This is a genomic window from Rhodovulum viride (genome assembly GCF_003265965.1).
Lineage (GTDB): Bacteria > Pseudomonadota > Alphaproteobacteria > Rhodobacterales > Rhodobacteraceae > Rhodovulum > Rhodovulum kholense.
Window position 1 is genome coordinate 225,984 of record NZ_MUAV01000002.1, and the last position, 55,945, is coordinate 281,928.

54 protein-coding genes (2 of these 54 only partly in view) are annotated in these 55,945 nt (G+C 67.0%); 23 read left to right on the plus strand and 31 right to left on the minus strand.

Annotated features, from left to right (window positions below):
• Together lepB and acpS are read right to left on the minus strand one after the other, a co-directional pair.
• On the minus strand, positions 1-623 hold the 5' portion of the coding sequence (gene lepB, locus BYZ73_RS02440) for a signal peptidase I (RefSeq protein ID WP_108024302.1). The gene continues 169 nt to the left of window position 1, outside the view; only the first 623 of its 792 coding nucleotides appear in the window; it begins with the start codon at positions 621-623; its stop codon lies off the left edge, out of view.
• 139 nt (positions 624-762) lie between these two features.
• Positions 763-1,164, minus strand: a complete 402-nt coding sequence (gene acpS / locus BYZ73_RS02445) for a holo-ACP synthase (protein ID WP_112314768.1) — start codon at positions 1,162-1,164, stop codon at positions 763-765.
• A 287-nt stretch (positions 1,165-1,451) separates the two neighbouring features.
• Here acpS and BYZ73_RS02450 point away from each other — a divergent pair, with 287 nt between their 5' ends.
• The 5 genes from BYZ73_RS02450 to rpsO all read left to right on the plus strand — a co-directional run bounded on the left by BYZ73_RS02450 (position 1,452) and on the right by rpsO (position 5,136).
• Positions 1,452-1,925 carry a tetratricopeptide repeat protein gene (locus tag BYZ73_RS02450; RefSeq protein ID WP_112314769.1) on the plus strand — a complete coding sequence of 158 codons (474 nt, stop codon included), beginning with the start codon at positions 1,452-1,454 and terminating at the stop codon, positions 1,923-1,925.
• Positions 1,926-2,059: 134 nt separating this feature from the next.
• Positions 2,060-2,545, plus strand: coding sequence for a bacterioferritin (locus BYZ73_RS02455; protein ID WP_108024309.1), 486 nt, complete (start codon positions 2,060-2,062; stop codon positions 2,543-2,545).
• Positions 2,546-2,637: 92 nt separating this feature from the next.
• Positions 2,638-3,546, plus strand: a complete 909-nt coding sequence (gene era, locus BYZ73_RS02460) for a GTPase Era (RefSeq protein WP_112314770.1) — start codon at positions 2,638-2,640, stop codon at positions 3,544-3,546.
• Between the two features lie 278 nt (positions 3,547-3,824).
• Complete coding sequence (locus BYZ73_RS02465) at positions 3,825-4,562, plus strand: hypothetical protein (protein ID WP_112314771.1); 738 nt, start codon at positions 3,825-3,827, stop codon at positions 4,560-4,562.
• 304 nt (positions 4,563-4,866) lie between these two features.
• Positions 4,867-5,136 (plus strand): 30S ribosomal protein S15, encoded by a 270-nt coding sequence (rpsO, locus tag BYZ73_RS02470; RefSeq protein ID WP_075787238.1) that lies wholly within the window; start codon positions 4,867-4,869, stop codon positions 5,134-5,136.
• Positions 5,137-5,256: 120 nt separating this feature from the next.
• Here rpsO and BYZ73_RS02475 read toward each other — a convergent pair whose 3' ends face one another.
• On the minus strand, positions 5,257-5,718 hold the full coding sequence (locus tag BYZ73_RS02475) for a hypothetical protein (RefSeq protein ID WP_112314772.1): 462 nt from the start codon (positions 5,716-5,718) through the stop codon (positions 5,257-5,259).
• Between the two features lie 334 nt (positions 5,719-6,052).
• Between BYZ73_RS02475 and pnp the strand changes: the two genes are divergently transcribed.
• Entirely contained in the window at positions 6,053-8,194 is a 2,142-nt protein-coding gene (gene pnp / locus BYZ73_RS02480; RefSeq protein WP_108024316.1) for a polyribonucleotide nucleotidyltransferase, read from the plus strand.
• A 73-nt stretch (positions 8,195-8,267) separates the two neighbouring features.
• On the opposite strand, the gene BYZ73_RS02485 is transcribed toward pnp, so the two are convergent.
• From BYZ73_RS02485 to BYZ73_RS02505, 5 genes are all read right to left on the minus strand, one after another.
• Entirely contained in the window at positions 8,268-9,089 is an 822-nt protein-coding gene (locus BYZ73_RS02485) for a glycosyltransferase (RefSeq protein ID WP_181497939.1), read from the minus strand.
• A gap of 75 nt (positions 9,090-9,164) precedes the next feature.
• On the minus strand, positions 9,165-9,818 hold the full coding sequence (locus BYZ73_RS02490; protein WP_112314774.1) for a peroxiredoxin: 654 nt from the start codon (positions 9,816-9,818) through the stop codon (positions 9,165-9,167).
• Between the two features lie 120 nt (positions 9,819-9,938).
• Positions 9,939-10,583 (minus strand): pseudouridine synthase, encoded by a 645-nt coding sequence (locus BYZ73_RS02495; protein WP_112314775.1) that lies wholly within the window; start codon positions 10,581-10,583, stop codon positions 9,939-9,941.
• 38 nt (positions 10,584-10,621) lie between these two features.
• Positions 10,622-11,230, minus strand: a complete 609-nt coding sequence (locus BYZ73_RS02500) for a LysE family translocator (RefSeq protein ID WP_112314776.1) — start codon at positions 11,228-11,230, stop codon at positions 10,622-10,624.
• The gene (locus BYZ73_RS02505; RefSeq protein WP_112314777.1) at positions 11,227-11,679 is read right to left on the minus strand and encodes a GAF domain-containing protein; all 453 of its coding nucleotides are present in this window, start codon (positions 11,677-11,679) and stop codon (positions 11,227-11,229) included. The genes BYZ73_RS02500 and BYZ73_RS02505 overlap by 4 nt, the downstream gene beginning before the upstream one ends.
• Positions 11,680-11,832: 153 nt before the next feature.
• Between BYZ73_RS02505 and BYZ73_RS02510 the strand changes: the two genes are divergently transcribed.
• Complete coding sequence (locus tag BYZ73_RS02510; RefSeq protein ID WP_112314778.1) at positions 11,833-12,762, plus strand: HNH endonuclease; 930 nt, start codon at positions 11,833-11,835, stop codon at positions 12,760-12,762.
• A gap of 74 nt (positions 12,763-12,836) precedes the next feature.
• Here the strand turns inward: BYZ73_RS02510 and BYZ73_RS02515 are convergent, their stop codons facing one another.
• Complete coding sequence (locus tag BYZ73_RS02515) at positions 12,837-14,009, minus strand: acetyl-CoA C-acyltransferase (protein ID WP_112314779.1); 1,173 nt, start codon at positions 14,007-14,009, stop codon at positions 12,837-12,839.
• Positions 14,010-14,101: 92 nt separating this feature from the next.
• On the opposite strand from BYZ73_RS02515, the gene BYZ73_RS02520 reads away from it, so the two are divergent.
• From BYZ73_RS02520 to BYZ73_RS02530, 3 genes are all read left to right on the plus strand, one after another.
• A complete protein-coding gene (locus BYZ73_RS02520; protein WP_108024332.1) occupies positions 14,102-14,446 on the plus strand; it encodes an STAS domain-containing protein in 345 nt (114 codons plus the stop codon).
• A complete protein-coding gene (locus tag BYZ73_RS02525) occupies positions 14,443-14,952 on the plus strand; it encodes an ATP-binding protein (RefSeq protein ID WP_112314780.1) in 510 nt (169 codons plus the stop codon). Before BYZ73_RS02520 ends, BYZ73_RS02525 begins: the two co-directional genes overlap by 4 nt.
• 915 nt (positions 14,953-15,867) lie before the next feature.
• On the plus strand, positions 15,868-17,448 hold the full coding sequence (locus BYZ73_RS02530; RefSeq protein WP_112314781.1) for a gamma-glutamyltransferase family protein: 1,581 nt from the start codon (positions 15,868-15,870) through the stop codon (positions 17,446-17,448).
• Positions 17,449-17,464: 16 nt separating this feature from the next.
• Here the strand turns inward: BYZ73_RS02530 and hspQ are convergent, their stop codons facing one another.
• Positions 17,465-17,791: a heat shock protein HspQ gene (hspQ, locus tag BYZ73_RS02535; protein WP_075787250.1), complete on the minus strand. Its 327-nt coding sequence runs from the start codon at positions 17,789-17,791 to the stop codon at positions 17,465-17,467.
• Between the two features lie 84 nt (positions 17,792-17,875).
• On the opposite strand from hspQ, the gene BYZ73_RS02540 reads away from it, so the two are divergent.
• Both BYZ73_RS02540 and BYZ73_RS02545 read left to right on the plus strand, forming a co-directional pair.
• The gene (locus tag BYZ73_RS02540) at positions 17,876-18,757 is read left to right on the plus strand and encodes an AEC family transporter (RefSeq protein ID WP_112314782.1); all 882 of its coding nucleotides are present in this window, start codon (positions 17,876-17,878) and stop codon (positions 18,755-18,757) included.
• A 109-nt stretch (positions 18,758-18,866) separates the two neighbouring features.
• A complete protein-coding gene (locus tag BYZ73_RS02545; protein ID WP_112314783.1) occupies positions 18,867-19,439 on the plus strand; it encodes a transglycosylase SLT domain-containing protein in 573 nt (190 codons plus the stop codon).
• 54 nt (positions 19,440-19,493) lie between these two features.
• On the opposite strand, the gene BYZ73_RS02550 is transcribed toward BYZ73_RS02545, so the two are convergent.
• The 4 genes from BYZ73_RS02550 to BYZ73_RS02565 form a co-directional block, all read right to left on the minus strand.
• The gene (locus tag BYZ73_RS02550) at positions 19,494-20,096 is read right to left on the minus strand and encodes a LolA family protein (protein ID WP_108024344.1); all 603 of its coding nucleotides are present in this window, start codon (positions 20,094-20,096) and stop codon (positions 19,494-19,496) included.
• A gap of 69 nt (positions 20,097-20,165) precedes the next feature.
• Positions 20,166-22,925 carry a DNA translocase FtsK gene (locus BYZ73_RS02555; protein ID WP_112314784.1) on the minus strand — a complete coding sequence of 920 codons (2,760 nt, stop codon included), beginning with the start codon at positions 22,923-22,925 and terminating at the stop codon, positions 20,166-20,168.
• A gap of 12 nt (positions 22,926-22,937) precedes the next feature.
• On the minus strand, positions 22,938-24,119 hold the full coding sequence (locus tag BYZ73_RS02560; protein ID WP_112314785.1) for an aminotransferase class I/II-fold pyridoxal phosphate-dependent enzyme: 1,182 nt from the start codon (positions 24,117-24,119) through the stop codon (positions 22,938-22,940).
• A 139-nt stretch (positions 24,120-24,258) separates the two neighbouring features.
• Positions 24,259-25,590, minus strand: coding sequence for an amidase (locus tag BYZ73_RS02565; RefSeq protein ID WP_112314786.1), 1,332 nt, complete (start codon positions 25,588-25,590; stop codon positions 24,259-24,261).
• Positions 25,591-25,679: 89 nt separating this feature from the next.
• Here BYZ73_RS02565 and BYZ73_RS02570 point away from each other — a divergent pair, with 89 nt between their 5' ends.
• Positions 25,680-26,906: an FAD-dependent monooxygenase gene (locus BYZ73_RS02570; RefSeq protein ID WP_112314787.1), complete on the plus strand. Its 1,227-nt coding sequence runs from the start codon at positions 25,680-25,682 to the stop codon at positions 26,904-26,906.
• A 94-nt stretch (positions 26,907-27,000) separates the two neighbouring features.
• On the opposite strand, the gene tspO is transcribed toward BYZ73_RS02570, so the two are convergent.
• The 3 genes from tspO to BYZ73_RS02585 are packed head-to-tail and all read right to left on the minus strand — an operon-like array spanning position 27,001 to position 30,105.
• Positions 27,001-27,483, minus strand: a complete 483-nt coding sequence (gene tspO, locus BYZ73_RS02575) for a tryptophan-rich sensory protein TspO (RefSeq protein ID WP_342750286.1) — start codon at positions 27,481-27,483, stop codon at positions 27,001-27,003.
• 8 nt (positions 27,484-27,491) lie between these two features.
• Positions 27,492-28,547 (minus strand): 15-cis-phytoene synthase, encoded by a 1,056-nt coding sequence (crtB, locus tag BYZ73_RS02580; RefSeq protein WP_112314820.1) that lies wholly within the window; start codon positions 28,545-28,547, stop codon positions 27,492-27,494.
• 1 nt (position 28,548) lies between these two features.
• Positions 28,549-30,105 (minus strand): phytoene desaturase, encoded by a 1,557-nt coding sequence (locus BYZ73_RS02585; RefSeq protein ID WP_112314788.1) that lies wholly within the window; start codon positions 30,103-30,105, stop codon positions 28,549-28,551.
• 131 nt (positions 30,106-30,236) lie between these two features.
• Here BYZ73_RS02585 and BYZ73_RS02590 point away from each other — a divergent pair, with 131 nt between their 5' ends.
• Genes BYZ73_RS02590 through bchO form a run of 4 tightly spaced genes read left to right on the plus strand, consistent with a single transcriptional unit; the run spans position 30,237 to position 34,651 of the window.
• Positions 30,237-31,082: a spheroidene monooxygenase gene (locus tag BYZ73_RS02590; protein WP_108024358.1), complete on the plus strand. Its 846-nt coding sequence runs from the start codon at positions 30,237-30,239 to the stop codon at positions 31,080-31,082.
• Positions 31,079-32,092, plus strand: a complete 1,014-nt coding sequence (gene bchI, locus BYZ73_RS02595) for a magnesium chelatase ATPase subunit I (RefSeq protein WP_108024470.1) — start codon at positions 31,079-31,081, stop codon at positions 32,090-32,092. The genes BYZ73_RS02590 and bchI overlap by 4 nt, the downstream gene beginning before the upstream one ends.
• Positions 32,085-33,779: a magnesium chelatase subunit D gene (locus BYZ73_RS02600; protein ID WP_245943028.1), complete on the plus strand. Its 1,695-nt coding sequence runs from the start codon at positions 32,085-32,087 to the stop codon at positions 33,777-33,779. The genes bchI and BYZ73_RS02600 overlap by 8 nt, the downstream gene beginning before the upstream one ends.
• Before the next feature lie 8 nt (positions 33,780-33,787).
• Positions 33,788-34,651 carry an alpha/beta fold hydrolase BchO gene (gene bchO / locus BYZ73_RS02605; protein WP_112314790.1) on the plus strand — a complete coding sequence of 288 codons (864 nt, stop codon included), beginning with the start codon at positions 33,788-33,790 and terminating at the stop codon, positions 34,649-34,651.
• 73 nt (positions 34,652-34,724) lie between these two features.
• On the opposite strand, the gene BYZ73_RS02610 is transcribed toward bchO, so the two are convergent.
• The 14 genes from BYZ73_RS02610 to bchF all read right to left on the minus strand — a co-directional run bounded on the left by BYZ73_RS02610 (position 34,725) and on the right by bchF (position 49,511).
• Positions 34,725-35,168, minus strand: coding sequence for a c-type cytochrome (locus BYZ73_RS02610; RefSeq protein ID WP_108024367.1), 444 nt, complete (start codon positions 35,166-35,168; stop codon positions 34,725-34,727).
• Between the two features lie 219 nt (positions 35,169-35,387).
• Positions 35,388-36,209, minus strand: coding sequence for a putative photosynthetic complex assembly protein PuhE (gene puhE, locus BYZ73_RS02615; protein ID WP_341800920.1), 822 nt, complete (start codon positions 36,207-36,209; stop codon positions 35,388-35,390).
• Positions 36,206-37,321 (minus strand): magnesium-protoporphyrin IX monomethyl ester (oxidative) cyclase, encoded by a 1,116-nt coding sequence (gene acsF, locus BYZ73_RS02620; protein WP_112314791.1) that lies wholly within the window; start codon positions 37,319-37,321, stop codon positions 36,206-36,208. Before acsF ends, puhE begins: the two co-directional genes overlap by 4 nt.
• Positions 37,318-37,614, minus strand: a complete 297-nt coding sequence (locus tag BYZ73_RS02625; RefSeq protein ID WP_108024371.1) for a hypothetical protein — start codon at positions 37,612-37,614, stop codon at positions 37,318-37,320. Before BYZ73_RS02625 ends, acsF begins: the two co-directional genes overlap by 4 nt.
• Positions 37,615-37,665: 51 nt before the next feature.
• Positions 37,666-38,130, minus strand: a complete 465-nt coding sequence (gene puhC / locus BYZ73_RS02630; RefSeq protein ID WP_112314792.1) for a photosynthetic complex assembly protein PuhC — start codon at positions 38,128-38,130, stop codon at positions 37,666-37,668.
• A gap of 3 nt (positions 38,131-38,133) precedes the next feature.
• A complete protein-coding gene (gene puhB, locus BYZ73_RS02635) occupies positions 38,134-38,766 on the minus strand; it encodes a photosynthetic complex putative assembly protein PuhB (protein ID WP_108024375.1) in 633 nt (210 codons plus the stop codon).
• 12 nt (positions 38,767-38,778) lie between these two features.
• Positions 38,779-39,561, minus strand: a complete 783-nt coding sequence (gene puhA, locus BYZ73_RS02640; protein ID WP_075787267.1) for a photosynthetic reaction center subunit H — start codon at positions 39,559-39,561, stop codon at positions 38,779-38,781.
• Positions 39,562-39,579: 18 nt separating this feature from the next.
• Complete coding sequence (locus BYZ73_RS02645) at positions 39,580-41,019, minus strand: PucC family protein (RefSeq protein ID WP_112314793.1); 1,440 nt, start codon at positions 41,017-41,019, stop codon at positions 39,580-39,582.
• Complete coding sequence (gene bchM, locus BYZ73_RS02650) at positions 41,016-41,699, minus strand: magnesium protoporphyrin IX methyltransferase (RefSeq protein ID WP_108024379.1); 684 nt, start codon at positions 41,697-41,699, stop codon at positions 41,016-41,018. The genes BYZ73_RS02645 and bchM overlap by 4 nt, the downstream gene beginning before the upstream one ends.
• Positions 41,699-42,595, minus strand: coding sequence for a ferredoxin:protochlorophyllide reductase (ATP-dependent) iron-sulfur ATP-binding protein (gene bchL / locus BYZ73_RS02655; protein WP_108024381.1), 897 nt, complete (start codon positions 42,593-42,595; stop codon positions 41,699-41,701). The genes bchM and bchL overlap by 1 nt, the downstream gene beginning before the upstream one ends.
• Positions 42,596-42,615: 20 nt before the next feature.
• The gene (locus BYZ73_RS02660; RefSeq protein ID WP_112314794.1) at positions 42,616-46,197 is read right to left on the minus strand and encodes a magnesium chelatase subunit H; all 3,582 of its coding nucleotides are present in this window, start codon (positions 46,195-46,197) and stop codon (positions 42,616-42,618) included.
• The gene (gene bchB, locus BYZ73_RS02665) at positions 46,187-47,731 is read right to left on the minus strand and encodes a ferredoxin:protochlorophyllide reductase (ATP-dependent) subunit B (protein ID WP_112314795.1); all 1,545 of its coding nucleotides are present in this window, start codon (positions 47,729-47,731) and stop codon (positions 46,187-46,189) included. The genes BYZ73_RS02660 and bchB overlap by 11 nt, the downstream gene beginning before the upstream one ends.
• The gene (locus tag BYZ73_RS02670; protein ID WP_112314796.1) at positions 47,728-49,017 is read right to left on the minus strand and encodes a ferredoxin:protochlorophyllide reductase (ATP-dependent) subunit N; all 1,290 of its coding nucleotides are present in this window, start codon (positions 49,015-49,017) and stop codon (positions 47,728-47,730) included. The genes bchB and BYZ73_RS02670 overlap by 4 nt, the downstream gene beginning before the upstream one ends.
• Positions 49,014-49,511: a 2-vinyl bacteriochlorophyllide hydratase gene (gene bchF, locus BYZ73_RS02675; RefSeq protein WP_108024388.1), complete on the minus strand. Its 498-nt coding sequence runs from the start codon at positions 49,509-49,511 to the stop codon at positions 49,014-49,016. The genes BYZ73_RS02670 and bchF overlap by 4 nt, the downstream gene beginning before the upstream one ends.
• Before the next feature lie 298 nt (positions 49,512-49,809).
• Between bchF and BYZ73_RS02680 the strand changes: the two genes are divergently transcribed.
• The 6 genes in view from BYZ73_RS02680 to idi are tightly spaced (at most 58 nt apart) and all read left to right on the plus strand, a layout consistent with a single transcriptional unit that may run on beyond the window.
• Positions 49,810-50,628: a cobalamin B12-binding domain-containing protein gene (locus BYZ73_RS02680; RefSeq protein ID WP_112314797.1), complete on the plus strand. Its 819-nt coding sequence runs from the start codon at positions 49,810-49,812 to the stop codon at positions 50,626-50,628.
• 34 nt (positions 50,629-50,662) lie between these two features.
• Positions 50,663-52,087, plus strand: coding sequence for a transcriptional regulator PpsR (gene ppsR, locus BYZ73_RS02685; RefSeq protein WP_108024392.1), 1,425 nt, complete (start codon positions 50,663-50,665; stop codon positions 52,085-52,087).
• A 58-nt stretch (positions 52,088-52,145) separates the two neighbouring features.
• The gene (gene chlG, locus BYZ73_RS02690; RefSeq protein WP_112314798.1) at positions 52,146-53,051 is read left to right on the plus strand and encodes a chlorophyll synthase ChlG; all 906 of its coding nucleotides are present in this window, start codon (positions 52,146-52,148) and stop codon (positions 53,049-53,051) included.
• Positions 53,051-54,340: a BCD family MFS transporter gene (locus BYZ73_RS02695; protein ID WP_108024396.1), complete on the plus strand. Its 1,290-nt coding sequence runs from the start codon at positions 53,051-53,053 to the stop codon at positions 54,338-54,340. Before chlG ends, BYZ73_RS02695 begins: the two co-directional genes overlap by 1 nt.
• Before the next feature lie 5 nt (positions 54,341-54,345).
• Complete coding sequence (locus BYZ73_RS02700; RefSeq protein WP_112314799.1) at positions 54,346-55,527, plus strand: geranylgeranyl diphosphate reductase; 1,182 nt, start codon at positions 54,346-54,348, stop codon at positions 55,525-55,527.
• Positions 55,524-55,945: the 5' portion of an isopentenyl-diphosphate Delta-isomerase gene (gene idi, locus BYZ73_RS02705; RefSeq protein WP_112314800.1), read on the plus strand. 109 nt of this gene lie beyond the right edge of the window; the window shows 422 of its 531 coding nt (coding positions 1-422); it begins with the start codon at positions 55,524-55,526; the stop codon falls past the right edge of the window. Before BYZ73_RS02700 ends, idi begins: the two co-directional genes overlap by 4 nt.

The window sequence follows — 55,945 nt, forward strand, 5'->3', positions numbered from 1 at the left end:
CGGTTGTCACCGAGGACGAAATACTCGCCCTCGGGCACGGTATAGACCGGCGTCGTGTCGCGCGCGCCGCGGTCGGTGATGTTCAGGATGTCATGGCTGACGCCATTCGGCAGGGTCTCGATCGAGCGGCCCTTCATGCAGGTGCCGCCGATGCCGACCGGCGCGTTCTCACATTCCGGATAATAGCCCATCGGCCCCTGCTTTTCGTAGGGCTCCTTGAAGATCCCGGCGGGTTCGACCTTGACCGCCTCGCCGTTGATGTAAAGCACGCCCTCGCGCATCTGCACGGTATCGCCCGGCAGGCCGATCAGCCGCTTGATGTAATCCGAATTGCTGACCGGGTGGCGGAAGACGACCACGTCGCCGCGCTCGGGTTCGGAGCCCATGATGCGGCCCGAGAAGGGGCACAGCCCGAACGGGCAGGAATAGCGCGAATAGCCATAGGCCATCTTGTTGACGAAGAGGAAGTCGCCGATCAGCAGCGTGTCCTTCATACTGCCCGACGGGATCCAGAACGGCTGAAAGAAAAGCGTCCGGAAGATGCCCGCGATCAGCAGCGCCCAGAAGATCGTCTTGACCGTCTCCCAGAGACCGCCGCCCGCCTTTTCGTCCGTCTTCGCCATTCGCCCGGTCCTGCCTTGTAGCCGCGCCAAGAGACGGCGCTGGAAATGCCCCCGCTTCATGGGCGTGCCCGCCCGGCCTGTCAAGGCGACCGACACCCTGCCCCCCGGTCCGGGGAGGGGCAAAGGCCGCGCGGCCCGACTAGCCCTTGGGCCGCGCCTCGATCACCACGAAGGCCTGCGCCCAGGGGTGATCGTCGGTCAGCGAGACATGGACGATGGCCTCATGCCCGGGCGGGGTCATCTCGGCCAGCCGCTCGGCCGCCCAGCCGGTCAGCGCCATCATCGGCTGTCCGGTCTGCAGGTTCGTGACCGCCATGTCCTTCCAGGAAATCCCCATTCTCAGCCCGGTGCCCAGCGCCTTCGAACAGGCCTCCTTGGCGGCCCAGCGCTTGGCATAGGTGCCCGCGGCATCGGCCCGGCGCTCGGCCTTGGCCTGCTCGGCCTCGGTAAAGACGCGGGTCCGGAACCGATCGCCGAATCGCTCCAGCGTCGCGGCGATGCGCTCGATATTGGCCAGATCGGTGCCGATGCCGAGGATCATGCCACAGGCCTCCGCCCCGCGCGGGCGCAGCGCGGCGGCACGCCGCGCTGCCGGGCCCAACGGGAGGCGTCGCGGCAGTGGCGCCGACGGGCGGGAGCGCCCCCGTCCCCGGCGGGACGGACAATCGGAACGGGCAAAACGCTGCGCATCGGGGCCTCCGGATCGGTCGTTTCGCCCGGCTTTACGCCACCCGGCGCGGCCAGGCAAATCCCCCGCCGCCTCGGCGGTTGCGTTTCTGCGCGGATGGCGCTTGGCTTGGACCAGGCGAACCGGCACAGGAGAGCGCCATGCGGCTGGAAGACCGGACAAGCGAGGCCTTTGCCCATCTTGCCAATGCCCCCGGGGCCAGATCCGACCCGGAGGGCACCGCCCGGGCGGTCGAGGCGGCGCTGAAAGCGGCCCCCGACGATCTCGATATCCGGCTCGGGGCCTACCGGTTCTATTTCTACACCCACCGCTTCGTCGAGGCCATCCCCCAGGCCGAGGCGATCCTGGCCCAGACCGCGCGGCGGCTGAACATCCCCGCCGACTGGCGCGCGGTCGGCCCCGCCGACGCGGCCTTCAGCGCCCCCGAGACCGCGCCCGGGCTCTATCTGCAGGCGCTGATCGCCCTGGCCTATTGCCATATGCGGCTCGGCGACATGACGCTGGGAAGGGCCTGTCTCGACAAGGCGCTGAGCCTCGATCCGACCGACCGCTTCGCGGCATACCGGCTGGTCCGCGCTGCCGCCCCCGAGGACGACGAGGACGCGTCGGCCTGACACCTAGAGCGGCGCGCGCCGGGGCTGCGACAACCCGCACAAATGAAATCTCCGGAATGTTTCTTACATCAGGCCCGTGGCGGGACCCGGAACCGGCAGCCCGCTTCGGAAAAATCCACAACAGGAGAGCCCCCATGTCCAATGACCAGACCATCAAGGACCTTCAGACCGCGCTCGAGATGGAAATGACCGCGGGCCATCAGTACCAGCTGCATGCGCAGGTGCTCGACGACTGGGGACTCGACCTGCTCGCCGCCAAGATGCGCGAGGAGATGCTTGAGGAAATCGGCCATTCCGACCTCTTCATGGAACGGATCATCTTCCTTGGCGGCACGCCCGAGATCCGCTTCCAGAAACAGCCGGTGCGCGCGGAAACCCTGCAGCAAATGTTCGAGATGGATGCCGCCGACGAACAGGAGGCGATCGACGTCTACAGCAAGGCCGCACAACGCGCCGCCGAGGTGGGCGATATCGGCAGCCGGACGCTTTTTGAAAAGATCGTGCTGGACGAGGAAGGCCACAAGGACTGGCTCGACACCCAGCTGGCGCTGCTCAAGCGTCTGGGCGAACAGGCCTACAGCGCCAAGCAGGTCTCGGGCCCGGGCGCCGGCGAGGACTGACGGACCCCCTTACCGCATCCGGGGCCCGCATCCGGCTGGCGCCGGGGATGCTTATCGCGTAAAGCCCGGGGCTGAACCGGAGGTCTACGCGCATGAGCACACGCAGCGGATTCGTCGCCCTGATCGGAGAGCCGAACGCGGGCAAGTCCACTCTGCTGAACCGGATGGTCGGGGCCAAGGTCTCGATCGTCACCCACAAGGTGCAGACCACCCGCGCCCGGATTCGGGGCGTGGCGATGGAGGGCGACGCGCAGATCGTCTTCGTCGACACGCCCGGCCTTTTCCGGCCCAGACGCCGGCTCGACCGGGCGATGGTGGCTGCCGCCTGGGGTGGCGCCGCCGATGCCGATATCGTCGTGCTGCTGATCGAGGCCCATCGCGGCCGGACCGACGGCGTCGACGGCATTCTTGAGGCGCTGCGCGAACGCGCCGCCGAAGGTCAGACCGTGGCGCTTGCGATCAACAAGATCGACCGGGTCAAGGCCGAGGCGCTGCTGGCGCTGTCGGCCGATCTGAACGAGGCCTATCCCTTCGCCCGCACCTTCATGATCTCGGCCGAACGGGGCCACGGGGTCGAGGACCTGCGCGCCTGGCTGGCCGAAACCCTGCCCGAGGGTCCCTGGCTGTACCCCGAGGACCAGATCGCCGATCTGCCGATGCGGATGATCGCGGCCGAAATGACCCGCGAAAAGCTGACGCTGCGGCTGCATCAGGAGCTTCCCTACGAGCTGACCGTCGAGACCGAGAAATGGGAAGACCGCAAGGACGGCTCGACCCGGATCGACCAGGTGATCTATGTCGCCCGCGACGGCCACAAGGGGATCGTTCTCGGCCACAAGGGCGAGACCGCGAAGGCCATAGGCCAGGCCGCCCGGGCCGAGATCGCCGAGTTCCTCGGCCGTCCCGTACATCTGTTCCTGCATGTGAAGGTGCGCCCGAACTGGCTGGAAGACTCCGAGCGCTATTCCGAAATGGGCCTCGATTTCCGCGACGGAGACTGACCCGACCCTCTGCCGCGCCTCCAGCGCCGGGGGCCCGCGCCTGACACGCCCCCGTGCCCGGTACGCAACGTCGTGCCCCGCGCGGCGGCGTCTCGGGAGGCCGTTCAGCAAACGGTAACCACTTAACCTGATTGAGATAGTCGCGCGCCCGTCGGACGCGTAGGATGATCTTGGCGCGGACCGTCAACCGGGCGGCGGACGGTCGGTTGCGGCCGCAATCTGCGGGCGTCTCCTTTCGACGGAACTCTTGCGACAGAACTCTTGCGACGGAGTGGACGATGATTACGACGATAAGTCTCCTTGGCCTGATGGCGGCCGGCGCAACGGCCGATCTGGACGACAGCGTCGGATCTCACGCCCAGGGCGACGACGACACGGACGGCGCCCTGCCGGACGACGCCGCGCGGGACCTCGCGCCCGACAGCCTGATCGCCTTGCAGGACCTCGACGATGCGGTGCAGGGTCTGCCACAGGACACCGCCTCGGCGGGCGGCACCGAAGACCTGTCGCGCCCCGACGAACTTCTGTTTTCCTGGCTTTCGGGCGATGCGGACAGCGAGGTTTCAAGCGACGCCGATTTTTCGGATGCCAATCTCTCGCCGCAGCAAGGCGAAGACCTGCTGGCCGAACTCGACCGGCCCGCGGGCACCGGGATGGATGACGCTGCGGCACCTGACGACGTCCTCGACGACATGCTTCTGGCCGATGACGATCTGGCGGACGGCGAGGACGGCTTTTCCATCGAGGACCTTTTCGATGATGGCGAGGCCCTGCCAACGCTGATCGAGGATTACGACCAGACCGCCGACGCGCTTTTCGTGGTCTATGACAGCGCCGCCCATCCCGACCCGGTGCTGTCGATCGGCGCCTCGGACAGCGGAGCAGAAGATGCGCTGATCTCGATCGACGGGATGCCGCTGGCCATTGTCGCCGGGGCTGCGGCCACGCTGCGGCTCGGCCATCTGAGCCTGGTGCCCGACACGCTGCTGTCCGACGCTCTGGCCGCCGGGGCCTGACCCGGCCGGCCTGCGCAGCGGCGATTGCCAGACCCGGCCCCCCGCGACCCGGTGGCGTTGTCCGGCGCGGCCGTCGGTCCCGGTCCATCCTGGCCTATTGTCCGCAAAAACGGACCAGATGGCCGTCAGGTCCACCTTGGCAAAGTCCACCCTGGCAAAGCCCGCCTTGGCAAGTTCCGCTTTCAAAATGCGCGCGAATCCCCTATACGCCCGCATCCGCTCCGCTCTGGGGCGGCACTCTCTCCAAGGGCCTCGCTGGACGACATCCCGGCTTGCGCCATCACCTTCAGAAAAGGAGACCCCGATGTCGATCACTGCCGAAGAAAAGACCCGCCTGATCAAGGAATTCGGTGCCAAGGACGGCGATACCGGTTCGCCGGAAGTCCAGGTCGCGATCCTGACCAGCCGGATCACCACGCTGACCGAGCATTTCAAGACCCACAAGAAGGACAACCACTCCCGCCGGGGTCTGCTGAAGCTCGTCGCCCAGCGCCGGAAGCTTCTGGACTATCTCAAGGGCAACAGCGAGGACCGCTATCAGGACCTCATCAAGCGCCTCGGCATCCGCCGCTGAGCCAGGCCGCAGCGCCCGACACGAAAACCGCGTCCCGAGGGGCGCGGTTTTTTCTTGTGCAGCGCGCGTCCTGTCCGATGTCCCGGCCGGGCCTGATGCCCGGCGGGGATCAGGCCACGGTCAGCTGGCCAGCCCCATCTGGGTCAGCGTGCCGTCCAGCTGGAATTCGGCGGCGAAGGCATGGGGCATCGCCGTGTCTCGAAAGCCCAGATCCAGCACGACGGCGGTTTCGTCGCGGGTCCAGATCGAATTGACATCGAGCGCCAGCCACAATGTCTCGGCATCGACGGCGGCGGCATCCGGCGCGGCCGGGAACATCGCCGCGAAAATCTCGGGCTCGTTCTCGTAAAGCCAGGCCGGCACATCGGCGGCGACCCGGTCGTAATTGTCCAGAAAATGTTCGCGCGCCGCTTCGATATGGCGCGGCAGCCGGTCCAGGAACTCGGACAGTGCGGCCATGGTCTCGCGGTCCTTGACGGTCGCCAGAACGTCGAGCCCGGCCGGACGGACAATCCCCGGCCCCACCGGCAATGTCGCCTGGCCATCTTCCAGCGGGATCGTCCCGAATGCGTTCGTTTCCATAAGGTTAACTCCTTTGAACCCGTTAAGGTGAGTCGACGCCCCCTGATTACCCGCAAACATCCAAGAAAATTTTACACTCACCAGACCGAACTGGGCATATCCGGTTTTCGGTCAGTGCAATTGCCGCGCATTGGCAGGGATACGCGACGCGACACAGAGCATTAACGACTTCGTCCTTTCCAAACGGCGCGATTTTCCTTATGTCGCACGCATCTGAGACGTTGTGCCCGGACCCCGGCACTCGAGAGGATAGGAGGGGTCGGCGGCAATGGGGCCGCCATTTCAACGGGAGACCCGGGAACGCCCGGGAGGGCTCCCTTACAGGATACGCTGAATGTTCAACGTGACGACCAAATCGATGCAGTGGGGGCAGGAAACCCTCACGCTGGAGACGGGCAAGGTTGCCCGTCAGGCCGACGGGTCCGTGATCGCCACCCTGGGCGAAACCTCGGTCATGGCCAACGTGACCTTCGCCAAGGAACAGAAGGAAGGGCAGGATTTCTTCCCGCTCACCGTCCACTACCAGGAAAAATACTATGCCGCGGGCAAGGTGCCCGGCGGCTTCTTCAAGCGCGAAGCGCGGCCGTCCGAAAAAGAGACGCTGACCGCCCGCCTGATCGACCGTCCGATCCGTCCGCTGTTCGTGCCGGGCTTCAAGAACGAAGTTCTGGTGATGTGCACCGTGCTGAGCCACGATCTTGTCAACGATCCCGACGTCGTGGCGATGATCGCCGCCTCGGCCGCGCTGACGATTTCGGGCGTGCCGTTCATGGGGCCGATCGCGGGCTGCCGCGTCGGCTTCGTCGATGGCGAATACGTGCTGAACCCCGATGTCGAGGACATGCAGGGGCTGCGCAGCAATCCGGACCAGCGTCTGGACCTCGTGGTCGCGGGCACCCGCGACGCGGTGATGATGGTCGAATCCGAGGCCTACGAGCTGACCGAGGAAGAGATGCTGGGCGCGGTCACCTTCGCCCATGAAAACATAAAGCCGGTCTGCGACCTGATCGTCAGCCTGGCCGAAGCCGCCGCGAAGGAACCCTTCGACTTCACCCCGCCCGACTATTCCGAGCTTTACGCTGCGGTAAAATCGGTCGGCGAAGAGAAGATGCGCGCCGCCTATGGCCATACCGACAAGCTGCAGCGTCTGGCCGCCGTCTCGGCCGCCAAGACCGAGATCAAGGCCGCGCTGAGCGAAGAGCAGCTGGCCGACCCGAACCTCGGTTCGGCGATCAAGAAGCTGGAATCGACCGTGCTGCGGTCGGACGTGGTCAAGAACGGGCGCCGGGTCGACGGCCGCTCGCTGACCCAGGTTCGCCCGATCGTCAGCGAAGTCGGCCTGCTGCCGCGCACCCATGGCTCGTCGCTGTTCACCCGTGGCGAAACCCAGGCGCTGGTCGTGACCACGCTGGGCACCGGCGATGACGAACAGATCATCGACGCGCTGCACGGGAACTATCGGTCGAACTTCCTGCTGCACTACAACTTCCCGCCCTATTCGGTCGGCGAAGTGGGCCGCGTCGGCAGCCCGGGCCGTCGCGAGATCGGCCACGGCAAGCTGGCCTGGCGCGCGCTGCAGGCGGTTCTGCCGGCGCCGACCGACTTCCCCTACACCATCCGCGTGGTGTCCGAGATCACCGAGTCGAACGGCTCGTCCTCGATGGCCACGGTCTGCGGCGGCTCGCTGTCGATGATGGATGCGGGCGTTCCGCTGAAAGCCCCGGTGGCCGGTGTGGCCATGGGTCTGGTGCTGGAAGACGACGGCTCCTTCGCGGTGCTGACCGACATCCTCGGCGACGAGGATCATCTCGGCGACATGGACTTCAAGGTCGCGGGCACCGAGAAGGGTATCACCTCGCTGCAGATGGACATCAAGGTGGCGGGCATCACGCCCGCGATCATGGAAAAAGCCCTGGCCCAGGCCAAGGACGGCCGGATGCACATCCTGGGCGAAATGTCCAAGGCGCTGACCGAAGCGGGCGAATTCTCGGCCTATGCGCCGCGGATCGAGACCATGACCATCCCCACCGACAAGATCCGCGAAGTGATCGGCTCGGGCGGCAAGGTCATCCGCGAGATCGTGGAAGTGTCGGGCGCCAAGGTCGACATCAACGACGACGGCGTGATCAAGATCGCCTCGGCCAATGGCGATGCGATCAAGAAGGCCTATGACATGATCTATTCGATCGTGGCCGAGCCGGAAGAAGGCAAGATCTACAAGGGCACGGTCGTCAAGATCGTCGATTTCGGCGCCTTCGTGAACTTCTTCGGCAAGCGCGATGGCCTCGTTCATGTCAGCCAGATCGAGAACCGCCGCCTGAACCATCCGTCGGATGTGCTGAAGGAAGGTCAGGAAGTCTGGGTCAAGCTGCTGGGCTTCGACGATCGCGGCAAGGTTCGCCTGTCGATGAAATGCGTCGATCAGGCGACCGGCGAAGAAGCCGCCAAGGACAAGGAAGACGAAGCCGAAGACTGAGGCTTCGGGCTTTCCCGGGAAGGGGGGCGCGGTCCGCGAGGGCCGCGCCCCTTTTCTTTTTCAACGAACAGGCTCAGCCCTTCGCGATGCCGTCCGGGGTCCAGAAGACATCGCTTTTGCGCGCGGCGCGGATCAGCGCCTTGTGGCGGCGCATCTTCTCGGGGTCGGCATAGGCGCGCGGGTGGTCCAGATGGACAAGTGGCGCGGTATAGCGCAGATGCACGCCCTTCACGCCCGCATTGTTCAGCCGCACCCCCAGATGCTTGTCCTGCCCGCCATATTTGATGGTCTCGTCATAGCCGTTGATCTTCAGCAGATCCGCCCGCCAGACCGAGGCATTGGCGCCGCAAAGCGCCCGCGTGACCGGCGACAGGCGGTCGAGCACGGCCATGACCGGCACTGGAAACGGCCGGGTCTTGAGCCAGGTCGACAGCTTGCGGATCGCACGGTTTTCCGAAAGCCAGCGACGGTCGAAGACGGTGCCATCCCGCACCAGTTCGGGGGTGACAGCGGCGGTCGCCTCGGCGTCAAGCCGGATCAGGCTGCCGGTCGCGAACCGCCCCGGCCGGGTCAGCGCCAGATGGCGGCCGACGAAATCGGGGTGGATCAGCACGTCGCCGTCGATGAAGACGATCACCTCGGCCTCGGACGAGGCGATGGCCTTGTTCAGGATCGCGCCCTTCTCGAAACCGCGATCCTCGTGCCAGAGATGGCGGACGGTCAACTCCGGATGGGCGGCGGCGAAGGCGTCGATCACCGCCTTCGTCTCGGGACCCGAGCCGTCATCGGCGATGCAGATGCTGCCCGGCCGCACCCGCTGGCAGGCCACCGACTCGAGGCAGAGCGCGAGCGAGCGCGGGTTGTTATAGGTCGAAAGGATCAGTTCGGATCGCATCGCTGGCCCCGGGGACATGACGTTCCCCAGATAGGCGCTCCTCCCGGCAAAGCCAAGCGGGAGGAGCAGCCGGGCTCAGCTGGCGCGTTTGACCTTGCGCAGGTAGGGGAAGATCTCCTCGACCTCGCCGAACTGCGCCCGCGCGTCCTCGGTCGAGACCGAGAGGCCGACGATCACGTCCTCGCCGGGACGCCAGTTGGCGGGGGTGGCGAAGGGGCCGGTCTTGTTGCCCTGGATCGCGTCGAGCACGCGCAGGATCTCGTCGAAATTGCGGCCCACGGTCATCGGATAGATCAGCATCAGCTCGATCTTCTTGTCGGGATTGATGATGAAGGTCGTTCGCACCGTGGCGGAATCGTTCGGCGTGCGGCCGTCGGGCAGATAGGCCTCGGCGGGCAGCATGTCGTAAAGCTTGGCGACCTTCAGCCCGTCATCGGCGATGATCGGAAAGGAGGCGTCGCAACCGGCATAGGTCTCGATATCGGCCTTCCATTTCAGGTGCTCTTCGACCGGATCGACCGACAGGCCGATGATCTTGGCGTTGCGCTTCGCGAACTCGCCTGACAGCCGGGCGGCGGCGCCGAATTCGGTGGTGCAGACCGGAGTGAAGTCCTTGGGATGCGAGAACAGCACCGCATAGCTGTCGCCGATCCAGTCATGAAAGTCGATCTGGCCTTCGGTCGTGTCGGCGGTGAAGTTCGGGGCAATATCGTTGATGCGCAGAGCCACGGGCAGAATCCTTTTCAGGCAATGAATCGCGTTCCGCTCCTTAGATAGGTTCCAGTTTCTGCACTTGCATCCCCTTTCTTGCCGCAACCGCAAAATGGGCAGGATCGGGGGCGTGGCGGTTCAGAACGGCGCTTTCGCGGCGAAGTTCATGCCCGCGCCGCCATCGGGATGGCGCAACCGCAGCGCCTCGGCATGCAGCATCAGTCGGGGCGCGTCGCGGGCCGGGCCGTCGGCATAGAACGGATCACCGAGGATCGGATGGCCCAATGCCAGCATGTGGACCCGCAGCTGGTGGCTCCGCCCTGTCTTCGGGAACAACCGGACCCTTGTCGCCGTCTCCTCATAGCGGACGACGCACCAGTCGGTGACCGCCGGACGGCCGTTTTCAGGATCGACCATCTGCCGGGGCCGGTTCGGCCAGTCGACGATCAGCGGCAGATCGACGGTGCCGGTCTTGGGCTCGAGCCGCCCCCAGACCCGGGCGACATAGGTCTTCCTAGTCTGCCTCTTCTCGAATTGCAGGCCCAGATGGCGCTGGGCATGGGGCGTCAGCGCAAAGACCATGACACCCGACGTGTCGCGGTCGAGCCGGTGCACCAGCAGCGTTTCGGGAAAGACCGCCTGCAGCCGCGACAGCAGGCAATCGGCCAGATCGGGCCCCTTGCCCGGCACCGACAGAAGCCCCGGCGGCTTGTTCGCCACCAGGATCTCGTGGTCGTGATGCAGGATCTCGAGCGGCGTGTCGGGGGGCGCGTAGCTGTCCATGGGCCGCGCGGTAGCCGGTTCGGCCGCGCGGTGCAAGCTCAGAGCGCCGAGGCGCCCAGCAGGACACCGTACAGGATGAAGCAGGCCGCCAGGACCTGCCGCAGCCGGGTATTCATCACCGCCCCAAGCGCAAGCCCTCCCAGCCAGGCGCCGAGCGCGGTATAGGTGCTGTAGGACAGCGCCGTCAGCGTCAGCGCGGTCGGCACGATGGCGGTCATCTGCCGGGCGATGGGCACGCCCGGCTCGACGAATTGCGAGAAGGCGGCGAGGTACCCGGCCACGCTTTTCGCATTCACCGTGGCGATCAGCAGGGCGCGGGTATAGATTGAGGCGCCGGTCGCGGGCCGGGGCGCGACCGCGATGGTCGCGTTGCGCCAGCCCCGGACCCCCAGCCAGATCAGCACCGCCGCCCCCGCCAGCTTGGCCCAGGCAAAGACCGTAGGGCTGGCCGCGATCAGCGCGGTGATGCCCGCCGCCGATAGCGTCAGGAACAGCACCGCCTGGGTCAGGATGCCCGCCACGCCCCAAAGCGCGCGCGACAGGCCATGGTTCATGCCGTTGGTGATGCAATTGACCGCGTTCGGCCCGGGCGTGGTGACAAAAAGCGCCCAGAAAACCGCAAAGACCGCCCAGCCCCCGAGACTCATCGCGCGAAGGTTTGGGCCAGCAGCCGCGCCAGCCCCTCGGCGTCGGTGGCATCGAAGGCGGCGGGCCGGTCGCTGTCGATGTCGAGCACGCCCAGAAGCGCCCCGGACGCGTCATGGACCGGCAGCACGATCTCGGACCGGGTGGTCGAGGAGCAGGCGATATGCCCGGGGAAGGCCTCGACATCCTCGACGATCTGGGTCTCGCCGGTCCGGGCCGCCGCGCCGCAGACGCCCCGCGAGAACGGGATCGTCAGGCAGCCATGCCCGCCCTGATAGGGGCCGATCTTGAGCGTCTTTTCCCCCACATGACGGTAAAAGCCCGTCCAGTCGAAGCGGTCGTCGGCATGGTGCAGCTCGCAGGCCATGGTTGCCATCAGCGCAACCGGATCGGTCTCGCCCTCGGTCAGGGCCGCCAGCGTCTTCGAGAGGGCGTCATAGTCGATGCGCAAGAGTGGGTCCTTTCCGTGCGAAGCATAGCGCTGCCCCGACCTTGGCCGATCCGCGCGCTGCTGTCACGGGCCTGCGGATCTCTGTGCCTGGCCCGACGGTTTGCGACAGTCGACCGCGCTTGCCTTTTGCGACAGCGGTGCTTTCCTGGCGCCATGGGCAAGCTTGTTCTTCTTCACAAGGCGGACTCGATCTACGAGGATGAGCTCGACGTCGTCTACGATTTCCCTCGCCCCTATCTGAAGGCGATGCAGGCGGCCGTCGGCGACTGGATCGTCTACTATGAACCGGTCAAAGCAGGGCCGCGCGGGTATTTCGCGGTGGCGAAGATCGACCGGGTGATCCCGAAGCCCAAGGTCGAGGGACGGTTTCTGGCACTGATCGCCCCGGGCAGCTTTCTGGACTTCGACCGCACGGTGCCGCGTCTTCTGGACGGGCGGCCGCTTGAAGCGGCACTGGCCGGGCCGGACGGACGGCCAAAATCGGGCGGTGCCACCCAGCTTGCGGTGCGCCGCCTGCCCGAGGCCGAGTTTGCCCGGATCGTCGATCTAGGCCTGCCGCAGGATCTCGAGCATCTCGAAGAGACCCGCTACGGCGCGCCCGAGACGGGACCGGGGCTGGAAGACGCCGCCGCCGCTTTTGCGCGGCCGGTGCTGGAGCGCCTGACCCGCCGCCCCTATCGGGACGTGGCCTTCCGGCGCAAGGTGCGGGAGGCCTATGATCATCGCTGTGCGATGTCGGGGCTACGCCTGCGCAATGGCGGCGGCCGCCCCGAGGTTCAGGCCGCGCATATCCAGCCGGTCGAGCGGCAGGGCAGCGACTGGGTACGTAACGGACTGGCGCTGTCGGGCACGCTGCACTGGATGTTCGACCGCGGGTTGGTCTCCGTCGCCGAGGATGGCGAGACGATTCTAGTCTCGCGCAACAAGGTTCCTGGCGATGTGGTGGCGCGGCTGATCCGCCCCGAGGGCCGGCTGATCCGCCCGGCCGACCCGCAGAACCGGCCCCATCCCGACAAACTGCGCTGGCATCGGGAGAATGTGTTCGGCCAGGTTCTGGCGGCGGGTCCGGCGCCCTGGGACTGAGTCTTCTTGAGGGGGCGCTGCCCCCGCCGCCCTGACGGGCGGCTCCCCCGGGGTATTTCGGCCAAGAAGAAGGATCAGGCGCGCTCCATGGCCATCGCCGTGCCTTCGCCGCCGCCGATGCAAATCGCAGCGACCCCGCGCCTGAGTCCGCGCGTTTCCAGCGCGTGCAGCAGAGTGACGAGGATACGCGCCCCCGAAGCGCCGATCGGATGGCCGAGTGCGCAGGCGCCGCCATTGACGTTCATCCGCTCGCGCGGGATGTCGAGTTCGCGCATGAAGGCCATCGGCACCACGGCGAAGGCCTCGTTCACCTCCCAGAGATCGACATCTTCGACCGACCAGCCGATGCGGTCCAGCAGCTTGCGGGCGGCCGGCACCGGGGCGGTGGTGAACCAGCCCGGTGCCTGGGCATGGCTGGCATGGCCGAGGATCCTGGCCCGGACCGGCAGGCCGCGGGCCTCGGCCTCGGCACGGGTCGCGAGGATCAGCGCGGCCGCGCCGTCCGAGATCGAGGAGGCGTTGGCCGGGGTGACGGTGCCGTCCTTGCGGAAGGCGGGCTTCAGCTGCGGGATCTTTTCGGGGCGGGCGAGGCCGGGCTGTTCGTCCTCGCGCACCACCGTTTCTCCCTTGCGACCGGCGACCGCGACCGGAACGATCTCGGCCGCGAAGGCGCCCGAGGCCTGCGCCGCCAGCGCGTTCGAGAGCGAGCCCAGCGCATAGTCGTCCTGCGCCTCGCGGGTGAACTGGAAGGTCTCGGCGCAGTCCTCGGCGAAGGTGCCCATCAGGCGGCCCTTGTCATAGGCATCCTCGAGCCCATCGAGAAACATGTGATCGACTGCGCGGCCATGGCCGATCCGGGCACCGCCGCGCATCGCGGGCAGCAGATAGGGGGCGTTGGTCATGCTTTCCATGCCGCCCGCGCAGATCACCCGGGCGCCCCCCAGCGCCAGCCGGTCATGGGCGATCATCGCCGTCATCATGCCCGAGCCGCACATCTTGTTCAGCGTGGTCGCGGGCACCTCCTCTCCCAGCCCCGCCCTGAACCCCGCCTGCCGCGCCGGGGCCTGGCCCTGACCCGCCGGAAGCACGCAGCCCATCAGCAGCTCGTCCACCGTGTCGACCCCGGCGCCGTCAAGTGCCCCGCGGATCGCGGCACCGCCCAGCGCCGGCGCGTCGAGCGGCGCGAAGGCGCCCTGGAACCCGCCCATCGGGGTGCGCGCGGCCCCGCAAATTACCACCTCGTCCATGCCATCCTCCCGTCCATTTCCCGACGTACACTTACCGAATGGTAAGGAATGGCGTCTAGCCTCGGCGAGGTGTCAGCAGGAGTCAGGACGGCATGAAACTGCAATCCCAACTGCGCGGCGACGCTGTTCATGTTGTCGTCGACGAAGAAAGGATCGATTCCGCGGTCGCCATCCGCTTCAAGGAGGCGGTGCGCGAACAGGCGGCAGACGGACCCGCACGGGTCGTGCTGGACCTGCGCAATGTCGAATTCCTGGACAGTAGCGGCCTTGGCGCCGTCGTCGCGGTCATGAAGCTGATCGGCGCGGGCCGACAGCTGGAGCTGTGCAATCTCACCCCCAATGTCGACAAGGTGTTCCGCCTGACGCGCATGGACCGCGTCTTCACCATTCACGACACTTACGAAAGCGCCTTCCCCGAAAGGCAAACGATCGCATGACCCTGTCGCGCGCGCCCGATGGGGAAGCGGATGGATCCGACTCCGCTGAGAATGCGCCCGTCGGCGCCCCCGTCGAGACCCGTCCCCCCCTGATCATCGAGGCGACACCGCTGGGCGTGCGCGCGGCGCTGAAGGAAATGCGCGCGCGGTTCGGCTCTGCGATCACTGCCGACGGGACGCTCGGCATGGCCGAAACCGTGCTGGCAGAGGTCCTGAACAACATCGTCGAGCATGCCTATGCCCGTGACCGCGACGGCCCCATCGAGTTGCGGCTGGCCCGCGAGGGGGTCTGGTTGCAGGTCGACGTGCGCGACTATGGCCTCCCGATGCCCGGCGAGAGCCTGCCCGATGGCCGGATGCCGGGGCCGGATGTTCTGGCCGACGACGTCCCCGAAGGCGGGTTCGGCTGGTTCCTGATCCGGGCTTTTGCCCGCAACCTTGACTACACCAGAAAAGCGAACCAGAATCGGTTGACCTTTTCCGTGCCGCTGAGCGAAGAGCCCTAGGCTCGCGTGAGCCGCAAAAATACCCTGAAAGCTCCCTGAGCGCGCCCAGATCCGGGGCGATAACGTAACGGTAGCTGCAAATGGCTTCCCTCGGCGTCACGCTCCATATCAGCCCCCACCCAGAGCGTGGCGCCGAGGCTTTCCTCCCCCAGAGACATTGTTGCCAGTTCGACGTCTGCGCCATCAGGATGGCACCGACAAAAGCCGCGTTGCGCGGCAACCGCCGGGGCGTCGGCTCGTATGCGCCCGAAAGGAACCCTCAGGCCGACCGGACGCATAAGCCGTCGCGGCGATCCGGAAAATTCACCGCAGTCGGCGCCGGCCGATAATCGCATCGAAAAAGTGCTCCCGGACAGCCCAGACTGGGCATGAACGCCTCGAATACCCGGATGCGATGGGCCCCCTCGGCAATGCGCGCCGAACATGACCCGCCATCGGCCCGATCGACCCGATGGCCCGCCCGCCGTGCCAAGCCACAGGCGGCCGGAGCGACGGGACAGGCGTCCGCCGCCGACCGGAGCAACACCCGAAGACCCCTGTGTGACAGCGAACGGTCGCCGCAGCGGCCCCGTCGATCTTCCGGCAGATCCGCCTTGGGCCGCCTTTGCCGGAACGGCAACGTGGGGTCTGCGGGAAACGTCTTGCGTCCGAAACCGGCAAACCCCTTCGCCGCAAAGACAACCACCGGGACGCGCGGCGGCCGCGCGATGGTCCGGAGAGGCATCCGCATGCCCTGGCAACCCGGACGACCCCGTCCCGCAAGACGGCCGCCGAAAGGCGCCCCCGCCAAGCCGCGCATCGCCCTCCGCATCGCCACGCCCGTCGGCCGAGCGATCGTCGCGCGCTTTCGCCATTGGAATTGCGGACGGCAGGTTCTACCCTGCCGCCGGTTCGGGATCGGTCGAAGGGGGTTTCATGCGCGATTTCCAGTTGCCGGGTCGCTCGGCGGTGTTTGCCACCAACGGGATGTGCGCGACCTCCCATCCACTGGCTGCCAAGGTCGCAGTGCAGATGCTCGAGGCGGGCGGCAATGCGGTCGATGCCGCCATCGCGGGGGCGATGCTGCTGGGGATCTGCGAGCCGCAGATGACCGGGATCGGCGGCGACTGTTTCGTGCTGGTCAAACCCGCGGGCGAAAACGGAATCGTAGCGCTGAACGGCTCGGGCCGGGCGCCGAAGGGGCTTGAGGCCGCCAATCTGCGCGACCGTGGCCTGAGCGTCATGCCCACCGATGCCGCCGACGCGGTCACAGTGCCGGGCGCCATCGACGCGTTCTGCCGGTTGTCGAAGGACTGGGGCCGGATCGGGCTGAAGGCCAGCCTCGCCCCCGCCATTCACTATGCCGAAGCGGGCGTGCCGGTCGCGCCCCGCACCGCCTTCGACTGGGGCCGCGCCGCCGATCACCTGAAGGGCGCCGCGCGCGACTTCTACCTGCTGGGCGGCGCCGCGCCGAAACCGGGTCAGGTGTTCCGCGCGCCGAAACAGGCCGAGGTGCTGCGCCGCATCGCGATGGACGGACGCGCGGGCTTCTATGAGGGCGAGGTGGCCGAGGACATGGTGGCCTCGCTGACCGCGCTGGGCGGATCCCATACGCTGGAGGATTTCGCCGCCACCGCCTGCGATTACGGCACGCCGGTCAGCGGCAGCTACAAGGGCGTCGAGCTGGTCGAGCATCCGCCGAACGGTCAGGGTGCGACCGCGATCCTGATGGCGAATATTCTGGCGAATTTCGACCTGCCGTCGATGGACCCGCTCGGGGCCGAGCGCGCCCATCTCGAGGCCGAGGCCGCCAAGCTGGCCTATGACGCGCGGAACCGCTTTGTCGCGGACCCCGCTCACATGACCCGGCTCGACCACATGCTGTCCCCCGATACGGCGGCGAAGCTGGCCGCGCTTATCGACCCGGACCGGGCGATGGCGAACCCGACGGACCTGTCGGAATCGGTCCACAAGGAGACGATCTACATCACCGTGGTCGACAGCGACCGGATGGCGGTGTCGCTGATCTATTCGATCTTCCACAGCTTCGGCTCGGGGTTGGCCTCGACCAAATTCGGCATCAACTTCCAGAACCGGGGCGCGGGCTTCAGCCTGACCGAGGGCCATCCGAACGAGGCCGCGGGCGGCAAGCGACCGATGCACACGATCATCCCGGCGATGCTGAAGAAGGACGGCAAGGTCATCATGCCCTTCGGGGTGATGGGCGGGGCCTATCAGCCGAACGGCCATGCCCGGGTGCTGACCAATATCGTCGATTACGGCATGCATCCCCAGCAGGCGCTGGACGCACCCCGCAGCTTTGCCGATCAGGGCGAGCTGCTGGTCGAACGGGGCTATGCCGAGGACGTGCGCGCGGCGCTGGCCGCCAAGGGTCATGCGGTGGTCACCCCGCCCTCGGCCATCGGCGGGGCGCAGGCGATCCTGATCGACGACGAAACCGGCGTACTGCAAGGCGCGTCCGACCCGCGCAAGGACGGTTGCGCCTTGGGCTACTGACGATGGAAAGGGGCGGTCAGTTCAGCTGGAACTGCAGCGGATACTGGCCGTCCTCGAACTCGCCGAACAGATCCGACAGGTCCGGGTGATCGACCGGCTCGCCCGTATCGTCGGCCACGAGGTTCTGCTCGGACACGTAGGCCACGTAATAACTGTGGTCGTTCTCGGCCAGCAGGTGATAGAACGGCTGGTCCTTCGAGGGGCGGCTTTCCTCGGGAATCGCGGCATACCAGTCTTCGGTATTCGAGAACATCGCATCCACGTCAAAGACCACGCCACGAAACGGATGTTTCCGGTGACGGACCACTTGACCCAGATGATATTTCGCGTGCGCTTTAAGCATGCCGATGCAACCCCCGACTTCGAACTCTAATCCCGGAGGCATACCCTTGTCCATGCGTCACCACGCTACCTGGGGAAACACTCTGTGAACCTTATACTTACGGTCCTTGAGATTGTCGCCCCGGTATTCCTTCTGGCCGGGGTTGGATTTCTGTGGGTCCGGCTCGGAAACGAATACCGGGTCCAGTTCGTCACCCAACTCGCGATGACGCTGTCGGTTCCCTGCCTGATCTTCACCGCGCTGATGAGGACCGAGATCGAGCCGCAGGCGCTGACCGCGCTGTCGCTGGCTGCGGCGGCGGCCTATGGCGGGGTGACGCTTCTGTGTTTCGGCACGGTGCGGCTGGCGCGGCTGGACCGGCGCACCTATCTGGCGCCGATCATCTTCGGCAATACCGGCAATATGGGGCTGCCGCTGGCTCTGTTCGCCTTCGGCGAGCGCGGCTTCGATTATGCGGTCGTCGTCTTCGCGGTGATGGCGATCTATTCCTTCACCTTCGGGGTCTGGCTGGTCTCGGGCGGCGGCTCGCCCTTGAAGGTGCTGAAAGAGCCGCTGGTCTGGGCCACGGCCCTGGGCGGGCTGTTCCTGTGGCAGGGCTGGCAGACGCCCGCCTTCCTGACCAACGCGCTGAGCCTGATCGGGCAGATGGCGATCCCGCTCATGCTGATCACCATGGGCGTGGCCATCGGCCGGCTGCATCCGGGCCACCTGCCCCGCGCGGTCTGGCTGAGCCTCGTCAAGCTGGCGATCTGCCTGGGCGTCGCGGCGCTGGTGGGGCTGTGGTTCGGGCTCGACCGGGTGGCTCTGGCGGTGCTGGTGCTGCAGATCTCGACCCCGGTCGCGGTGACCTCCTACCTTCTGGCCGAGAAATACGGCGCCGATGCCGAGGCCGTGGCGGGGCTGGTCGTCGTCTCGACCCTGATGTCGGTGGTGGCGCTGCCGCTGACGCTGGCTTTCCTGATCTAGGCGGCCCGCCGCGCGGGCGCAGCTTGGGCGTTCCACCCGGCGCCGATTTCGCCTATGATGGTTCCAAACAAGACAAAAACGGCAGTCGATACAGGTCAACGAGAGGCAGATGGGCAGGTTCCTTCTCATCGCCGCATGCCTTTTTCTGGCGGCATGCGGTGACAAATCTCCGCCGCGCAATCTGGAAGACGCCTGCGCCATCGCGCGCGAGCGGCCCCAATACATGCGCGCGATGGAACGCAGCGAACGCCGCTGGGGCGTTCCGGTGCCGGTCCAGATGGCGGTGATCCACCAGGAAAGCAAGTTCGTGGGCGATGCCCGGACCCCCCATCGCTTTGTGCTGGGGATCATTCCCATGGGGCGGCAAAGCTCGGCCTACGGCTATGCCCAGGCCATCGATGGCACCTGGGATCTGTACCGCACCAGCACCTCCAATCGCGGCGCGCGGCGCGACGACATCAACGACGCCACCGATTTCATGGGCTGGTACATGGCCGAGTCCCGCACGAAGCTTGGCATCCCGCTCAGCGATGCGCGCAACCAGTATCTGGCCTATCACGAGGGCCATGCCGGGTATGCCCGCAGCAGCTATCGCAGCAAGGCCTGGCTGATGGCGGTGGCGAACCGGGTCGAGGACCGGGCGCAGCTTTACTACGCGCAACTCATCACCTGCAGCCGCTGAGCCCCGCGCCGTGCCCGGGACCCGGACCGAGCCGGGCCCCGGACCGGCAGGGGGTCAGTGCCGCATGCGGTCGTTGGTTTCCTGGATGATGTTGAAAAGCCGGGCCCCCAGCGGCATCCCGGTCTTCAGCTCGCCCAGCACAACAGTGGTCTGGCTGCCGGTCTCGTCGGTGACGATCCATTGCCGCAGCTCGATCGGCTCGTTGGTGAAGACCAGCGTGATGGTGCCGTATTCGGGATGCTCCGGGTCCTGCGCGACGACGCGGGTCGAACTGCCGTCCTCTTCATGCCCCACCACCATCCGGGCGCGGCCCAGATCGACCTGACGCTCGAGGATCAGGTTCAAGGGCGTCCGCTTCAGCGGATACTGTTCGGGCGGCTGGTTCGATTTTTCGTCGAAGACCGCGACCTGCCCGCCGCCCGCCATCACCAGCGCCTTGTCGGGCGGGGCGTATTCGAACCTGGCCCGGCCCGGGCGCTTGATCGACAGCACACCGGTCGAGATCGAGCCGTCGGCGTTGATCTGGGTGAAATCGGCCTGCGCGGTCTCGAAGCTGTTCAGATAGGCCGAGAGCGACGACAGCGGGATCGGGTCTGCCAGAACGGGCGTCGCCGCCAGCAGGGCCGCAAGGGCCAGGGAAAGACGCAAGGGTTTCATGGCTGCCAATCTAGCGCCGGGGACCGGGCATTTCACCTGCCCGGCCGTCACGAATGGGCGACCCGCCGCTCACGCCTGCTCCGGCACAAGGATCTCGCGCTTGCCCACATGGTTCGCGGCACTGACCACGCCCTGATCCTCCATCTGCTCGACCAGACGCGCGGCCTTGTTGTAGCCGATGGCCAGCTTGCGCTGGATGTAGGAGGTCGAGCATTTGCGGTCCTTGATGACGATTGCCACGGCCTGATCGTAAAGCGCGTCCTCGCTGTCGGTATTGCCGCCGAGCCCCAGCACCAGGTCGATATCGCTTTCCTTGTCCTCGTCCGGCCCCTCGACCACGCCGCCCACATAATCGGGCGGACCGAAGGTCTTGAGGTAGTTGACGATCTCTTCGACTTCCTCGTCGCTGACAAAGGGGCCGTGCACGCGCGAGATCCGCCCGCCGCCTGCCATGTACAGCATGTCGCCCATGCCCAGCAGCTGTTCGGCGCCCTGCTCGCCCAGAATGGTGCGGCTGTCGATCTTGCCGGTCACCTGAAAGCTGATCCGGGTCGGGAAGTTGGCCTTGATCGTGCCGGTGATGACGTCGACCGAAGGCCGCTGGGTCGCCATGATCAGGTGAATGCCCGAGGCCCGCGCCATCTGCGCCAGACGCTGGATGCAGGCCTCGATCTCCTTGCCCGCGACCATCATCAGGTCGGCCATCTCGTCGACGATGACGACGATATAGGGCAGCGTCTTGGGCAGGAATTCCTCGGTCTCGAAGACGGGCTCGCCGGTGTCGTCGTCAAAGCCGGTCTGCACCGTGCGCTTGAACATCTCGCCCTTGGCCATCGCGTCGCGCACCCGGCCGTTATAGCCCTCGATGTTGCGCACGCCCATCTTGGACATCTTGCGATAGCGTTCCTCCATCTCGCCCACGACCCATTTCAGCGCGACGACGGCCTTCTTGGGGTCGGTGACGACCGGGGACAGCAGATGCGGGATGCCGTCATAGACCGACAGTTCCAGCATCTTGGGGTCGATCATGATCAGCCGGCATTCATCGGGCGTCAGCTTGTAAAGCAGCGACAGGATCATGGTGTTGATCGCGACCGACTTGCCCGACCCGGTGGTCCCCGCGATCAGCAGGTGGGGCATCTTGGCCAGGTTCGCGACGACCGGATCGCCGCCGATATCCTTGCCCAGCGCCAGCGGCAGCCGCTGTGCGCTGTCGCCGAAATCGCGCGCCGACAGGATCTCGCGCAGCACCACCTTTTCGCGGCGGGCATTGGGCAGCTCGATCCCGATCACGCTGCGCCCCGGCACGGTCGAGACCCGGGCCGACAGCGCCGACATGCTGCGCGCGATGTCGTCGGCCAGCCCGATCACCCGGCTGGCCTTGAGACCCGGCGCCGGTTCCAGCTCGTACATGGTGACGACGGGGCCGGGCCGGACCGAGACGATCTCGCCCTTCACGCCGTAATCGTCGAGCACGTTTTCCAGCATGCGGGCATTCTCTTCCAGCGCCTCTTCGCTGAGATAATGCCGCTCGATGGTGTCGGGATTGGTCAGGAGCGACAGCGGCGGGTGCTGATAGCCGTCTTCCGAATCGTCGAATTGCAGGCCCGGCTGGGCCTCGTCGCGGGCGCGCCGCGAGGGCAGGACCGACTTGCGCGGCGGCTGCTCGACCAGCTTGCGCGGTTCGACGACCGGGATCGAGGGGCGCGGCGGCTGGATGGGCTGAGGCGCAGCCTCGTAAGGCGCCTCGTAGGGGGCGTCGATCCCTTCCTCGTCCTCGAAGGCATCGATCTCGGGCACGTCGATCCGGGCCCCCGGCGCGGGCGCCTGCGGCACGGTCAGCGCGGCGCCGCGCACCACCGGGGGCTCGGGGCGGAAACCGGTCGGCACCGGCGCGCTGCGGGACGAGCGCGACCGGATCACGTCGGCAATCCGCGCCCGGATGCGTTCTTCGGCGGCGGGCGTCATCGCCGGACCGTCCTCGTCATCGATCAGGTCGGGGTCGGCCCGGCGGCGAAAGACCGGCAGCCGCGAGAACAGACCGGCCCGGGCGGGCGCCTCCTCGGCGTCGTCATAGTCGTCCTCGTCATCGAAGTCCGGGGCGACCGGGTCGGCCCGGGACGAACGGCGCGCCTGCACCCCCTCGCCATAGCGCACCGCGCCATGCAGGGCGCCGCGCAGCCCGCGCCCGGTCGCGCCGCGCAGCGCGTCATAGCTGAGGATCAGCCCCAGCAGAACGCCGCGCCCGAACCGGCGCAGCTCGTCCCGGTCGACCCCCATCACGAACAGCCCCAGCGCCAGCGTGCCGAGCCAGACCAGCGCCGACACGAGCTTGAGCCCGACGATGGTGTCGATGGGCACGAGCCCCAGCACCGCGCCCAGCACGGTATCGCCGAAAAGCCCGCCCATGCCGAAGCTGTGTGTCCATTCGGGGGTCGGCACATGGGTCGCCGTGTAGACCGAGGCCAGACAGACCAGGAAGGGCGCGAAGATCACCCGCGACAGCGCCCGCTCCTCGCCCCAATGGGCGGCCAGCCGGACACCCCAGGCCGCGGGCACCGCAACCAGCGCCCAGCCGCCATAGCCCACGACGATGTAGATCGGCGAGGCAATCGAGGCGCCGAACCGGCCCAGAAGGTTCTGGGCCGGCGCATCGGTCGCCGACAGCCAGCTCGGGTCGTCGGTCACGTAGCTTCCCAGCGTCATCGCCAGAAGCGCCGCCAGCAGCATCAGACCGATGCCCAGAAGCTCCTTGCCCCGCCGCTCGATGGCGGCCTGGGTTGTCTGGTCAAGCAGGGGTTCGCGCCGTTTCATCTGATAAGAAGCCATGCCCTTGCCCCCTCAACCGTACAGACAGCCGCGCAACCGGACCAGCGCCGCCGCCATTTCGTCCTCGGGCGCCACCATGGCCACGCGGATATAGCCCGCACCCGGATTGGCGCCATCGACCTCGCGCGACAGATAAGCGCCGGGCAGGACCCGCACCCCCGTCTCGCGCCAAAGCCTCAGCGCCGCCGCCTCGCCATCGGCGACGGGCAGCCACAGGAAGAACCCCGCCTCGGGCGGCCGGTAGCCCGGCACATCGCCGAGGATCTCGTCGGCGCGGGCGTATTTGCGCACATATTGCGCCCGGCTCGCCTCGACATGGGCCTCGTCGGCCCAGAGCCGTTCTGCCGCCCGCTGCAGCGGCAGCGGCAGCGGCGCCCCGGCATAAGATCGCAACTGTTTGATCCGGCGCAGGCTTTCCGGCCCGCCGGCGGCAAAGCCGGACCGGAGCCCCGGCAGGTTCGAGCGTTTCGACAGCGAATGGAACGCCACGACCCGTTCCGGATCGGCCCCAAGCTCCTGCGCGACGGCCAGCGCCCCCACGGGCGGCGTGTCGCGATAGATCTCGGAATAGCATTCGTCGGCGAAGATCTGGAAATCGTGCTTTTCGGCCAGCCGGATGAGGTCGGCCCAGTAACCGCGGTCGGCCACCGCGCCCTGCGGGTTCGAGGGCGAGCAGAGATAGGCGATGGCGACGCGGTCCAGCAGTTCGGGCGGCAGCGCGGCGAAATCGGGCAGAAAGCCGGTTTCGGCGGTCGCGGGCACATAGACCGGATCGGCCGCCACCGCCAGCGCGGCCACGGCATAGACCTGATAGAACGGGTTCGGCGTCAGGATGACCGGCCGGGCGCCCGCTTTCGTCTCGGGGCACAGCGCGAGGGCCGCATTGAACAGCCCCTCGCGGGTGCCGTTCAGCGTGGTGATCTGCGTCTCGGGATCGAGCGTCACGCCATAGCGGCGGGCGACCCAGCCTGCGATGGCCGCGCGCAACTCGGGCGTGCCCTCGTTCGGAGGGTATTTGCCAAATTCATGGGCATGCGCGGCAACGATGCCGGCGACCCAGTCGGGAAAGGCGTGCCTCGGCTCGCCGATGGTCATGTGCACGGGCACGCCGCCGGGCTCATGCACGTCCAGAAGACGCCTGAGTCGCGGGAACGCGTAGTCCGGAAGGTTCGAAAACCGCTCGGGAAAGGTCATGGACCCCAATCTTGTCTGTCGTACTGCCTCGGTTCGGAGTCGTCTGTGCGCTCCGATTGTGCCCCACGATAGACCTTCGCCGCGCCGGGGTCCAGAAAGCCCGGCGCGGTCAACCCGGTGCCGGGCGAAGTTGTGGCATTTAGGTCAGGGCGCGTTCCGCCGCCGCGCCGATCCTCAAAAGCCGCTCTTCGGACATCGGCAGCCCGAGAAACGAGATCCCCGTGGACGGCACGCCGGTCGGCAGGGTCAGCACCGCGCTGCCCATCAGGTTGCCGATCCGGGTGTTGCGCAGCGCCAGCAGGTTCTCGGCCATGAAGAACTCGGAATCGGCCATCAGCCGGTCGACATTGGGCGGCAGGATCGGACAGGTCGGCAGCAGCACCGCGTCATATCCCGCGATGCGCGCGGCCCAGGTCGCCCGCAGCCGGTCGAGCAGCTGCCAGGCGGCGACATAATCGGCCCCCGAGAAGGTCTTGCCGCCGCGGAACCGGTCCAGCACCGGCGGGTACATCTTTTCGGGCTCGGCCTCGATCATCGTGCGCCAGGTTCCGTAGGCCTCGGTCGCGAACAGCACGCCCGCCAGCGCCAGCGCCTCGGACACTTCGGGCGCCTGCGCCCGGACGATGGTCGCGCCCTCCTCGGCAAGCCGCCCGATGGCGTGGTTGAAGCCTGCCCGGGGCGCATCGCGCAGACTGTCGAGCGCGACCGTCTCCAGCACCAGGAACTGGGTGCCCTTGAGGCTGGCCCCGGACAGATCGGCCGGTCGGCCCCCTTCCAGCGCGGCCAGCAGCAGGGCTGCATCCTCGACGGTCCGCGTCAGCGGCCCGACCGTGTCGAATTTCGGGCACAGCGGCACCACGCCCTTCAGCGAGACCCGCCCAGACGTGGTCTTGAGCCCCACAAGATCGTTCCAGACCGCCGGGATGCGCACCGAGCCCCCGGTATCGGACCCGATTGCGCCCGCGGCCAGCCCGAAGGCCACCGAGGCCGCCGCCCCCGAGGACGATCCGCCCGGCGCCCCCTTGGGGTCGTTGATGCAGGGCGGTGTCGCCGTCACCGGGTTCAGCCCCAGCCCCGAAAAGGCCAGTTCGGTCATATGGGTCTTGCCCAGGCAGACCAGACCGCCCGCGGTCGCTGCGGCCAGCACTTCGGCATCGCGATCGGGCACCCGGCCCTGCAACAGCGCCGCCCCGGCCTCGGTCGCGGCGCCCGCGCTGTCGAACAGGTCCTTCCACGAGATCGGCACCCCGTCGAGCGGCCCGAGCCGAAGCCCGGCCCGCGCCCGGTCGCGTGCGGCCTGGGCCTCGGACAGCGCCCTGGCCCGGGTGGTGCGGGCATAGATCCGGTCGCGCAACGGATGGCCCGCGATCTCGTCGAGGAAGGTCGCGGTCAGGTCAACAGGGTCGATCTTGCCCGTCTCGATACCGCGGCCCAGATCGCCTGCACTCATTCCCAACCAGTTCTGCACCATACGCGGCCTCCACCGTCCAAATACCTGCGCGCGAGGCTAGCGGGGCCGGGGCTTATGGACAATCCCGGGCGGACCGCCATATTCACGCCATGACCTACGATTCCGAGATCCTGATCGTCGGCGGCGGGCTGAACGGCCCGGCGCTTGCGCTTGCGCTGGCCCGCGCCGGGCTCTCTGTCACCGTGATAGACGCCCTGCCCCGGGCCGATCGCAGCGGCGACCGCTTCGACGGCCGGTCCTATGCGCTGGCGCTGGGCTCGACCCGGCTGCTGTCGGCCATCGGGGTCTGGCCCGGGCTCGCCCATCGCAGCCAGCCGATCCTCGAGATCGTCGCCTCGGACGGGCGCGCGGGCGAGGGGGCTGCGCCCTTCTTCCTCGACTTCCACCATGGCGAGATCGAGGAAGGCCCGATGGGCCACATGATCGAGGACCGCTACCTGCGCCAGGCGATGCTGGAGGCGCTTGAGGCCGAGCCCAAGGTTACGACGCTGTCGGGCGAGACCGTGATCGCGCAAGAGACCGACGCGACCGGCATCGCGGTGACGCTGGCCTCGGGGCGGCGGCTGCGCGGGCGGGTGCTGGTCGGCTGCGACGGTCGCCGGTCGGGCACTGCCCAGCGCGCGGGCATCCGCCGCACCGGCCATGAGTACGGCCAGACCGCGCTGGTCTGTGCCATCGCCCATGAGCGCCCGCATAACGGCACCGCGCATCAGTTCTTCATGCCGCCGGGGCCGCTGGCGATCCTGCCGCTTCCCGGCAACCGCAGCTCCATCGTCTGGAGCGAACGTGACGCCCAGGCCGCCGCGATCCAGGCGCTGGACGAGGCCGCCTATCTGGACGTGCTGCGCCCCCGTTTCGGCGACTTCCTGGGCGAGATCCGGCTGGAAGGCGACCGCTTTGCCTATCCGCTGACCCTGACGCTGGCCAATGCCTTCTGCGCGCCCCGGCTGGCGCTGCTGGGCGACGCGGCCCATGGGGTGCACCCCATCGCCGGACAGGGGCTGAACCTTGGGCTGCGCGACGTGGGCGCCCTGGCCGAGGTGCTGGTCGGGGCGAAACGGCGGGGCGAGGATATCGGCGCCATCGACGTCCTTGAACGCTACCAGTCCTGGCGGCGCTTCGACACGACCCTGATGGCGGCCGGGACCGATACGGTCAACGCGCTCTTCTCGAACGACAATCCGCTGCTGCGGCTGGGTCGCGACCTGGGCCTTGGCGCGGTTGCGGCCCTGCCCGGACTGCGCCGCCGCTTTATCCGCGAGGCCGCCGGGCTGACCGGCGCCCTGCCCCGGCTGATGACCGGGCGGCCGCTTTAGTCCCTGCCTTTCCGAAGCCCCGAAACGAAATCGCCCGGCCATTGGCCGGGCGTTCCGTTTGTCGCTCGATAAGGTTTGCAGAGGGCCTTGCGGATCAGGCGCCCGCGGGTTGCGCGGCCCCGCGATTACGGCGCCAGATCGAGAAGTTCAGCGCCCAGGCATAGCTGGTCCAGACCACATAGGGGGCAATCAGCAGCCCCGCGAACATGTCGGTCTGATAGAACGAAACCGCCATGGCCAGGACCGAGATCCACATCCCGCAGAGCACGAGCAGCGCCGCGCCGGGCCGGTGCAGGCCGAAGAAGACCGGCGACCAGAGCGTGTTGAAGGCGACCTGCAAGCCCCAGATCGCCAGCGCATAGACAAGCAGCGGGCTGCCCGAGATCGCGACGCGCGTCGCGGCATAGGCCATGCAGATGTAAAGCACGAACCACGCCACCGGAAAGAGCCAGTTTGGCGGGGTCCATTTGGGTTTGTCGATGCGGTCATACCAGCCGTCAGGCGAGAAGAACGCACCGGTCGCGCCAGCCGCATAGGTGGTGGCGAGGAATATTCCGAAGAGGGGCCAATCGATCATCATGGATCTTAAATAGCCTCGCGGCGATATTGTTCCAATGTGGCACCGCGTCTCGCGCGCTCGCGCGCCTCGAGCTGGGCCAGGATCGCGATGATCTCGCCCGCGCGGCCCTCCCCCCAAGGGTTGTCCGACGGTCGTCGGGTTGCCGTTGCGTCGACCAGATAGGCACATTCGGGCAGCGGCTTGCCGTACAGCACGGCCGAGCGCGGCATGACCGTGACCGCCATCGCCTGCGCCGCCGACCAGATCAGCCAGCCAAGCTTCTGGCCCTTGCTGGTATAGGCGCGGCGGGTGATGTTGTCGTAATCGGCGCGGCGCACCTCGCGGCCGATGGCGGCATAGATGTGACGCGCGGCAAAGATCCCGGGCCGACAGGCGAAGGGCAGTTCGGCCACCCCCGGCTCGGACCGGAAATACAGCCGGTTGGCATCCGACAGCAGCTTCTGGGTCAGGCGGCGGATGCTGGGCGAGGGCTGTGGCCGGGCCAGGAACTCGTCGACGTCGAGCCCGATCTCGGCCATCCATTGCAGCGGCAGGTAGAACCGCCCCTCGGCCGCGTCCTCGCCCACGTCGCGGGCGATATTGGTCAGCTGCATCGCGACGCCCAGATCGCAGGCCCGCGCCAGCGCATGCGGATCGCGGACCCGCATCAGCACCGCCATCATCACACCGACCGCCGCTGCGACCCGCGCCGAATAGGCGTAGACCCCTGACAGCGTTTCATAACGCCGCCCCATCGCGTCCCAGGCCATGCCCTCCAGCAAGGCCTCGGGCAGGGTGCGCGGCATCTCGAACTCGTCGACCACCGCCGCGAAGGCCCGGTCGCAGGGCGCGTTCCGGGGCTGGCCGCGATAGATCAGGTCCAGCCGCTCGCCCAGCATCAGCACGGCGGCCGACTTGTCGTGGGTCAGGTCGACCGCATCGTCGGTCAGCCGGCAGAAGGCATAAAGCGCCAGCGCCGGGTCGCGGACCCGGGCCGGCAGCAGTTTCGAGGCCGCATGGAACGAATAGGACCCGGTGCGGATCGAGTCCTCGCAATGTTTCAGATCCGCCGGGTCGATCATCTCAGCCCGCCGCGACACGATCCGCATCGGGCACGAGCTTGGCCATCACCTCGGCAGAGGTAACGACGCTGGGCAGGCCCGCGCCGGGATGGGTGCCCGCGCCCACCAGATACAGCCCCTCGACCTCTTCGCTGATGTTGTGCGGGCGGAAATTGGCGCTCTGGAAGATCCGGGGCTCCAGCGAGAACCCGGCGCCGAAGGGCGACAGATAGCGCGCCTGGAAGCTGTTCGGCGTGAAGACGAGGCTGGTCGAGACATGCTGCCCGAGCCCCGGCATCAGCTTTTCTTCCATGAAGTTCAGCACCATCTTGCGGTAGCGTTCGGCATTGGCCGTCCAGTCGACCGGGTGATCGGCATGCAGGTTCGGCACCGGCGACAGCGCATAGAAGGTATCGTCGCCCTCGGGCGCGGCCGTCGGGTCGGTGACGCTGGGCCGGTGGATGTAAAGGCTCATGTCATCGGCCAGATGTTCGGGCTTGAAGAAGATGTCCTTCACCAGCCCCTTGTAGCGCGGCCCGTTCAGCACCGTGTGATGCCCCACGTCCTTCCACATGCCGCGGGTGCCCTTGGTGCCGAAATACCAGACGAAAAGCCCCATCGACCAGCGCTTCTTCGCCAGGCTTTCATCGGTCCAGCGCCAGCGGCGGGTGTTGCGCAGCAGGTGGCTGTAGGTGAAGCCCGAGTCGGCGTTCGAGACGACGACATCGGCCTTGAGAACCTCGCCCGAGGCCAGCTTGACCCCGGTCGCCCTGTGCTTCGTCACCAGGATCTCGTCGACCTCGGTCTGCATCCGCAGCACGCCGCCCTGATCCTCGATGACGCCCGCCATCGCCTTGGCGATCGCGGCAACGCCGCCCATCGCGTAATGCACCCCGAATTCCTTCTCGAGATGGCTGACGAGGATATACATCGAGGTGACGTTGAACGGATCGCCGCCGATGAACAGCGGATGGAACGACAGCGCCATGCGCAGGCGTTCATCCTTCACCCGGCTCGCGGCATGGGCGTAGACGGACCGGTCAGCGCGCAGCATCCCGAAGATGTGCAGGACCTTGGCCAGTTCCTTCCACTCGTTCATCGGACGGCGGCCAAGCCCCTCGAACCCGAACCAGTAGCGTTTCTCGCTGTCCTTCAGGAACTGGTCATAGCCCGCCAGATCGCCCGGCGAGAGCCGCGCCACCTCGGCCCGCATTTTTTCCGTGTCCTGCCGGGCGCGGAAGCGTTCGCCGTCGGGGAAGACGATCTCGTAGAACGGGTCCATCGGGACCAGCGAGACGTCCTTGTCGAAATCGCGCCCACAGGCGGACCAAAGGTCGCGGAAGACCTGCGGCACGGTGACGATGGTCGGCCCCAGATCGAAGCGGTGCCCGTCCTGCCAGATCGCCGATCCGCGCCCGCCGGGCACGTCGAGCTTGTCGATGACGGTGACGGAATATCCCTTGGCGCCCAGACGCATGGCCGCGGCCAGTCCGCCCAACCCGGCTCCGATTACAACGGCGTGCGGGCGTTTGGCCCGAACGGCCTCATCCGCCAGGGCGGGATCGACTCGTGTCATCATGTCGCTAGGTTAAACCTGTCTAGTTTAGTTTACAATGCTTCTACCGGATACGCGCCGGGGGCGGCAGGTTCCTTGCGGTCGCACCCCGAAGAGCCCAGAAGATGACCGACAGCCGTTTAGGAGAGTCGCATATGCAAGTCGTCACCATCAGCTTTTTTCGTTATGACAACTGGGCTTCGCGCCTCGAGGCGCTGAGCCAGATGGCCCGCGGCCGCTACGCTTTGAAGACCGTTCCGGGGCTGGAATTCTTCAAGCTTCTGGGCACCGGCTCGGACGAGGGCTTCAATCCCCGCCCCAACGTCAACGTCAACGCGATTCTCTGCGTCTGGCCCGACATGGCGACCGCCAAGGCGGGCCTGAAGGGCTCGATCACCCACCGGACGCTGCGTGATCACTCCTGCGAAGCCTACACGATCTACCTGACCCCCACCTCGGCCCGCGGCATGTGGTCCGGCGTCGAGCCGCTGAAGGTCACCGAAAAGGCCGAACCGGGCCCGCTGGCCGTGCTGACCCGCGCCACCGTCAAGCTGCCCATCGCGCTGCAGTTCTGGAAGCACGTGCCGCAGATCCAGAAAGAGGTCGCGGCCGACCCGACCTGCGTCTTCCACATGGGCATGGCCGAGGTGCCCTGGGTGCAGCAGGTCACCTTCTCGCTGTGGAAGGGCACCGGCACGATGGCGGGCTTCGCCCATGGCGAGACCCCGCATGGCCACGCGATCCGGGCCGCCTATGGCGACCACTGGTTCAAGGAAGACCTCTATGCCCGCTTCAAAATCCTCGAGGAAGAGGGTACGTGGGAGGGCGGAAGCCCGATGGCCCTGCTGAACGCCGACGCCAGACCGGCTGCCCCGGCCCCGGCCGCACCGCCCGCGGCTGAAAAACCGGTGGCCGAAGAACCCGCGGCCGAGAAACCCGCGAAGCCCACGAAGGCCCCCAAGAAATCCCGGGGACCCAAGAAATCGAAAGTGAACGCATGACTCAACCCTTTCCCTTCTCCGCCATCGTCGGCCAGGAGGAGATGAAGCAGGCGATGATCCTCACGGCAATCGACCCGGGGATCGGTGGCGTTCTGGTGTTCGGCGACCGCGGAACCGGCAAATCGACGGCCGTGCGCGCGCTGGCCGCCCTTCTGCCGCCGATCCACGCGGTCGCAAGCTGCCCGGTCAACTCGCCCTCGCTGGACCAGTGCCCGGACTGGGCGCACCTGACCTCGACCGAGATCGTCACGCGGCCGACCCCCGTGGTCGACCTGCCGCTGGGCGTGACCGAGGACCGGGTGGTCGGCGCGCTCGACATCGAGAAGGCGCTGACCAATGGCGAGAAGGCGTTCGAGCCCGGCCTGCTGGCGCGGGCGAACCGCGGCTATCTTTATATCGACGAGGTCAACCTGCTGGAGGACCATATCGTCGACCTGCTGCTGGACGTCGCCCAGTCGGGCGAGAACGTGGTGGAACGGGAAGGTCTGTCGATCCGGCACCCGGCGCGCTTCGTGCTGGTCGGGTCCGGCAACCCCGAAGAGGGCGAGCTGCGCCCGCAGCTTCTGGACCGCTTCGGCCTGTCGGTCGAGGTGACCTCGCCCAAGGACATCGACACCCGGATCGAGGTGATCCGCCGCCGCGACACCTACGAGATGGACTACGAGGGCTTCATGGAGAAATGGCGCCCCGCCGATGCCGAGCTGCGCGACCGGATCGTGGCCGCCCGGGGCCATCTCAAGACCATGGCCAGCGACGAGTCCGTGCTGCGCGACTGCGCCGAGCTGTGCCTGGCGCTGGGCTCCGACGGGCTTCGGGGCGAACTGACGCTGCTGAAGGCGTCGCGTGCGCTGGCGGCCTTCGAGGGCGCCGATGCGGTGACCCGGGCGCATGTGCGTCAGGTCGCGCCCTCTGCGCTGCGCCACCGCCTGCGCCGCGATCCGCTGGACGAGGCCGGGTCCACCACCCGCGTGGGCCGCGTGGTCGAGGAGGTGCTGGGTGAGCCTGCCTGACGGGGTCTGGACCCGGGTCGAGATCGGTCTGAACGCACTGGCCGTCGATCCGGCCGGGCTGGGGGGCCTGTGGCTCCGCGCCCGGTCGGGGCCGGTGCGCGACCGGGTGATCGAGGCCCTGCCCGCCCTGCCCCTTCCGCTCAAGCGCCTGCATCCCTCGATCGGCGACGAGCAGCTGTTCGGCGGCATCGACCTGACGGCGACTCTGTCTTCGGGCAAGCTGGTCGAACGGGCGGGCCTTCTGGCCGAGCCCGCGATTCTGGTGCTGCCGATGGCCGAACGCACCCAGCCCGGGCTGGCCGCGCGGCTGGCCGGGGCGATGGATCAGGGCACCGGCCATTGCCTGATCGCCATGGACGAGGGCGCCGAGCCGCAGGAGACCCTGCCCGCGGCGCTGACCGACCGGCTGGCGCTGCATCTCGATCTGGACGCGCTGCCCTGGGGCCAGACCGAGCGGATCGCGATGGATACCGACGCGCTGGCCGCGGCCCGCGCGCGTCTGCCGGGCGTCCGCGCGGACGACAAGGTGCTGGAAGACCTGACCGTGCTGGCGGTGCGCCTGGGCATCGACTCGTTGCGCGCGCCGATGCTGGCGCTGAAGGCCGCCAAGGCGCTGGCGGCACTCGCAGGCAATGACGAGGTCGATCAGGACGATCTGACCGCCGCCGTCCAGCTGGTGCTGGCCCCCCGCGCGACGCAATTCCCCGAAGAACCGGTCGAGGACGACCAGCCGCCCCAGGACCCGCCCCCGCCGGACCCCGAACAGGGCGACAGAGACCAGAACGATGGCGAGGCGCAGTCGCTGGACGACCTGCCGCTGCAGGACATCCTGCTGGAGGCTGCCAAGGCGACGCTGCCCGCGGACCTTCTGGCAAACCTTGCCGCGCGGAAGGCACAGCGCGCAGGCGGCGGCATTTCCGGCGCGGGCGCCAAGCGCAAGGGCAACCGGCGCGGCCGGCCGATCCCGTCGCGGCGCGGGCGGCTCGATACCGGCGCCCGGCTCGACGTGATCTCGACGCTTCGGGCCGCGGCCCCCTGGCAGACCATCCGCAAGCGGGAATCGAGCTTCGAGCGGTCCTTGCATATCCGCACCGACGACTTCCGGATCAAGCGCTTCGAAGAGAAATCCGACCGGCTGCTGATCTTCGTGGTCGATGCCTCGGGCTCTGCGGCGATGACCCGCCTGGCCGAGGCAAAGGGCGCGGTGGAACTGCTGCTGGCCGAAGCCTATGCCCGCCGCGACCATGTCGCGCTGGTCGCGTTCCGGGGCGAGGCGGCCGAGCTGCTGCTGCCGCCGACCCGCTCGCTGGTCCAGACCAAGCGGCGGCTGGCGGCGCTTCCGGGCGGCGGCGGCACGCCGCTGGCGGCCGGGCTGAAGACCGCGCTGGAACTGGCGATCCAGTCCAAGGGCCGGGGCATGACGCCCACCGTCGCGCTGCTGACCGACGGGCGTGCCAACATCGCGCTCGACGGCACCGCGAACCGGGCGCTGGCGGCCGAGGATGCCGAACGGATGGCGATCGCGATCAGGGCGAACGGCTACCCGGCAATGGTGATCGACATGGGCCAGCGGCCCGAACGATCGCTGAAGGCGCTGGCCGACACACTGGGCGCGCCCTACATCCCGCTGCCGAGAGCCGACGCCAACCGGCTCTCGACCGCTGTATCGGCCGCTCTCGACGCGTAAGAGGACGCATGGACTGGACCCGGGACGGAAAAGATTGGCCGAACCGGGAGTTTTCCCGGTTCGTGCGCCACCGCCCCCATTACTGGCATCTGCAGGTGGCGGGCGACGGGCCTGTGGTGCTGCTGATCCATGGCACCGGCGGCGCGACCCATAGCTGGCGCGATGTGCTGCCCATTCTGGCCGAACGCTACCGCGTGGTGGCGCTGGACCTGCCCGGTCAGGGCTTCACCAAGCTCGGCGCGCGGCAGCGCTGCGGGCTCGATGCGATGAGCCGCGACATCTCGGCCCTGCTCGACGGCGAGGGCCTGCTGCCCGACGCCCTTGTCGGCCATTCGGCGGGCGCGGCCATCGCGCTTCGGATGGTGCGCGACCTGAAGCGCCCCCCGAAGGCGCTGGTCGGGCTGAACGCCGCGCTGGAAAGCTTCAAGGGGCCTGCGGGCTTCGTCTTTCCGATGATGGCGCGGATGATGGCGCTGAACCCGTTCTCGGCCTCGGAAATCTCGCGCTGGCTGGGAACGGCCGCCGGGGTCGAATACATGATCGCCGGGATCGGCAGCGAGCTTTCGCCCGAGGGGCTGGCGCTTTACCGCCGGCTGGTGGCCGACCGCCACCATACCGACGCGACGCTGGCCATGGTCGCGCAATGGTCGCTGGACGGGCTGCAGCACGACCTGCCCTCGATCGACGTGCCGACCCTGCTGATCGTGGGAGAGGACGATCGGGCGGTGCCGGTCTCGGGCTCGGTGCGGGCGGCGGCGCGGCTGCCGCAGGCAGAGCTTGCGCGGTTCCCGGGGCTTGGCCATCTGGCCCATGAAGAGGCCCCCGAAGCGGTGACCGCCCGGATCGAGGCCTTTCTCGAAGACCGGCTCTGACCGGAAATCCCGACGGCGGCCATGAAAAAGGCCGCCGGGCAGGCCGGCGACCGTTTCGCGCGACAGTCCGAGCTTATTCGTGGGTGCCGAAGCTCGCGATATAGGCGAAGACGTCGCGGATCTCTTGTTCCTTGACGCGCTGGTTGGTCATCAGCCCACGGCCCTTGGGGTCCTGGGTGTAGTCGCGCAGGAAATCGGTCGGGCCGGGCACGTATTTGACCAGCTCGTCCTCGGTCCAGACCAGACCTTTTTCGCCGGCCTCTTTCATGAGATCGGAATACCTGAAGCCCTCGATGGCGGCGGCATGGCGGCCGGGCATCTTGAAGAGGTTGGGGCCGACCTTGGCATTGCGCCCGGCGACCACCTCGCCCGCGTCATTCTCGACGACGTGGCAGGTCTGACAGATCTTGTTGAACACCTTCTCGCCTTCAGCCGGATCGCCGGTCACATCGACGGCAAGCGCCGGGCCGGCAATCAGGGCCGCCGCGGCGGCGGCGAGCGCGAATTTCGAATTCATGGGTCTCTCCCTGACTCAACTGAACCGGTGCATACCATGGAACGCAGGCACCGGAAGGTCAATCTATATGGGTCGCTAAACAAAGGGTTTCCGACCAATGGATGCATGCGCCGCGGCCCCCGGGGGGCACACGCGCGGCGCGACTTTCTGGTTTTAAAGGATTTCCAGGCTCAGGCGCCGAAGCCCGCAAAGAGCCGCGATTCGCCCGCCTTGCCCCGGTCAGGTCCGGCCAAGATCGTTCGGGCGGATCTTGTCGTCCTCGGACCGCTCTTTGCGTTCCGGCAGCATCCAGCGCCAGAGCCGCTCGTCGGGCAGCGGCAGCACCATCAGCCAGTGTTCCAGAAGCGCCAGCGCGGTGATCGCCGTCAGCAGCGCAAAGCCCACCGTGTCATGCGGGTCGCTGACCGCGAAGAGTCGTTCCATGAAACAGGCGACCGCGAAGGTCAGCGCCGAGATCGAGAACGGGAAAAGCCAGTTCAACCGCGAGATCTTGAAATGGCTGGGCAGATGGGCCAGCGGCGTCGGCAGGAACTCGACATTGATCTTGGGCACGCCGAGGAAAAGGTTCAGCTTGGCCGAGATCCGCGCGAAGAACAGGATGATGAAGGTCCAGACCCCGACTCCGTTGGCGGAATCGTGGCTGGTGACCAGCATCGCAAAGAGAATGACCACCAGCAGCGTCTCGTGATAGGCGATGGTGCCATAGGCGCGCATGAACCGTTCCCAGCCGCGCGCATGCGGGTGACAGCGGGTGGTGTTGGGGCCGGTGACGACCCCGGTCAGGAAGGCCAGCTCCACCCAGCCCCAGATCGCGATGGCGGCCAGAAAGGCCAGATAGGCGGTCGCCACGGTCTCGACATGGCGGGTCATCTCGAACAGCCACACCCCGCCGCCCAAAAGCGGCAGGGCCATGACCGTGGCCCGAAGATGCGCAAGGCGTCCCCGGTGTTCGGCGCGGCGCACGACGATCAGGATCGCCCCGGTCGAGAACCACCAGATGAACAGGGCGGCCAGCGCCGCGAACCACGCCGTTGCGATCAATAGACAGGCTCCATGCGGGTCGAGGCCGGGACCTCATGCCGTTGCGCCGGAATGGTCAGAAGCGACAGGAACGCCCGGGCCGCCTTTGCAGAGCCCGCCCATTCGGCCAGCTTGCCAGCGACCCCGCCCTGCCGCCGTGCCGCGTCGATGGCGACGCTGGCCTCCTGCAGGGCCGTCAGCCCCTTCGCCCAGCGCGGATGGTCGATATCGAGCGTGATCGGGAAGATCTGCTTCGACAGGTCCGAGGTCTTGCGGAAGACCTCATGCCCGTACCAGTCGGTATCGACGCCCAGCGCCTTGTGGAAGGCGGGCCGCTGGTGATCGCGCACATGCATGGTGGCGAAAACCGCGGTCAGGAAGAACTTGATCCACAGGACATTGACGCCCGAGGTCAGTTTCGGGTCGGTCTTCATCAGCAGCGCGAAGGCCTCGCCATGGCGGAACTCGTCGTTGCACCATTCGCGGAACCACTTGAAGATCGGGTGGAACCGCTTTTCCGGATGCGCTTCGAGATGGCGGAAGATCGTGATGTAGCGGGCATAGCCGATCTTCTCGCTGAGATAGGTCGCGTAGTAGATGAACTTGGGCCGGAAGTAGGTGTATTTCTTCTTCTGGGTCAGAAAGCCCAGATTGACCGCGATCCCGGCCTCGCGCAGCGCATCGTTGATGAAGCCCGCATGCCGCGCCTCGTCCCGCGCCATCAGCTGGAACAGTTCGGTCACATCGTGATTGGACCCGCGTCGCTTCATCTCCTTGTACAGCACGCAGCCCGAGAATTCGGCGGTGCAGGAGCTGATCAGGAAGTCGATGAACTCCTTGCGCAACTCGGGCTCCATCCCCTCCCAGTCGACATGGTCCCAGGTCTCGTCCTTGCGGAAATGGCCCTTGTTCGGGTCGGCCTGCATCTCGGCGATCAGCGCGTCCCAGTCGGCCCGGACGGGGGTGACGTCGATGGCGTCGAGCGCCTCGAAATCGGTGGTGTAGAAGCGCGGCGTCAGCAGGGTGTCCTGCATCGCGACGGCGGTCGCGGTTTCGCTGTCCAGAACGGCCTGCTGTTCCTGGATCGCAAGACCTTCCTCGACGGTGGTTGCATCGGCGGTATGGACGTTCACAGCTTCACCTCCCCGGAAAAGGAGAATTCGCAAAGCTCCATGAAGTCCAGATCTCCGGTCAGCCGCGTCCAAAGACGTTCCAGCGGCGTCGCCCGGGTGATGACGGCGATGCGGTCTTCCCTTACCACTTCGCCATAGGGGGCCATGATCTCGGGGCCTTGCACCAGCACCTCGTCGCCCGGATGCACGACGGCTCCATTGTTGAACCGCACATGCGCATGCAGGCTGTCGAACTTGTGCGAGACCTCAACCGTACACGGTGCGGTCTCCTTCCTTCGGGTGAACATTCCCATCTTTCGGTTCCCTGTTTTTGAGTGTGGAGGGCATGTTCCCGATCCCTCCGGTCAGTCCAGCAGCCGCGCGAAAGCCGCTGTGTTGTCGGCGCCGAAGCCGACCAGTTCCGCACGCCAACCGGTCTGGTCGTCGTACAGAGAAATCCGTCCGTCCTTGAACCGGACCAGCCTGACCGGGGCGTCGAGCGCCACGCCGGCCTGCTTGCGCTTGAGCTCGAGCGCGCGCCAGACACCGGCCACGAAGCCGCCCTCGTTCGGGGCGAACTCGAAGACCTGGTTGCCTTCGGTGTCGTAGATCTTGGCCGATCCGTCGATCTTGGCATCGATCACGATCTGGCGTTCCACCGCCACCGGCGCCCCGGCATCCGGCAGCGCATCAAGCGGCCGGTCGGTCAGCCGGGCATAGGTGACGAGGATCAGCGCGAACAGCGCCACCCCGAACATCCCCTTGATCAGGATCGGCGGGATCTTTTCCCCGTGATTGTAGGGGCCGGTGTGGCGGTTGTTGCGGGCCATGTCTTACTCCGCTGCAAGCGTGTCGTCGTCCCCGACACGCGTGAGCCTGGGTTCGGAGACCCGCGTTTCCGCTGCGTCGGCGATCAGTCGTGCGACCTTCGCCGCCTCAGGGATGCAGCGGAACGCGGGTTCCGTGCGGGCCATCCGCCACGGGCGGACATGGGGCCAGCACAAGAGGTACGAGAACTTGGTGGTTCCCATCAATTCGAAGGCGATCGAGCCGGTGCCGGACTTTCTGAGGTCCAGATTGGCATTGCCGATCCACGTGTAGGGCAGGTTCAGCGTCATATCGAGCGCCGCCCCGATGCGAAGGGCCACGCGCCGGTTGGTGACGGTATAGACCGTCGCCCGGGCCTGGACGAAGGCCGTGATCAGCAACAGCAGGCAGACCACGGCCCCCAGGACCAGGAAGAACGAGGACGCGACCGCCGCTTGCGACCAGGGCATGGTCTCGGCAGCGACGATCATGCGCCAGAGGAAGAGGACGACGAAGTAACCGGCCACCCAATACAGCGCGAGGCTTTCCCGGGCGAGCGCCCACCAGGCCGGCCGGCCCTGCCAGAGGATGTGTTCCCCCTCGGGCAGGCGTTCCGGCAATCCCTTGATGGGCTCGACAGCGAAATCGTCGTCGGACATTGCGTCCCTTCCTCAGAACTGCGGTTCGAGCCGCTCGGCGGGGTCGGCGTAAAGCTTGCCGCCCGCGTAATAGGCACAGACCTTGTCTTCTTCGAGTTTGGTGATCTGGCCCGACGACTTGATGGTCGGGACGCCGGCAAAATGCTTGCCGTAGATCGAGTGCACCGAAACTTCGGGCTTGAACCAGCCGATCTTGGCCAGCTGCATCGGCAGCAGGCGGCGGCCGCCGCCATGGGCGCCGTCAAGTTCCAGCTCGAGGTAGCGCACCAGCTGTTCCGGCTCGTCGACCCACATGTCGACGATGGTGCCGACCTTCTCGCCGTCGCCCGCGATGACCGGCATGCCGCGCGGGTCGCGACCGGCCGAGACCTTGAAGGTCTTCAGCGCCGAGAGCGGCTGGATCTTCGGATGGCCGCGGCCGTCAAGCTCGGGCTCGTCCTTGCGGGCAACCCAGGCGGCCGGACCCACGCCGTCGACCATCGGGTCGCCGGTCGGCTCCAGCGGGTAGCCGTTGTTCTTGGTGACCTTCTTCAGCGCCAGATCCGCGTTGCGGGGATCGGTCTGCATGTCGGGCACGGTTTTTTCGCCCTGGCCGTGCGGCAGCTTGAAGGTCTTCGCCGCGGGCAGCGGGAACATGCCCTGGTTCGGCGCGGGGTTCCCCATCTCGTCTTCCAGCGGGTAGCCCTCATGCATGTTCATCCGTTGGAGATAGAAAATCAGCCCAGCGAAGAACAGCCAGAACGACCAGATGGCCAGACTGGCGATGTCGAAGTTTCCGAAAAAAGCGTTGACCATGGGTATCGGTCCTCCGGGTCAGGTTGGGAAGTCGGCCAGCCCGATCTTGGCCGAGGAATCCCTGTTGGGATGGTTGCGGTCCTGCGGGCGCACAAGCGGCCCCAGAACCATGAGTGTCACGAAGAGAAGGACGATCTCAATGTGGTAGACCGCCGCGTATCCGGTGGCCGGCGTGTTGAGCCCTTCGCCCAGAACGCCCGCCGTCGCAAGATGCCCGATTCCGTCCCGAAGCCCGCCGCCCAGCGCCACGGCCAGTCCAGAGGCGGTCGCCTGCGCGGCCCCCCAGGCGCCCAGCGCAAGCCCGCGGCCCGCGAAATCCCGGACCGGCAGCGCCATCGCCGCGGTCAGCGTCGAGACAGAGAAAAGCCCGCCGCCAAAGCCGATCAGCATGGCGCCGAGGAAGAACAGCAAGCCCGAATGCAGCGGCCCGGCAAAGATCACCAGGGTGAAGGCCACGATGCCGCCAAGGATGCCAAGCGCCCCCATCCGGTGCGAGTTCATGCCCTGGCCCAGCCAGCGCGCCGCGAGCCCGAAGCCCACCAGCGCCCCGAAGGCCCAAAGCGCGGTCAGAAGCGTGGTTGACGACACCGACAGCCCGAGGATCTGGCCGCCATAGGGTTCCAGCAGAACATCCTGCATCGAGAAGGCCAGCGTGCCGACGAAGACCACCGCCAGCAGACGCCCCGCGCTGCCGCCCCGCACGAAATCGCGCCAGGCATCGCCAAAGCTCGGCTGCGGCGCCTCGCGCTCTTCCTTCGACATCGGGCACATGCGCTCCTGTTTCCAGAGCGCGACAACGTTCAGCAGGATCGTCACGACGGCCGCGCCCTGCACCACCCGGATCAGCCGGATCGACGAGAAATCGCGCAACAGCCAGCCGATGACGATGGACGACACGCCCATCCCCAGCAGGAACATCACATAAAGCAGCGCCACCACCCGCGGCCGGGTCTCGTCGGTGGCGCGGTCCGAGGCCAGCGCCAGACCCGCGGTCTGGGTCATGTGCAGTCCGAGCCCGGTCATCAGGAAGGCGATGGCGGCAAAGACCTCGCCCGCCCAGGCCGGACCCAGCGTCTGGTCGCCCGACAGCAGCAGCAGCGAAAACGGCATGATCGCCAGCCCGCCCATCTGCCAGAGCGTACCGAACCACATGTAGGGGACGCGCTTCCAGCCGATGGCCGATCTGTGGTTGTCGGACCGGAAGCCCATCAGCGCGCGGAACGGCGCGACCAGAACCGGCACGGCGATCATCATCGCCACGACGATCGCGGGCACCGAAAGCTCGACGATCATCACCCGGTTCAGCGTGCCCAGCAGCATCACCGTCGCCATCCCCACCGACACCTGGAACAGCGACAGCCGCAGCAGCTCGTTCATCGGCAGTCCATCCGAGGCGGCATCGGCGAAGGGCAGGAACTTCGCCGACAGCTTCGTCAGGGGATGAGGCTTCTTGCTCATCTTTCAAGCTCCATGGCCTGGCTGATGTAGAACCCCTTGGCGACCCGCGCGACGGCACGAAGCCGCCCCTTCACGCCGGCCTTGCGCAGGGCGCCCGCGATCCGCGCCTCGGAATGCGGAATGATCCGGGGCGAGCGGTCGGACCGCGGAAAGAGCTTGCCGACCACATGCATGGCGGTCAGCAGGGGCGTTTTCGGCGCGACGGTAAAGACGATCTTGTTGCGGGTCCGGGGCGCAAGCTTGCCCAGGGCCTCGGCGATGTCGCGGGCCTTGTAATGGATCAGGCTGTCCATCGCCATGACATAGTCGAAGCTGCCCAGCCGGTCGCTCAGCATGTCGCCCGCCACGAAGGTGATCTGGCGATGATACTTATCAGGGATCCGGCTTTTCGCCACGTCCAGCAGGCTTTGAGAAATGTCGCAGGCCACGACCTCGGCGCCGCGCTGGACCAGCTCCAGCGTCATCGGCCCGGCGCCGCATCCGGCGTCGAGCACCCGACATCCGGTCAGGTCGTCGGGCAGGCGCGCCAGCATCGCGGCACGCATCTGGTCGCGCCCCTCGCGCACCGTCTGGCGGATGCGCGACACAGGGGCATCCGATGTCAGATGCTCCCATGTCTTGGCGGCGGTGCGACCGAAGTAGGTCTCGAGTCGTTCCCGGGTGCGGGCGTAGCTGTCCATCAATCGAACCCAAGCAGTTCAAAGATTTCGCGGTCGGGCAGCGGATGCGGTGCCAGGGGCTCGGTTCCGGCCCAGAGCAGCTCCGCCAGCCGCAGGTATTCGGCACGGCACTGAACGATGTCCTCATCGTCGGGCATCTCGAACAGCGTCTTCTTCATCAGCCGCGAGCGGCGGATCGCATCGACCAGCGGCATATGCGCGATACGCTCGAAGCCCACGCGCTTGCAGTACTTGTCGACCTGGTCGGTATCTTCCGACCGGTTCGCGATGCAGCCCGCCAGCCGCACGTTGTAGTTCTTCGACTTGGCCTGAACCGCGGCGATGATCCGGTTCATGGCGTAGATCGAGTCGAAATCGTTCGCGGTCACGATCACCGCGCGGTCGGCATGCTGCAGTGGCGCGGCGAAGCCGCCGCAAACCACGTCGCCCAGAACGTCGAAGATCACCACATCGGTATCTTCCAGCATGTGGTGCTGTTTCAGCAGCTTGACGGTCTGACCGACGACATAGCCGCCGCAGCCGGTGCCCGCGGGCGGGCCGCCCGCCTCGACGCACATCACGCCGTTGAAGCCCTCGACCATGAAATCCTCGGGCCGCAGCTCTTCGGGGTGGAAATCCACCTCCTTGAGCACGTCGATCACCGTGGATTGCAGATGCCCCGTCAGGGTGAAGGTCGAATCATGCTTGGGATCGCAGCCGATCTGCAGAACGCGCTTGCCCAGCATCGAGAAGGCCGCCGACAGGTTCGACGAGGTCGTCGACTTGCCGATCCCGCCCTTGCCATAGATCGAAAAGACCTTGGCCCCCTCGATCTTCATCGTTTCGTCCTGATGGACCTGAACGGAGCCTTCGCCGTCCTCGCCTCTCAGCACCGGAATGTCATCTCTGGGGCTCATTGGTTCCCTCCGTTCGCGGCTTATTCCGCCGCCACTATGCCTTCAAGCCGGTCTTCCAGCTCATCGGCCGCCGCCTGCAATGCGGCCAGGGTTTCGGCGTCGGGTTGCCAGTAGTTGCGGTCATGGGCTTCGAGAAGGCGGTTCGCCATCCGGGCCGATGCCGCAGGGTTCAGGCTGGCCAGCCGTTTTCTCATGTCCTCGTCCAGGACGAAGGTTTCCGACAGCCGTTGATACACCCACGGTTCCACCTGGCCGGTTGTCGCCGACCACCCGAGAGTGTTGGTGACCTGCGCCTCGATCTGGCGCACGCCTTCATGCCCGTGCTTGAGCATGCCTTCGAACCATTTGGGGTTCAGGCTGCGCGACCGGGTTTCGAGAGCGACCTGATCCTGAAGCGTGCGCACCTTGCCCTCGCCCCGGGTCTGGTCGCCGATATAGACGGCCGCGTCCTGCCCGCCCCGGGCGCGTTTGACCGCCCGCGCGATGCCGCCCAGGGTATCGAAATAGTGGTCGACCGTGGTCACGCCGAGTTCCACGCTTTCGAGGTTCTGATAGGCGACATCCACATCCTTCAGCGTCTGCTGCAACAGCGCCGCATTGGCCCTGGACTTGCCGTCGCGCCCATAGGCGAAGCTTTTGCGCGCCTCATAGGCATCGGCCAACTCGTCCTCGTCGCCCCAGGCGCCGCTGTCGACCAGCCCGTTGACGTTCGAGCCATAGGCGCCCTCGGCATTCGAGAAGACCCGCAGCGCCGCGGTTTCCATGTCGACGCCCATCTTTTCGGCATGGGCCAGCGAATGGGCACGGATGAAGTTCAGCTCCAGCGGCTCGTCCTCGGCCATCGCGGCCTTCCAGGCGGCCTCGGCCAGCATCCGGGTCTGCAAGGGCAGCAGGTCGCGGAAGATGCCCGACAGCGTCATCACCACATCGACCCGGGGCCGGCCGAGTTCCTCCAGCGGCACCAGATCGGCGCCCGCCAGACGGCCGTAATTGTCGAACCGCGGCTTCGCGCCCATCAGCGCCATGGCCTGGGCGATGGGCCCGCCGTCGGACTTGATGTTGTCAGACCCCCACAGCACCATCGCCACCGAGCGCGGCAGCGTCGCATGGGTGTCCAAGAGCTTCTGCGCCTGCTTCGCGCCTTCCAGCATGGCGAACTGGGTCGGCATGCGGAACGGGTCGAAGGCGTGGATGTTGCGCCCCGTCGGCAGCACATCGGCCGACCGGATCAGATCGCCCCCGGGCACAGGCTTGATGTAGCGGCCCCCCAGCGCGCGCATGATCGCGGGCAGCTCGGTGTCCTGCTGAAGCCAGTAATCGACCTTCTCGCGGGTCTCGGCATCGGTATCGGTCATCACCCGCAGATGCTCGGCCCGTTCCTCGGGCGTTGCCGTGCGGCCGACCACATGCAGCCCGTCGGGGATCAGCGCGTCTTCGGTTTCCAGAAGCTTCAGCCACAGCTTTTCGGGCGGCGTGCCGGTCATGTCGACGGCATCGGCCTGGGCCGCGATCAGCTCTTCCAGATCGGCCTGCTCGGGCGAGCCGGGCTCGGTCTGGCGCCAGCGCGTGAGGCTATCCTTCAGCTCCTGCAACCCCTTGTAAAGCCCCGAGGCGGCCAGAGGCGGCGTCAGGTGGGTGATCGTCACCGCGTTCGACCGGCGCTTGGCCAGCGTCGCCTCGGAGGGGTTGTTCGAGGCATAGAGATAGACGTTCGGCATGTCGCCGATCAGCCGGTCGGGCCAGTCGCGGAAGCACATGCCCGCCTGCTTGCCCGGCATGAATTCCAGCGCGCCATGCATCCCGAAATGCAAAAGCACATCCGCGCGGAAGGTGTTCTTCAGCCAAAGATAAAAGGCGCTGAACGCATGGGTCGGCGCGAAGCCCCGCTCAAAGAGCAGCCGCATCGGGTCGCCCTCGTAGCCGAAGGTCGGCTGGACCCCCACAAAGACATTGCCGAATTCGCGGCCCAGCACGAAGACGCCGCGCCCGTCGGACCGGATCTTGCCCGGGGCAGGCCCCCAGACGGATTCGATCTCGGCAAGCCAGGGCGTGCCGCGCACCAGATCGTCGGCGGGCACATGGGCGGCCACGTTGCCTTCCTGCCCGTAGGTCTTGGAATTGCCCTCGAGGATCGCCGCGCGCAGCTCGTCGACCGTGGCGGGCAGCTCGCCGGTCTGGTAGCCCTCGGATTTCATCCGGTGCAGCGTGTTGAACAGGCTCTCGAAGACCGACAGGTAGGCGGCAGTGCCGATGGCGCCCGCATTCGGCGGGAAGCCGAACAGGATGATGCCGACCTTGCGGCTTTCGGTTTCCGACCGGCGCAGCCGGGACAGCCGCTCGATCCGGGCGGCCAGCGTCGCCACGCGCTCGGAACAGGCGGCCATTTCCTTGGCCTCGCCCTTGTGGGTGCAGTCGCGCGGGCAGCCCTTGCAGCCCTCGGGGCCGTGGCGGCCGCCAAAGACGGTGGGCGAGATCGCCCCGTCGAGTTCCGGCAGCGCGATCAGCATGGTGGTCTCGACCGGACCGAGCCCGCCCGAGGATTCGCTCCATTGCCCCAGCGTCTGGAACTCCAGCGGATGGGCGGCGATATAGGGCACGTCGAGCCCGCTGAGCACCTCGACCGCGGCGTCGCTGTCGTTATAGGCCGGACCGCCGATCAGGCTGAACCCGGTCAGCGACACCAGCGTGTCGATATGAACGCTCCGCTCGCCGGTGAAATAGGCGGCGATGGCGGGCCGGGCATCGAGCCCGCCGGCGAAGGCCGCGATCACCCGGATGCCGCGGTCTTCCAGCGCCCGGATGACCGCGTCGTAATGGGCGGTATCCGAGGCGAGGATATAGGAGCGCATCAACAGGATGCCGACGGTCGCGACCGGTGCGGCGGGCTGCGGCAGGTCCTCGATGTCGGTGGTGATGCGATGCGGGATGTCGGGGTGGTAGAGCCCGGTCTCGGGATATTCGATCGGCGCCTCGGACGCGCCGCCGCGCCAGGAGGCGTCCTTGGCATAGCGCGAGATCAGGAACCGCACCATCTGCTCGACGTTGTCGTCGGACCCGCCCAGCCAGTATTGCATGGTCAGGAACCAGGCGCGCAGGTCCTGCGCCTTGCCCGGCAGGTATTTCAGCATCTTGGGCAGGCGGCGCAGCATGGCCATCTGCTTTTCGCCGCCGGTCTTGACCTGGCCATTCTCGTCCCGGACGTTGCCGCGCAGCTTTTTCAAAAGCTTCATCGGCCCCGAGGCGGGCTTGGACATATCGAGATCGCCCATCCGGGTCAGCTGCACGATCTGCTTGTCGGCGATGATCCCGATCATCGCGTCGCAATCGTCGCGCCGGGCTTTCAGCTCGGGCAGGATGGCGTTGATATGCTCCTCGATGAACAGCAGGTTCACCAGGATGATGTCGGCATTCAGAACATCGTCCTTCGCGCGGACCAGCGCGCCCGGGTTTTCCGACCAGGTCGCGGCGGCATGCACGCTGACCCTCAGCCCCGGAAAGTCGCCCGCAAGACGCTCGGTCACCCGCTCGCAGGGACCCGCGGAATGCGAATCCAGCGTGACGATGACTACTCGATACCCGGGGTAATGACGTTCATCGCGCATAATGGGCCTTCGCCTCGTACAAGGTTTCGACACTGATCTCGTGCACGCCCTTCTCGAGCGCGAACTTCTCGGTATTCCGCTTGGCCTTGCCGCGCACGAAGAACGGGATCTTCTTCAGCTCCTTCTCGGCCGCGCTCAGCCAGACGATCTCGCCCTCGGCCGGGGCCGCGCCGGCGGCCGCTTCCTGATCGGCCTCGGGCTCGGCCTCGACGGCCCGGGCCTTGGCAGCCCCGCCATGGTGCGAGGCACCGGCCTCGTCGTGGAACTCGAAATCCTCGCGGAACATGTGCAGCAGGTGCTCTTCGAGCCCCATCACCAGCGGATGGACCAGCGTGTCGAAGATCACGTTGGCGCCCTCCCAGCCCATCTGCGGGCTGTAGCGGGCGGGGAAGTCCTGAACGTGCACGGGCGCCGAGATCACCGCGCAGGGAATGCCCAGACGCTTGCCGATATGGCGCTCCATCTGGGTGCCAAGGATCATCTCGGGGGCCAGATCCTCGATGGCCTTCTCGACCTCGAGGTAGTCGTCGCTGATCAGCGCCTCGACCCCGAACTCGGTCGCAAGCTTGCGGATGTCGCGGGCGAATTCGCGGTTGTAGCAACCAAGCCCCACCACCTCGAAGCCCATCTCGTCGCGCGCGACCCGAGCCATCGCCTTCACATGGGTCGCGTCGCCGAAGAGGAAGACGCGCTTGCCGGTCAGGTAGGTCGAATCGACCGATTGCGAATACCAGGGCATCCTCAGGCGGGCATCGTCGGCCTTCGGCTCGACGCCCGCGATCCGCGCCACCTCGGCGATGAAATCGCGGGTCGCGCCGACGCCGATCGGTACCGTCTTGGTGAAGGGCTGGCCGAGGTTTTTTTCCATCCAGCGCGCCGCGGTCTCGGCATGCTCGGGATACATCAGCACGTTGAAATGCGCGGCCCCCATGCGGGCGATGTCGGCGGGCGTGGCGCCCATCGGCGCAACCACGTTCACCGAAATCCCCATCTCTTCCAGCAGCGCCGTCACCTCGGTGATGTCGTCGCGATGGCGGAAGCCCAGCCCCACCGGCCCGATCAGGTTGGCCGAGACATGGGCCGTGCGCTCCATCGGCCGGGCGATGGCCTTGACGATCTGGTAGAAGGTCTCGTCCGAGCCGAAGTTTTCCTTGCGCTGATAGCTCGGCAGTTCCAGCGGGATCACAGGAATGCCCAGATCCATGGTCGCGGCCATGCCTTCGGGGTCGTCCTGGATCAGCTCGGCGGTGCAGGAAGACCCCACGATCATCGCCTGCGGCTTGAACCTGTCGAAGGCGTCATGCAGCGCCGTCTTGAACAGGTTCGCGGTGTCCTCGCCCAGATCGCGCGCCTGGAAGGTGGTGTAGCTGACCGGCGGACGGTGGTTGCGCCGTTCGATCATCGTAAACAGCAGGTCGGCATAGGTGTCGCCCTGCGGCGCGTGCAGCACGTAATGCAGCCCCTTCATCGCGGTCGCGACACGCATCGCGCCGACATGGGGCGGGCCTTCATAGGTCCAGACGGTCAGCTTCATGCCGCGCCCTCCAGCCCGGCCAGAATTGCGCGGCGGCGCAACGGGCGGGCGAAGAGACCGGCCAGATCGCCAGCCTGCTCATAGAAATGGACGGGCGTGAACACCAGTTCGATGGCCCATTTCGTGGTCATGCCTTCGGACTCCAGCGGGTTCGCAAGCCCAAGCCCGCAGACCGTCAGGTCGGGCCGGGCGGCCCGGCAGCGGTCGAGCTGCAGATCGACATCCTGGCCCTCGGCGATCACCGGCCCCTCGGCCAGAAGATCGAGATCGGGACCGACGATCTGCTTGTTGATGAAGGGGGCGCCGACCTCGACCGCGGTCATGCCGCATTCGCGGGTCAGGAAGCGCGCCAGCGGAATTTCCAGCTGGCTGTCGGGGAAGAAGAAGATCGACTTGCCGCCCAGCGTCTCGGCGGCCGCCGCGATGGCCTTGCGGGCGCGGGCGCGCGGGGCGTCGGTGACCTTCGCGAAGGTCTCGGGCGAGACCCCGAATTCCTGCGCCACGGCCCAGAGCCAGGCGGTCGTGCCCTCTTCGCCGAAGGGGAAGGGCGCGGGCAGGATGCGCGCACCGCGGCGTTCCAGCCCGGCGGCGGTCTCGTTCAGGAAGGGCTGGGTCAGCGCCACGACGGTATTCGCCCCCACCCCGGGCGCCTCGGCCGCGCGGTGCGCGGGCAGGCAGCGCACGGGCGCCACGCCCATCTCGGCCAGCAGCGACAGCGCCTGATCCTCGACCACATCGGGCAGCGCACCGACCATCAGCAGTTGACGCTCGTCGGTGGCGGGCAGGGTCGGCACCATGGTCGCGAGGCAGGCATCCTCGCCCTCGGTGAAGGTCGTCTCGATGCCCGAGCCGGAATAGTTCATTACCCGCACATGCGGCGCATGGCGTTCGGTCAGCCGTTCGGCCGCGCGGTGCAGGTCAAGCTTGATCACCTCGGACGGGCAGGAGCCCACCAGGAAGAGCTGCTTGATGTCGGGACGGCGCGCCAGCAGCCGGTCGACCTCGCGGTCGAGCTCGGCATTGGCATCGGCCAACCCGGCCAGATCCTTTTCCTCGAGGATTGCGGTGCCGAAGCGCGGCTCGGCGAAGATCATCACGCCCGCGGCCGATTGCAGCAGATGCGCGCAGGTGCGCGAACCGACCACCAGGAAGAAGGCGTCCTGCATCTTGCGGTGCAGCCAGATGATCCCGGTCAGACCGCAGAACACCTCGCGCTGGCCGCGTTCCTTCAGGACGGGCGCGTTGCGGCAGCCGGCGGCGGGCGGGGCGGGGGTAAATCCGGTCATGCTGCGACCTCCGTTGCCTCACCCTGCAACCGGGCCATCCGCAGCTTCCACAGGAACTGCCCGGCATTGATGACATAGGTGCTGTAGGCCGCCAGCGCGATCAGCATCTGGCCGGTCGGACCCACGCTGCCAGTCAGCAGCGCCCACAGATACAAGGTGTGCAGCGCGATCACCGCCATCGAGAAGACGTCTTCCCAGAAGAAGGCGGGCGCAAAGAGATAGCGGCCGAACACGACCTTCTCCCAGATCGCACCGGTGACCATGATGGTATAAAGCACGAAGGTCTTGATCACGATCGAGATCGTGGCCGCCTCGTAGCCCGCCCCGGTCACAAGGTACCGCAGGACGAGAACCAGCGAGACCAGAAAGACCAGAAACTGCAACGGCGCCAGAACGCCCTGCACGACGGTCCATTTGGTCGAGTCGCGACGGCGACGTTCTTCCGGCGTATAGAGTTGGACCGCCCTTGGGGCGGTTCCCACGTTTTCCGGCATCCTCCGACTCCCTGACAGACGGTGGCTTGGGCCTCACGTTAGACCTCTGGCGCGGAAAGTGTCAATTGTAATTTACACTCTTTCCGTTTACACTCCTCTTGATCCGAGGGGTGTCGAGCGCCCGGGGCAGAGTAAAAGAGCCTATATTTTCTAGGGACTTGTCTGCGCCGTCTTGATTCCTCCAGCCACGAGGGCCAACAAGTGTCAATCGGCTTTGACAACGCTGGACAGTCCCCAGAGCGCGTTGCGCACCGGTCGCCTCGAATCCGCCGGGACGGTCCTCGGCCGGGGGCGTATCATGGCTGAGCCGCAGAAGTCGATAGCGCCCGCCGCGCCGCCCTCCCGCCCCTGCGAGCGTCATGACGAGGTCGAAACCCTCGCGGGCCAGGTGCTTTCTGCGCTGGCGCAGCGCTCGGGCGACGGGGTCCAGGCGGTGAGCCCCAAAATTCTGGCGGAATTCTGCGCCGACGTGCTGCGCGGCGACCGGTCGATCCGGACCGGCGCGCTGGCCACGCTGCGCCGCCACGGGGTTTCCTCGACCGCCATCGTCGACGGCTATATCCCCGCCGCCGCGCGCGAGCTGGGCGACCGCTGGTGCCGCGACGATCTGAGCTTTGCCGACGTGACCATCGGCGCGGCGCGACTGCAGGCAATGCTGCGCGAACTGGGCGCGGCCAATGCCGACGACATGTTGGCCGCCTCGGACGCGCCCAACATCATGATGATCGTGCCGCATGACGAATTCCACACGCTGGGCGGCATGACCGCCGCCAACCAGATGCGCCGCATGGGCGCGTCGGTCTCTCTGGCGCTGGGCCAGACCGAGGACGAGATCCTGCAAAAGGCCATGGCCCGGCAATTCGATCTGGTGGCGATTTCCGTCTCCTGCCGCCAGAAGCTCGACTCGGCCCGGCGCCTGGTGAACGGCTTGCGCCGGGCGCTCGGCACCGGCGTGCCGATCGTGATCGGCGGCCTGGTCGCCGAGGGGGCCGAGGATGTCTGCGCGCTGACCGGCGCGGATGCGGCCACATCGGACGCGCGCGAGGCGTTGCGCCTGTGCGGTATGAACGGAAGAACGCTGGCGCCCGGCGCCGGCCGGTCGGAGCAGGACCAGTGACGGGGAGGCGGCCGGGACGGCCGGAAATGGGCGCGTGACGTCAAGGGGCACCAAATACTGGAACAGCGGCGCGATCCCGCTCATCGCGCCCGAGATGCTGGGCGAAATCATCGCCACGGCCTGCGACATCGCGATCGTCCTCTCGCCCGAGGGCCGCGTGCTGTCGGTGCTGGTCAACAAGGACCATCACGCCCATGGGCAGCTCGATCACTGGGAAGGCCGCGACATCCGCGACGTGCTGACCCAGGACAGTCGCCCCAAGCTCGACTCGCGGCTCGAATTCTTCGCCAGAGGCGGCGAGACCGGGAAACCGGTCGAGCTGAACCATGCCGATGGCGAGGGCTGGTCTTTCCCGGTCCGCTATTCCTTCCACACCATCGGCCCCGACGGCAGCACGCTGCTGATGCTGGGCCGCGACCTGCGCCCCATCGCCGAGATGCAGATGCAGCTCATCGAGGCGCAGATGGCGCTGGAGCGGGACTACGAGACCCAGCGCGAATACGACACCCGCTATCGCGTGCTGTCCGAATCGACCCGCGACGCCTTCGTCTTCGTCGGCACCAAGTCGGGCCGGGTGGTCGATGCCAATCCGGTGGCCTGCGAGCTTCTGGGCGCCGAGCGCGCCGAACTGATCGGCAACGCCTTCGCCCAGGAATTCGACGGCCGTCGCCGGGCCGAGTTCCTCGAGGCGCTGAGCCAGGTGGCCCTGTCGCCCGAGGCGCATCCGCTGCCGCTGGAAACCCGGCGGACCCGGGTCCGGATCAGGCTGCGCCCGATCGCCTTCCGCGCGGCGGGCGAGCCGCTGATCCTGTGTCGGCTGGACCGGGCCGAGGACCGCGAGCCCAATGGCGGCGAGATGGGCGAGACGCTTCTGGCCTTCTACCGCCAGGGCGTCGACGCGCTGGTCTTCACCGACACGCAAGGCGTGATCCTTGCCGCCAATGACAGCTTCCTAGGGCTTGCCGACGCCCCGCATGTGGCGTCGGTCAAGGGCCGGTCTCTGGGCGATTATCTGGTGCGCGGCAGCGTCGATCTGAGGGTCCTCGTCGAAAACGCCACCCGCAGCGGGCAGATGCGGTTCTTCGCCACCAAGCTGTCGGGCGAATATGGTGCCCAGGTTTCGGTCGAGATCTCGGCTACCTATCTCAAGGACCAGGCCAGCCCCTGCATCGTCTACGTGATCCGCGACGCCAGCCGCATGGAAGGCGCGCGCAGGCCCGGCGTCGCGGTGTCGGACGATGCGATGCGCTCGGTGATGGAGCTGGTGGGTTCCGCCAGCCTAAAGGACATCGTCGCCGAGACCACCGATGTGGTCGAGAAGATGTGCATCGAGACCGCCGTCGAGCTGACGCGGAACAACCGCGTGGCGGCGGCCGAAATGCTGGGGCTCTCGCGCCAGAGCCTGTATGTGAAGCTCCGGAAATACGGGCTCCTCAGCAGAGACGGGGGCGACTCGTGACGCCCCTGCAGGGAAGCAAGACCCGCCCCGAACGGGGCCAGGAGAATCTGCGGAAGACATGACCGATATCTCGAACGTGCCGAACCGGCGTCTGCCGGACCCCGCCGCCATGGTGACGCTGATCAAGCCGATCACGTGGTTTCCCCCGATGTGGGCCTATCTTTGCGGCACCGTATCCTCGGGGGTGTCGCCCCTGTCGAAACCGGGCCTCGTCCTTTTGGGCATGGTGCTGGCAGGCCCCGTGGTCTGCGGCATGAGCCAGGCGGCGAATGACTGGTGCGACCGGCATGTCGATGCCATCAACGAACCCTACCGCCCGATCCCCTCGGGCCGCATTCCGGGGCGCTGGGGCTTCTATATCGCCTGCGCCATGTCGCTTCTGGCGCTGGTGATCGGCTGGCAGCTGGGTCCCTGGGGCTTTGTCGCCACGATCCTCGGCGTCGCCGCCGCCTGGGCCTATTCGGCCGAGCCCGTCCGTCTGAAGAAATCGGGCTGGTGGGGGCCGGGGCTTGTCGGCATCTCGTATGAATCGCTCCCGTGGTTCACCGGCGCGGCCGTGCTGTCGGCAGGCGCCCCTTCGATCTATGTGGTCGTGATCGCGCTGCTTTACGGGATCGGCGCCCATGGCATCATGACGCTGAACGACTTCAAGGCGCTGGAGGGCGACCGCCAGATGGGCGTGAACTCGCTGCCCGTCACCATGGGTCCGCGCAAGGCCGCATGGGTCGCGTCCATCGTGATGGCGGTGCCGCAGGCGGTGGTGATCGGGCTTCTGGTCCTGTGGGACCGCCCCTTCCATGCCGCGGGCGTGACCGCCGTGCTGCTGGCGCAGTTCTGGGCCATGTCGGTGATGATGAAGGACCCCAAGGGCAAGGCGCCCTGGTATAATGGCGTCGGTGTCGTGCTGTTCGTGTCCGGCATGATGATCTCGGCCTTCGCGATCCGGTCGCTCGGAGCGCTCTGATGACGCTGAGCTGGCTGCAGATCGTCCGGCTGGGGCTCGTGCAGATGAGCCTTGGCGCGGTCGTGGTGCTGACCTCGTCCACGCTGAACCGGCTGATGGTGGTCGAGCTGGCGCTTCCGGCCGTGCTGCCGGGGCTGCTGGTGGCCCTCCATTACGCGATCCAGATCACCCGGCCCAGCTGGGGGTTCCTGTCGGACACGCGCGGCCAGCGCACGCGGTTCATCATCGGCGGCATGGCGATCCTGGCGCTGGGCGGCTATCTGGCCGCGACCGGCGTCGTGGTGATGGAAAACCACTATGGCGCGGGGCTTGCGCTGTCGATCCTGGCCTATGCGCTGATCGGCATCGGCGTCGCCGCCTGCGGCACCTCGCTTCTGGCGCTGCTGGCCACCGCAACCGCGCCCGAGCGCCGCGCGGCGGCCGCCACCATCACCTGGCTGATGATGATCGCGGGCATCGGCATCACCGCCGGAACGGTCGGCGCCTTCCTCGATCCCTATACGCCCGCGCTCCTGCTGGAGATCGTGACCGTGGTCACCCTGGGCGCGGTCGCGGTGACCACGCTGGCTGTCTGGGGCATCGAAAAGCGGGTGGTCGCCCATCGCGAACCCGACGAGATGCCGTTCTGGAAAGGCATCGGCGAGGTCTGGGCCGAGCCCCGCGCCCGCGTCTTCACGCTGTTCGTGTTCCTGTCGATGGTCGCCTATTTCATGCAGGAACTGATCCTCGAGCCGTTCTCGGGGCTTGTCTTCGACTTCACCCCCGGCCAGTCGACCTCGCTGTCGGGGTCCCAGCATGGCGGCGTCTTCCTCGGCATGGTCGTGGTCGGCATCGGCAGCTCGGTGCTGCGGATCTGGGCGCTCAGGACCTGGGTGATCCTCGGCTGCCTCGGATCGGCCGCGGCGCTGACCAGCATCGCGGCGCTGGGACATTTCGGCGCGCATCTGCCGCTGACGCCCGCTGTGGTGCTGATGGGCTTTTTCAACGGCATCTTCACCGTCGCCGCCATCGGCGCGATGATGGCGCTGGCAGGCGAGGGCCGCGACGCGCGCGAAGGCACGCGGATGGGCCTTTGGGGAGCCGCGCAGGCGATTGCCGCGGGCTTTGGCGGCCTTGTCGGTGCTGCGGCGGCCGACGGTTTGCGCCAGATCATGGACGACGCACCCGCCTTTGGCGTGGTGTTCCTGACCGAAGCGATCCTCTTCGTGCTCGCTGCTGTAATGGCACTGAGGATCATGGATGGAAATCGACCCACAACGGAACACGCAGGTCTTGTGCCAGGGGAGTAAGACAGATGATTTATGACGTTGTTGTCGTCGGGGGCGGCCCCGCCGGCGCCACCGCCGCAGAGGATCTTGCCCGTTCGGGCAAGAAGGTCGCGCTTCTGGACCGCGAGGGCCGGATCAAGCCCTGCGGCGGCGCGATCCCGCCGCGCCTGATGCGCGATTTCAACATTTCCGACGAACAGCTGGTGGCGAAGATCGACACCGCGCGGATGATCTCGCCCTCGGGCCGTTTCGTCGACATCCCGATCGAGAACGGCTTCGTCGGCATGGTCGACCGCAAGGATTTCGACCCCTTCCTGCGCGCCCGCGCAGAACGCGCCGGGGCCACCCGCTTTACCGGCACCTTCGTCCGGGTCGAGCGCGAGGAGGAAAAGACCTTCCTCGTCTTCCGCGACAAGCAGTCGAAGGAAGAGGTCAGGCTGCAGACCAAGTTCATCATCGGCGCCGACGGGGCGCGGTCCGACGTCGCGCGCGCCGAGGTGCCCGGCGGCGACAAGATCCCTTACGTCATCGCCTATCACGAGATCATTGACGCCCCCATGGCGGTCGGCAACTACCAGCCAAACCGCTGCGACGTGATCTATGACGGCCGGATCAGCCCCGATTTCTACGGCTGGGTCTTCCCGCACGGGCATACCTGCTCGGTCGGGATGGGCACCGGCGTCGACGGCTTCGACCTGAAGCAGGCGACCGCCGATCTGCGCAAGATGGCCGGGCTCGACCAGGCCGAGACGATCCGCAAGGAAGGCGCGCCGATCCCGCTGCGCCCGATGGACAAGTGGGACAACGGCCGCGACGTGGTCGTGGTGGGCGATGCCGCGGGCACCGTGGCGCCGAGTTCAGGCGAGGGCATCTATTACGCCATGTTCGGCGGGCGCGTGGGCGCCGCGGCGGTCTCGGCGGCGCTGGCCTCGGGCCGGGCGTCGGACCTGAAGCTGGCGCGGCAGATGTTCATGAAGGACCACAAGAACACCTACAAGGCGCTGCAGGCGATGCAGGACGCCTATTACCACAGCGACGAACGGCGCGAACGCTTCGTATCGCTCTGCCACGATGTCGACGTGCAGACGCTGACCTTCGAATCCTACATGAACAAGAAGCTGACCAAGAAACGCCCGCTTGCCCATCTCAAGATCGGCATCAAGAACGTCGCCCACCTGACGGGCCTCGTGTCGCCGCAATACACATGAGCGAGATGATCCCGGCCTGGGTCAACGGCCAACTGACACCTGTCGAGAAGCTGGAGGCCCATCAGAAGGGCCTCCGCCACAAGGCGATCTCGGTCTTCGTGATGGATGGCGACCGCGTGCTGATCCAGCGCCGGGCGCTGGGCAAGTATCACACGCCCGGTTTCTGGGCGAATACCTGCTGCACCCATCCGCGCTGGGACGAGGAGTCGAAGACCTGCGCCAACCGGCGGCTGGCCGAAGAGCTGGGCATCACCGGCCTGACGCTCGAATTCCGCGAACAGGTCGAATACCGCGCCGAGGTGGGCAACGGGCTGATCGAACATGAGGTGGTGGACATCTTCGTCGCCGAGGCCGGGGCCGATCTGACCTGGGACCTGAACCCCGAAGAGGTGATGGATGCCCGCTGGATCGCGCTTGA

Bases quoted from the DNA above. Each gene is read 5' to 3' on its own strand.
- acpS (WP_112314768.1), bottom strand. From the start codon at position 1,164: ATGATCCTCGGCATCGGCACCGATCTGGCCAATATCGAGCGCATCGCC.
- puhB (WP_108024375.1), bottom strand. From the start codon at position 38,766: ATGTCCGACGACGATTTCGCTGTCGAGCCCATCAAGGGATTGCCGGAA.
- BYZ73_RS02625 (WP_108024371.1), bottom strand. From the start codon at position 37,614: ATGGGAATGTTCACCCGAAGGAAGGAGACCGCACCGTGTACGGTTGAG.
- chlG (WP_112314798.1), top strand. From the start codon at position 52,146: ATGACCGATATCTCGAACGTGCCGAACCGGCGTCTGCCGGACCCCGCC.
- BYZ73_RS02465 (WP_112314771.1), top strand. From the start codon at position 3,825: ATGATTACGACGATAAGTCTCCTTGGCCTGATGGCGGCCGGCGCAACG.
- pnp (WP_108024316.1), top strand. From the start codon at position 6,053: ATGTTCAACGTGACGACCAAATCGATGCAGTGGGGGCAGGAAACCCTC.
- bchB (WP_112314795.1), bottom strand. From the start codon at position 47,731: ATGAAGCTGACCGTCTGGACCTATGAAGGCCCGCCCCATGTCGGCGCG.
- crtB (WP_112314820.1), bottom strand. From the start codon at position 28,547: ATGATCGACCCGGCGGATCTGAAACATTGCGAGGACTCGATCCGCACC.
- rpsO (WP_075787238.1), top strand. From the start codon at position 4,867: ATGTCGATCACTGCCGAAGAAAAGACCCGCCTGATCAAGGAATTCGGT.
- BYZ73_RS02525 (WP_112314780.1), top strand. From the start codon at position 14,443: ATGACCCTGTCGCGCGCGCCCGATGGGGAAGCGGATGGATCCGACTCC.
- BYZ73_RS02680 (WP_112314797.1), top strand. From the start codon at position 49,810: ATGGCTGAGCCGCAGAAGTCGATAGCGCCCGCCGCGCCGCCCTCCCGC.
- BYZ73_RS02450 (WP_112314769.1), top strand. From the start codon at position 1,452: ATGCGGCTGGAAGACCGGACAAGCGAGGCCTTTGCCCATCTTGCCAAT.
- era (WP_112314770.1), top strand. From the start codon at position 2,638: ATGAGCACACGCAGCGGATTCGTCGCCCTGATCGGAGAGCCGAACGCG.
- BYZ73_RS02520 (WP_108024332.1), top strand. From the start codon at position 14,102: ATGAAACTGCAATCCCAACTGCGCGGCGACGCTGTTCATGTTGTCGTC.
- BYZ73_RS02670 (WP_112314796.1), bottom strand. From the start codon at position 49,017: ATGACCGGATTTACCCCCGCCCCGCCCGCCGCCGGCTGCCGCAACGCG.
- BYZ73_RS02510 (WP_112314778.1), top strand. From the start codon at position 11,833: ATGGGCAAGCTTGTTCTTCTTCACAAGGCGGACTCGATCTACGAGGAT.
- hspQ (WP_075787250.1), bottom strand. From the start codon at position 17,791: ATGCTTAAAGCGCACGCGAAATATCATCTGGGTCAAGTGGTCCGTCAC.
- puhA (WP_075787267.1), bottom strand. From the start codon at position 39,561: ATGGTCAACGCTTTTTTCGGAAACTTCGACATCGCCAGTCTGGCCATC.
- BYZ73_RS02570 (WP_112314787.1), top strand. From the start codon at position 25,680: ATGACCTACGATTCCGAGATCCTGATCGTCGGCGGCGGGCTGAACGGC.
- bchF (WP_108024388.1), bottom strand. From the start codon at position 49,511: ATGCCGGAAAACGTGGGAACCGCCCCAAGGGCGGTCCAACTCTATACG.
- BYZ73_RS02485 (WP_181497939.1), bottom strand. From the start codon at position 9,089: ATGCGATCCGAACTGATCCTTTCGACCTATAACAACCCGCGCTCGCTC.
- BYZ73_RS02555 (WP_112314784.1), bottom strand. From the start codon at position 22,925: ATGGCTTCTTATCAGATGAAACGGCGCGAACCCCTGCTTGACCAGACA.
- BYZ73_RS02475 (WP_112314772.1), bottom strand. From the start codon at position 5,718: ATGGAAACGAACGCATTCGGGACGATCCCGCTGGAAGATGGCCAGGCG.
- tspO (WP_342750286.1), bottom strand. From the start codon at position 27,483: ATGATCGATTGGCCCCTCTTCGGAATATTCCTCGCCACCACCTATGCG.
- BYZ73_RS02590 (WP_108024358.1), top strand. From the start codon at position 30,237: ATGCAAGTCGTCACCATCAGCTTTTTTCGTTATGACAACTGGGCTTCG.
- BYZ73_RS02695 (WP_108024396.1), top strand. From the start codon at position 53,051: ATGACGCTGAGCTGGCTGCAGATCGTCCGGCTGGGGCTCGTGCAGATG.
- BYZ73_RS02610 (WP_108024367.1), bottom strand. From the start codon at position 35,168: ATGAATTCGAAATTCGCGCTCGCCGCCGCCGCGGCGGCCCTGATTGCC.
- BYZ73_RS02545 (WP_112314783.1), top strand. From the start codon at position 18,867: ATGGGCAGGTTCCTTCTCATCGCCGCATGCCTTTTTCTGGCGGCATGC.
- BYZ73_RS02530 (WP_112314781.1), top strand. From the start codon at position 15,868: ATGCGCGATTTCCAGTTGCCGGGTCGCTCGGCGGTGTTTGCCACCAAC.
- BYZ73_RS02515 (WP_112314779.1), bottom strand. From the start codon at position 14,009: ATGGACGAGGTGGTAATTTGCGGGGCCGCGCGCACCCCGATGGGCGGG.
- bchI (WP_108024470.1), top strand. From the start codon at position 31,079: ATGACTCAACCCTTTCCCTTCTCCGCCATCGTCGGCCAGGAGGAGATG.
- puhC (WP_112314792.1), bottom strand. From the start codon at position 38,130: ATGGCCCGCAACAACCGCCACACCGGCCCCTACAATCACGGGGAAAAG.
- BYZ73_RS02585 (WP_112314788.1), bottom strand. From the start codon at position 30,105: ATGATGACACGAGTCGATCCCGCCCTGGCGGATGAGGCCGTTCGGGCC.
- BYZ73_RS02455 (WP_108024309.1), top strand. From the start codon at position 2,060: ATGTCCAATGACCAGACCATCAAGGACCTTCAGACCGCGCTCGAGATG.
- BYZ73_RS02700 (WP_112314799.1), top strand. From the start codon at position 54,346: ATGATTTATGACGTTGTTGTCGTCGGGGGCGGCCCCGCCGGCGCCACC.
- BYZ73_RS02500 (WP_112314776.1), bottom strand. From the start codon at position 11,230: ATGAGTCTCGGGGGCTGGGCGGTCTTTGCGGTTTTCTGGGCGCTTTTT.
- bchO (WP_112314790.1), top strand. From the start codon at position 33,788: ATGGACTGGACCCGGGACGGAAAAGATTGGCCGAACCGGGAGTTTTCC.
- BYZ73_RS02550 (WP_108024344.1), bottom strand. From the start codon at position 20,096: ATGAAACCCTTGCGTCTTTCCCTGGCCCTTGCGGCCCTGCTGGCGGCG.
- bchL (WP_108024381.1), bottom strand. From the start codon at position 42,595: ATGAGCCCCAGAGATGACATTCCGGTGCTGAGAGGCGAGGACGGCGAA.
- bchM (WP_108024379.1), bottom strand. From the start codon at position 41,699: ATGGACAGCTACGCCCGCACCCGGGAACGACTCGAGACCTACTTCGGT.
- BYZ73_RS02560 (WP_112314785.1), bottom strand. From the start codon at position 24,119: ATGACCTTTCCCGAGCGGTTTTCGAACCTTCCGGACTACGCGTTCCCG.
- BYZ73_RS02495 (WP_112314775.1), bottom strand. From the start codon at position 10,583: ATGGACAGCTACGCGCCCCCCGACACGCCGCTCGAGATCCTGCATCAC.
- BYZ73_RS02645 (WP_112314793.1), bottom strand. From the start codon at position 41,019: ATGAGCAAGAAGCCTCATCCCCTGACGAAGCTGTCGGCGAAGTTCCTG.
- BYZ73_RS02660 (WP_112314794.1), bottom strand. From the start codon at position 46,197: ATGCGCGATGAACGTCATTACCCCGGGTATCGAGTAGTCATCGTCACG.
- BYZ73_RS02565 (WP_112314786.1), bottom strand. From the start codon at position 25,590: ATGGTGCAGAACTGGTTGGGAATGAGTGCAGGCGATCTGGGCCGCGGT.